The organism is Klebsiella sp. KTE92 (assembly GCF_000398905.1).
Classification (GTDB): Bacteria; Pseudomonadota; Gammaproteobacteria; order Enterobacterales; family Enterobacteriaceae; genus Klebsiella; species Klebsiella variicola.
On sequence record NZ_KB976100.1, the window covers coordinates 820,892 to 865,202 of the forward strand.

At 56.1% G+C, this 44,311-nt stretch carries 40 protein-coding genes, 2 tRNA genes and 1 rRNA gene (1 of these 43 only partly in view); 30 read left to right on the top strand and 13 right to left on the bottom strand.

The genetic code is table 11. The features are described from left to right. The 3 genes from dgt to cdaR form a co-directional block, all read left to right on the top strand. Nucleotides 1-437, top strand: the 3' end of a protein-coding gene (dgt, locus tag A1WC_RS21160) for a dGTPase (RefSeq protein ID WP_008807360.1). The gene continues 1,078 nt to the left of window position 1, outside the view; the window shows 437 of its 1,515 coding nt (coding positions 1,079-1,515); the start codon falls outside the window, past its left edge; its stop codon occupies nt 435-437. 134 nt (nt 438-571) lie between these two features. Next, nucleotides 572-2,005, top strand: a complete 1,434-nt coding sequence (gene degP, locus A1WC_RS21155) for a serine endoprotease DegP (protein WP_008807359.1) — start codon at nt 572-574, stop codon at nt 2,003-2,005. Nucleotides 2,006-2,173: 168 nt separating this feature from the next. Further along, nucleotides 2,174-3,331 (top strand): DNA-binding transcriptional regulator CdaR, encoded by a 1,158-nt coding sequence (gene cdaR / locus A1WC_RS21150; RefSeq protein WP_012968907.1) that lies wholly within the window; start codon nt 2,174-2,176, stop codon nt 3,329-3,331. Between the two features lie 116 nt (nt 3,332-3,447). Here cdaR and A1WC_RS21145 read toward each other — a convergent pair whose 3' ends face one another. The 4 genes from A1WC_RS21145 to map form a co-directional block, all read right to left on the bottom strand. Then, nucleotides 3,448-3,834: a DUF3461 family protein gene (locus tag A1WC_RS21145; protein WP_002889292.1), complete on the bottom strand. Its 387-nt coding sequence runs from the start codon at nt 3,832-3,834 to the stop codon at nt 3,448-3,450. 107 nt (nt 3,835-3,941) lie between these two features. Further along, nucleotides 3,942-4,766, bottom strand: coding sequence for a 2,3,4,5-tetrahydropyridine-2,6-dicarboxylate N-succinyltransferase (gene dapD, locus A1WC_RS21140; protein WP_002889295.1), 825 nt, complete (start codon nt 4,764-4,766; stop codon nt 3,942-3,944). A gap of 30 nt (nt 4,767-4,796) precedes the next feature. Then, the gene (gene glnD, locus A1WC_RS21135; RefSeq protein WP_012542810.1) at nt 4,797-7,460 is read right to left on the bottom strand and encodes a bifunctional uridylyltransferase/uridylyl-removing protein GlnD; all 2,664 of its coding nucleotides are present in this window, start codon (nt 7,458-7,460) and stop codon (nt 4,797-4,799) included. Nucleotides 7,461-7,517: 57 nt separating this feature from the next. Next, nucleotides 7,518-8,312 (bottom strand): type I methionyl aminopeptidase, encoded by a 795-nt coding sequence (gene map, locus A1WC_RS21130; protein WP_004204446.1) that lies wholly within the window; start codon nt 8,310-8,312, stop codon nt 7,518-7,520. Nucleotides 8,313-8,634: 322 nt separating this feature from the next. Between map and rpsB the strand changes: the two genes are divergently transcribed. The 20 genes from rpsB (at nt 8,635) to tilS (ending at nt 32,311) form a co-directional block, all read left to right on the top strand. Continuing rightward, entirely contained in the window at nt 8,635-9,360 is a 726-nt protein-coding gene (gene rpsB / locus A1WC_RS21125) for a 30S ribosomal protein S2 (RefSeq protein ID WP_008807356.1), read from the top strand. Between the two features lie 119 nt (nt 9,361-9,479). Continuing rightward, a complete protein-coding gene (gene tsf / locus A1WC_RS21120) occupies nt 9,480-10,331 on the top strand; it encodes a translation elongation factor Ts (protein ID WP_004151930.1) in 852 nt (283 codons plus the stop codon). A 147-nt stretch (nt 10,332-10,478) separates the two neighbouring features. Further along, nucleotides 10,479-11,204 carry a UMP kinase gene (pyrH, locus tag A1WC_RS21115; RefSeq protein WP_004098747.1) on the top strand — a complete coding sequence of 242 codons (726 nt, stop codon included), beginning with the start codon at nt 10,479-10,481 and terminating at the stop codon, nt 11,202-11,204. A 150-nt stretch (nt 11,205-11,354) separates the two neighbouring features. After that, nucleotides 11,355-11,912, top strand: a complete 558-nt coding sequence (gene frr / locus A1WC_RS21110) for a ribosome recycling factor (protein ID WP_002889308.1) — start codon at nt 11,355-11,357, stop codon at nt 11,910-11,912. 227 nt (nt 11,913-12,139) lie between these two features. Beyond that, the gene (gene ispC / locus A1WC_RS21105; protein ID WP_016160323.1) at nt 12,140-13,342 is read left to right on the top strand and encodes a 1-deoxy-D-xylulose-5-phosphate reductoisomerase; all 1,203 of its coding nucleotides are present in this window, start codon (nt 12,140-12,142) and stop codon (nt 13,340-13,342) included. Nucleotides 13,343-13,579: 237 nt separating this feature from the next. Beyond that, the gene (ispU, locus tag A1WC_RS21100; RefSeq protein ID WP_012968905.1) at nt 13,580-14,338 is read left to right on the top strand and encodes a (2E,6E)-farnesyl-diphosphate-specific ditrans,polycis-undecaprenyl-diphosphate synthase; all 759 of its coding nucleotides are present in this window, start codon (nt 13,580-13,582) and stop codon (nt 14,336-14,338) included. A gap of 12 nt (nt 14,339-14,350) precedes the next feature. Continuing rightward, nucleotides 14,351-15,208 (top strand): phosphatidate cytidylyltransferase, encoded by an 858-nt coding sequence (gene cdsA / locus A1WC_RS21095; RefSeq protein WP_008807353.1) that lies wholly within the window; start codon nt 14,351-14,353, stop codon nt 15,206-15,208. 11 nt (nt 15,209-15,219) lie between these two features. Further along, a complete protein-coding gene (rseP, locus tag A1WC_RS21090; protein WP_008807352.1) occupies nt 15,220-16,572 on the top strand; it encodes a sigma E protease regulator RseP in 1,353 nt (450 codons plus the stop codon). A 31-nt stretch (nt 16,573-16,603) separates the two neighbouring features. Beyond that, a complete protein-coding gene (gene bamA / locus A1WC_RS21085) occupies nt 16,604-19,033 on the top strand; it encodes an outer membrane protein assembly factor BamA (protein ID WP_008807351.1) in 2,430 nt (809 codons plus the stop codon). A 121-nt stretch (nt 19,034-19,154) separates the two neighbouring features. Further along, the gene (gene skp, locus A1WC_RS21080; RefSeq protein WP_002889325.1) at nt 19,155-19,640 is read left to right on the top strand and encodes a molecular chaperone Skp; all 486 of its coding nucleotides are present in this window, start codon (nt 19,155-19,157) and stop codon (nt 19,638-19,640) included. 3 nt (nt 19,641-19,643) lie between these two features. Next, complete coding sequence (gene lpxD, locus A1WC_RS21075) at nt 19,644-20,669, top strand: UDP-3-O-(3-hydroxymyristoyl)glucosamine N-acyltransferase (protein WP_008807350.1); 1,026 nt, start codon at nt 19,644-19,646, stop codon at nt 20,667-20,669. A gap of 105 nt (nt 20,670-20,774) precedes the next feature. Further along, nucleotides 20,775-21,230, top strand: a complete 456-nt coding sequence (fabZ, locus tag A1WC_RS21070) for a 3-hydroxyacyl-ACP dehydratase FabZ (protein ID WP_004145858.1) — start codon at nt 20,775-20,777, stop codon at nt 21,228-21,230. A gap of 3 nt (nt 21,231-21,233) precedes the next feature. Continuing rightward, nucleotides 21,234-22,022, top strand: coding sequence for an acyl-ACP--UDP-N-acetylglucosamine O-acyltransferase (gene lpxA, locus A1WC_RS21065; protein WP_008807349.1), 789 nt, complete (start codon nt 21,234-21,236; stop codon nt 22,020-22,022). Continuing rightward, nucleotides 22,022-23,173: a lipid-A-disaccharide synthase gene (gene lpxB, locus A1WC_RS21060; RefSeq protein ID WP_016160325.1), complete on the top strand. Its 1,152-nt coding sequence runs from the start codon at nt 22,022-22,024 to the stop codon at nt 23,171-23,173. Before lpxA ends, lpxB begins: the two co-directional genes overlap by 1 nt. Continuing rightward, nucleotides 23,170-23,769, top strand: a complete 600-nt coding sequence (rnhB, locus tag A1WC_RS21055; RefSeq protein ID WP_016160326.1) for a ribonuclease HII — start codon at nt 23,170-23,172, stop codon at nt 23,767-23,769. Before lpxB ends, rnhB begins: the two co-directional genes overlap by 4 nt. Before the next feature lie 17 nt (nt 23,770-23,786). Continuing rightward, complete coding sequence (dnaE, locus tag A1WC_RS21050; protein WP_008807346.1) at nt 23,787-27,269, top strand: DNA polymerase III subunit alpha; 3,483 nt, start codon at nt 23,787-23,789, stop codon at nt 27,267-27,269. A 12-nt stretch (nt 27,270-27,281) separates the two neighbouring features. Beyond that, entirely contained in the window at nt 27,282-28,241 is a 960-nt protein-coding gene (accA, locus tag A1WC_RS21045; protein ID WP_016160327.1) for an acetyl-CoA carboxylase carboxyl transferase subunit alpha, read from the top strand. A gap of 113 nt (nt 28,242-28,354) precedes the next feature. Continuing rightward, nucleotides 28,355-30,508 carry a lysine decarboxylase LdcC gene (locus tag A1WC_RS21040; RefSeq protein ID WP_032691340.1) on the top strand — a complete coding sequence of 718 codons (2,154 nt, stop codon included), beginning with the start codon at nt 28,355-28,357 and terminating at the stop codon, nt 30,506-30,508. A gap of 46 nt (nt 30,509-30,554) precedes the next feature. Next, complete coding sequence (locus A1WC_RS21035) at nt 30,555-30,944, top strand: VOC family protein (protein ID WP_002889387.1); 390 nt, start codon at nt 30,555-30,557, stop codon at nt 30,942-30,944. Between the two features lie 53 nt (nt 30,945-30,997). Continuing rightward, on the top strand, nt 30,998-32,311 hold the full coding sequence (gene tilS, locus A1WC_RS21030) for a tRNA lysidine(34) synthetase TilS (RefSeq protein ID WP_016160329.1): 1,314 nt from the start codon (nt 30,998-31,000) through the stop codon (nt 32,309-32,311). A gap of 12 nt (nt 32,312-32,323) precedes the next feature. Here the strand turns inward: tilS and rof are convergent, their stop codons facing one another. Continuing rightward, nucleotides 32,324-32,584 carry a Rho-binding antiterminator gene (gene rof, locus A1WC_RS21025; RefSeq protein WP_002889424.1) on the bottom strand — a complete coding sequence of 87 codons (261 nt, stop codon included), beginning with the start codon at nt 32,582-32,584 and terminating at the stop codon, nt 32,324-32,326. Further along, on the bottom strand, nt 32,571-32,771 hold the full coding sequence (locus tag A1WC_RS21020) for a YaeP family protein (RefSeq protein ID WP_002889429.1): 201 nt from the start codon (nt 32,769-32,771) through the stop codon (nt 32,571-32,573). Before A1WC_RS21020 ends, rof begins: the two co-directional genes overlap by 14 nt. Before the next feature lie 196 nt (nt 32,772-32,967). Here A1WC_RS21020 and A1WC_RS21015 point away from each other — a divergent pair, with 196 nt between their 5' ends. From A1WC_RS21015 to nlpE, 3 genes are read left to right on the top strand one after another with little or no spacing between them, the layout of a single operon-like run. Beyond that, the gene (locus A1WC_RS21015; RefSeq protein WP_016160330.1) at nt 32,968-33,513 is read left to right on the top strand and encodes a YaeQ family protein; all 546 of its coding nucleotides are present in this window, start codon (nt 32,968-32,970) and stop codon (nt 33,511-33,513) included. Beyond that, nucleotides 33,510-33,923 (top strand): alternative ribosome rescue aminoacyl-tRNA hydrolase ArfB, encoded by a 414-nt coding sequence (gene arfB / locus A1WC_RS21010; RefSeq protein ID WP_008807342.1) that lies wholly within the window; start codon nt 33,510-33,512, stop codon nt 33,921-33,923. Before A1WC_RS21015 ends, arfB begins: the two co-directional genes overlap by 4 nt. A 42-nt stretch (nt 33,924-33,965) precedes the next feature. Further along, nucleotides 33,966-34,664 carry an envelope stress response activation lipoprotein NlpE gene (nlpE, locus tag A1WC_RS21005; RefSeq protein WP_012542804.1) on the top strand — a complete coding sequence of 233 codons (699 nt, stop codon included), beginning with the start codon at nt 33,966-33,968 and terminating at the stop codon, nt 34,662-34,664. A gap of 130 nt (nt 34,665-34,794) precedes the next feature. Here nlpE and A1WC_RS21000 read toward each other — a convergent pair whose 3' ends face one another. From A1WC_RS21000 to metN, 7 genes are all read right to left on the bottom strand, one after another. Then, nucleotides 34,795-35,637: a YaeF family permuted papain-like enzyme gene (locus A1WC_RS21000; RefSeq protein ID WP_016160331.1), complete on the bottom strand. Its 843-nt coding sequence runs from the start codon at nt 35,635-35,637 to the stop codon at nt 34,795-34,797. Between the two features lie 59 nt (nt 35,638-35,696). Then, a complete protein-coding gene (proS, locus tag A1WC_RS20995) occupies nt 35,697-37,415 on the bottom strand; it encodes a proline--tRNA ligase (RefSeq protein WP_012968899.1) in 1,719 nt (572 codons plus the stop codon). Between the two features lie 113 nt (nt 37,416-37,528). After that, a complete protein-coding gene (tsaA, locus tag A1WC_RS20990; RefSeq protein ID WP_012968898.1) occupies nt 37,529-38,236 on the bottom strand; it encodes a tRNA (N6-threonylcarbamoyladenosine(37)-N6)-methyltransferase TrmO in 708 nt (235 codons plus the stop codon). Further along, nucleotides 38,233-38,640, bottom strand: a complete 408-nt coding sequence (gene rcsF, locus A1WC_RS20985; protein WP_008807337.1) for an Rcs stress response system protein RcsF — start codon at nt 38,638-38,640, stop codon at nt 38,233-38,235. Before rcsF ends, tsaA begins: the two co-directional genes overlap by 4 nt. A 107-nt stretch (nt 38,641-38,747) precedes the next feature. Then, nucleotides 38,748-39,563 (bottom strand): methionine ABC transporter substrate-binding lipoprotein MetQ, encoded by an 816-nt coding sequence (metQ, locus tag A1WC_RS20980; RefSeq protein WP_008807336.1) that lies wholly within the window; start codon nt 39,561-39,563, stop codon nt 38,748-38,750. A gap of 43 nt (nt 39,564-39,606) precedes the next feature. Next, nucleotides 39,607-40,260 (bottom strand): methionine ABC transporter permease MetI, encoded by a 654-nt coding sequence (locus A1WC_RS20975; protein ID WP_004204478.1) that lies wholly within the window; start codon nt 40,258-40,260, stop codon nt 39,607-39,609. Further along, a complete protein-coding gene (metN, locus tag A1WC_RS20970) occupies nt 40,253-41,284 on the bottom strand; it encodes a methionine ABC transporter ATP-binding protein MetN (RefSeq protein WP_012968897.1) in 1,032 nt (343 codons plus the stop codon). The genes A1WC_RS20975 and metN overlap by 8 nt, the downstream gene beginning before the upstream one ends. 188 nt (nt 41,285-41,472) lie before the next feature. Here metN and gmhB point away from each other — a divergent pair, with 188 nt between their 5' ends. From gmhB to A1WC_RS20950, 4 genes are all read left to right on the top strand, one after another. Then, nucleotides 41,473-42,039, top strand: coding sequence for a D-glycero-beta-D-manno-heptose 1,7-bisphosphate 7-phosphatase (gmhB, locus tag A1WC_RS20965; protein ID WP_008807333.1), 567 nt, complete (start codon nt 41,473-41,475; stop codon nt 42,037-42,039). A 369-nt stretch (nt 42,040-42,408) separates the two neighbouring features. Further along, a 16S ribosomal RNA gene (locus tag A1WC_RS20960) occupies nt 42,409-43,948 on the top strand. Nucleotides 43,949-44,017: 69 nt separating this feature from the next. After that, nucleotides 44,018-44,094, top strand: a tRNA-Ile gene (locus A1WC_RS20955). Nucleotides 44,095-44,130: 36 nt separating this feature from the next. Next, a tRNA-Ala gene (locus tag A1WC_RS20950) sits at nt 44,131-44,206 on the top strand. Nucleotides 44,207-44,311: the final 105 nt, after the last annotated feature.

Here is a 44,311-nt window from a genome sequence, read left to right on the forward strand (position 1 = left end):
TCACTGGCGACTTTAATCATGCGCTGCTTGAGGACGATAGCGATTGCAGCCAGCTGCTGGAACTCTATAAAAATGTAGCGATGAAACAGGTCTTTAGCCATCCGGATGTCGAGCAGCTGGAATTGCAGGGCTACCGGGTGATTAGCGGCCTGCTGGATATCTATCAGCCGCTGCTGAAATTATCGCTGGAGGATTTCAGCGAATTAGTGGCGCAGGAGCGGGTACGGCGGTTACCCATTGCCTCCCGGCTGTATCAGAAACTTTCAACCCGTCATCGGCTGGCCTATGTTGAAGCAGTAAATAAGCTGGTGCGCACGGCGCCTGAATTTGCGCTGATGGAATACTATTATCGCTGCCGTCTGATCCAGGATTATATCAGCGGAATGACGGATTTGTATGCGTGGGATGAATATCGGCGACTGATGGCGGTGGAATAGGCTGGAGTTTTGTAAAGATGGACAATAAATTTTTACTTTTTCCAGAAACTTAATTCCGGAACTTAGCGCTATAAAATGACTCTGATAGTCACGTACACAGCAACTTTCGTTATCTGATATTGAGATTGAAACTGATGAAAAAAACCACGTTAGCAATGAGTGCACTGGCTCTGAGTTTAGGTCTGGCGTTGTCCCCGCTCTCTGCGAGCGCGGCAGAAACGGCATCTTCGGCCACTAATGCACAGCAGATGCCAAGCCTGGCCCCGATGCTGGAGAAGGTGATGCCATCGGTGGTGAGCATTAACGTTGAAGGTAGCACCACTGTTAATACCCCACGGATGCCGCGTAACTTCCAGCAGTTCTTTGGCGATAATTCGCCGTTCTGCCAGGATGGTTCTCCTTTCCAGAGTTCACCGTTTTGCCAGGGCGGTGGACAGGGCGGTCAGCCTGACGGCGGCCAGCAGCAGAAATTCATGGCGCTGGGCTCCGGCGTCATCATTGATGCGGCCAAAGGGTATGTGGTGACCAACAACCACGTTGTGGACAACGCCACCACGATTAAGGTTCAACTGAGCGATGGCCGTAAGTTTGATGCCAAAGTCGTGGGCAAAGATCCGCGCTCCGATATCGCGCTGATTCAGATTCAGGATCCGAAAAACCTGACGGCGATTAAGCTGGCTGATTCTGATGCGCTGCGCGTCGGCGACTACACCGTGGCTATCGGTAACCCGTTTGGTCTGGGCGAAACCGTGACCTCCGGGATTGTCTCCGCGCTGGGCCGTAGCGGCCTGAACGTGGAAAACTACGAAAACTTTATCCAGACCGATGCGGCGATTAACCGCGGGAACTCCGGCGGCGCGCTGGTGAACCTCAACGGCGAGCTGATCGGCATTAACACCGCCATCCTGGCGCCGGACGGCGGCAACATCGGTATCGGTTTTGCTATCCCGAGCAACATGGTGAAAAACCTGACCGAGCAGATGGTGAAATATGGCCAGGTGAAACGCGGTGAGCTGGGCATCATGGGCACCGAACTGAACTCTGAACTGGCGAAAGCGATGAAAGTCGACGCCCAGCGCGGCGCCTTTGTCAGCCAGGTGATGCCAGGTTCGGCAGCCGCCAAAGCGGGCATTAAAGCCGGCGACGTGATCACTACCCTCAACGGCAAGGCGATCAGCAGCTTCGCCGCGCTGCGTGCTCAGGTCGGCACTATGCCTATCGGCAGCAAAGTTGAGCTTGGCCTGCTCCGCGACGGCAAACCGGTCACCGTTACCGTCGAACTGCAGCAGAGCAACCAGACCCAGGTGGATTCCAGCACCATCTTCAACGGGATTGAAGGTGCGGAAATGAGTAACAAGGGTCAGGATAAGGGCGTGGTGGTCAATAATGTGAAAGCCGGCACCCCGGCGGCGCAGATTGGCCTCAAGAAAGGCGACATCATTGTCGGGGCGAATCAGCAGCCGGTGAAAAACATCGCCGATCTGCGGAAAATCTTCGACGCCAAACCGTCCGTGCTGGCGCTGAACATTCAGCGCGGCGACGCCTCTATCTACCTGCTGTTGCAGTAATCGTCAGCGCAAGCGCCACAGCCCCTTCCCTCGCCGAGGGCAGGGGCTTTTTTTTCGTTCTGTGACCACTTCCACAACTCCACATATCTCGCCCCGCCTTCGGGCATATGCACAATGCAGCAGGACGGAGACTCTTTTATGCTGGTGCCCTGCATAGGGGAGGATTACATGGCTGGCTGGCATCTTGATACCAAAATGGCGCAGGATATTGTGGCGCGCACGATGCGCATCATCGATACCAACATCAACGTGATGGATGCCCGCGGGCGGATTATCGGCAGCGGCGATCGGGAAAGAATTGGTGAATTGCACGAAGGCGCGCTGCTGGTGCTTTCTCAGGGGCGGGTGGTGGATATCGACGATGCGGTCGCTCGCCATCTGCACGGCGTGCGTCAGGGGATCAACCTGCCGCTACGCCTCGAAGGTGAAATCGTCGGGGTGATCGGCCTGACCGGTGAGCCGGAGGCGCTGCGGAAATATGGCGAGCTGGTGTGCATGACGGCAGAGATGATGCTGGAGCAGTCGCGGCTGATGCATCTCCTTGCGCAGGACAGCCGCCTGCGCGAAGAGCTGGTGATGAACCTGATTCAGGCGGAAGAGCATACCCCGGCGCTGAACGAATGGGCTCAGCGGTTAGGTATCGATCTCAATCAGCCGCGGGTGGTGGCGATGATTGAGGTGGACAGCGGCCAGCTCGGCGTGGACAGCGCGATGGCGGAACTGCAGCAGTTGCAGAACGCGCTGACCACCCCCGATCGCAATAATCTGGTGGCCATTGTGTCACTCACGGAAATGGTGGTGCTGAAACCGGCGCTGAACAGCTTTGGCCGCTGGGACGCCGACGATCACGTCCGCCGCGTCGAGCAGCTTATCGCCAGGATGAAAGAGAATGGTCAGCTCCGCTTTCGCGTGGCGCTGGGCAACTTCTTCACCGGTCCCGGGAGTATCGCCCGCTCTTACCGTACCGCACGGACGACCATGATGGTGGGTAAGCAACGAATGCCGGAGAGCCGCAGCTATTTCTATCAGGATCTGATGCTGCCGGTGCTGCTAGACAGCCTGCGCGGCGGCTGGCAGGCCAATGAACTGGCCCGTCCGCTGGCGCGTCTGAAGGCTATGGATAACAACGGTTTGCTGCGGCGTACGCTGCAGGCGTGGTTTCGCCATAACGTGCAGCCGCTGGCGACATCAAAGGCGCTGTTTATTCATCGCAATACCCTGGAGTATCGGTTGAACCGTATCTCGGAGCTGACCGGTCTGGATCTCGGCAGCTTTGACGATCGGCTGCTGCTCTATATAGCCCTGCAGCTGGATGAGCAACGATAGGGAGTCGAGATAAAAATGCCGGGAGGCGGTTCGCCTTACCCGGCCTGGAGGATGCATGGCGTAAGCGGCAGATTATATTGGTTGCCCGGTCAGGCGGTGCGCCGCCGGGAACGCTGTCACTTACGGGTAAGTTTTTCCAGATCGGCTTCGATTTCGCTGATCTTATTGGTGACCACGCTTTCCAGATGGCGTAAATCGTCGAGGATTTTACGCTTGAGATCGATTTCAGTGCGATCGCGCTGGCAGATCTGATCCAGTTCGTCGATGACGTAGCGCAGATTGGGGCTGATCTCCTGGACTTCTTTGTAGCCCTGGCCGACGCCGTCGGCGACAACGGTTTTGCGCTGACGCGGGTATTTAAACTTCACGCTCTTGGCGAAGAATTCGCCTTTGTCTTTCTGAAAATAGATTTTCAGGATGTCGTTGTTAGCTTCCTGCCGCAGGCTATAGCGATCGATCTCATCAGGGTTGGTAATGCCAAGACTTTTCAGATTATCGTACATAACGGTACCTTTGATAGCATCATAACCATTGAATAATTAACGAAAAAATCCATTTTCGCCAGCATCAAACATAAAAAAAGCGGGATATCTCCCGCTTTTTATTTGCTTTAGTCGATGGTGCGCAGCAGTTCGTTAATGCCGACTTTGCCGCGGGTTTTGGCATCGACTTTCTTAACGATCACCGCGCAGTACAGACTGTATTTACCATCCTTCGACGGCAGGTTGCCTGACACGACTACCGAGCCAGCCGGTACGCGGCCGTAGAAGACTTCACCGGTTTCGCGATCGTAGATTTTGGTGCTCTGACCCAGGTAAACGCCCATGGAGATGACGGAGCCTTCTTCGACAATCACCCCTTCAACCACTTCAGAGCGCGCGCCGATGAAGCAGTTGTCTTCGATGATGGTCGGGTTCGCCTGCAGCGGCTCCAGTACGCCACCGATGCCGACGCCGCCGGACAGGTGAACGTTTTTACCGATCTGCGCGCAGGAGCCGACGGTAGCCCAGGTATCAACCATGGTGCCTTCGTCAACGTAGGCGCCGATGTTAACGTAGGACGGCATCAGCACGGTGTTGCGGGCGATGAATGCGCCCTGACGTACCGCTGCCGGCGGCACCACGCGGAAACCTTCTTTCTGGAAACGCGCTTCGTCATAGTCAGCGAATTTCATCGGTACTTTATCGAAGTAGCGGCTTTCCGCACCATCGATAACCTGGTTATCGTTAATACGGAAAGAGAGCAGTACCGCTTTCTTCAGCCATTGATGCGTCACCCACTGACCATCGATCTTCTCAGCGACGCGCAGCGCGCCGGAATCCAGAAGGGCGATAACCTGGTTTACCGCTTCGCGGGTCACGGTATCCACATTGGCCGGCGTGATGTCGGCGCGACGCTCGAAGGCGGACTCAATAACGTTCTGTAACTGCTGCATTGTTTCTTTCCATTCACTAAAAAAAATACGTCACCCTTTATCGTTTGGATTGAGGGCCTCTGTCAACCGTTGTTGCACTTCTTGTTGTAGCTCATTATTAAGGCCACGCCGGTCGGCGGTGGCGATTATAAATAAATCTTCTACTCGCTCACCAATTGTCGTAATTCGCGCCCCGTGAAGCGAAATACCGAGGTCGGCGAACACCTGGCCGACGCGGGCGAGCAGCCCTGGCTGATCGAGCGCAATCAGCTCGAGAAACGATTTTCGATCGGTATGGGTCGGCAGGAAATTCACCTCTGTCGGCACAGAGAAGTGACGCAGTTTTGCCGCCTGACGACGCGGGGCCGGGGGTTCCCAGCTGCGCTGAGTTATCGTCTGTTCAAGACCGTGGCGAATCGCGTCGTGGCGGTCAGCTGAAAGCGGGCTGCCGTCGGGTTCGAGGACAATAAAGGTATCCATCGCCATGCCGTCGCGGGTGGTGAAGATCTGCGCGTCGTGGACGCTGAGGTTGCGGCGGTCCAGTTCGCCGCACACCGCGGCAAACAGATAAGGGCGATCCGGGCTCCAGATAAAAATCTCCGTACCGCCGCGGGTGGCCTGCGAACTCAGCAGAATCATCGGCTTATTCAGATCGTGACGCAGCAGGTTGCGGGCGTGCCAGGCGAGCTGCGTCGGCGTATGCCGCACGAAATAGTTGGCGCGGCAGCGGTTCCAGATCTGATGCAGCGCCTCTTCATTAATATTGTCCATCCGCAGCAGGGCCAGCGCCTGCAGCTGATGATGACGCACCCGTTCGCGCATATCCGGGGTGCTTTGCATGCCCCGACGCAGCTGTTTCTCGGTGGCGAAATAGAGTTCGCGCAGCAGGCTCTGCTTCCAGCTGTTCCACAGCGTTTCGTTGGTGGCGCAGATGTCGGCGACGGTCAGGCACACCAGATAGCGCAGGCGATTTTCCGTTTGCACTTCCTCGGCGAACTGCTTAATCACCTCCGGATCCTGAATGTCGCGCCGCTGGGCGGTGACCGACATCAGCAGATGGTGACGCACCAGCCAGGCGACCAGCTGCGTTTCGCGAGAGTTCAGTCCGTGCAGCTCGGCAAACTTCAGCACATCCTGCGCGCCGAGGATCGAGTGGTCGCCGCCACGCCCTTTCGCAATGTCGTGGAACAGGGCGGCGATTAAAATCAGCTCCGGGTGCGTTAAGCGCGGCCATAGCTCCACGCACAGCGGGTGGCGGCTGCGGGTTTCTTCTTTGGCAAAGCTCTCCAGCTTCAGCATCACGCGGATGGTGTGTTCATCGACGGTGTAGGCGTGAAACAGATCGAACTGCATCTGGCCGACGATATGTGACCACTGCGGCATATAGGCCCACAGCACGCTATGGCGATGCATCGGCAGCAGTCCGCGGCTGACCGCCCCCTGATGGCGCAGCATGCTGAGAAAGAGCGTGCGCGCCTCCGGGATATAGCACAGCGGCTGGGTCAGATGGCGCCGGGCATGGCGCAGATGGCGCAACGTCGTGGAGTAGATGCCGGTGATGGTGCTGTTGCGTACCATCATATAAAACATGCGCAGAATGGCCTGCGGTTCGCGAATAAACAGCGTGTCGTCACGCAGATCGATAAGGGTGCCGCGCAGCTGGAAGTCATCGTCTATCGGGCGCGGTTTTTCATCCTCGGTCAGGGCGAGAATAGCCTCTTCAAACAGCTGAAGCAGCATCTGGTTCAGCTCGCTCACCCGGCGGGTGACGCGGAAGAAGTCCTTCATCATATGCTCAATCGGCTGGTTGCCGTCGCCTTCATAGCCAAGCCGGCGGGCGACGCTGAGCTGGCGGTCGAAAAGCAGACGGTTGTCATAGCGAGTGAGCTCGAGATGCAGCGCGAAACGGATGCGCCACAGCTGATGCAGACACTCGTTGAGCTCATTGCGCTCGGCTTCGGTCAGAAAGCCGAAGCCGACCATCTCATCCATCGAGGTGGCGCCAAAATGACGGCGAGCCACCCACTGTAGCGTATGGATATCCCGCAGGCCGCCGGGGCTGCTTTTCACGTCCGGCTCCAGGTTATAGCTGGTGCCGTGATAGCGTTGATGACGGACGTTCTGCTCTTCCACCTTGGCGGCGAAGAACTTTTCCGATGGCCAGAAGCCGTCGCTAAAAATATGTTTTTGAAGTTCAAGGAACAGCGCGACGTCGCCGATCAGCAGGCGCGATTCAATCAAGTTAGTGGCGACGGTGAGATCCGAGAGTCCTTCGAGCAGGCACTCTTCGAGGGTGCGCACGCTGTGGCCCACCTCCAGCTTGACGTCCCACAGCAGCGTCAGCAGTTCGCCGACCTTTTGCGCCTGGTCGTCCGGCAGCTTTTTGCGGCTGAGGATCAGCAGGTCGACGTCAGAGAGCGGGTGCAGCTCGCCGCGGCCATAGCCGCCGACGGCCACCAGCGCCAGATCGCAGACGGATTCAAAACCGTAGGCGATCCACAACCGCTGCAGCAGCTGGTCGATAAATTCGGTGCGCGCCGCAATGAGCTGCTCCGCGGCGATGCCGGAGTCAAACGCCTCGCCCAGCCAGTGCTGGAAGGTATCGATGTGCGCCTTAATTGCAGCACAGTTCAGATCGCCCTGCGGCCAGCTCACCGGATGTTCCGGCGGGACGGGCAGAAGAGGGGAGGCTGTGTCAGGTAATGAGTTGCTCATCGCGTCACCATAAGAAAAAACTATCTAATAAAAAAGCCGGCGGGCGCCGGCTTTTCATCATTCATCGTGCGAGATTATCGCCGGGATGGTGTCATCCTTGCGTAGCGTCAGAATTTCGCAGCCGTTGTCTGTCACCACAATAGTATGCTCGTACTGCGCAGACAAGCTCCGGTCTTTAGTTTTCACCGTCCAGCCGTCTTTCATGCTGCGGATCTCTTTTTTACCTGCGTTGACCATCGGCTCGATGGTGAAGGTCATGCCGGGTTTGAGCACAACGTTGGTTTCCGGTGAGTCGTAGTGCAGCACCTGCGGCTCTTCATGGAAGCCGCGGCCGATACCGTGACCACAGTATTCGCGCACCACGGAAAAACCTTCGGCTTCAACGTATTTCTGGATCGCCGCGCCGATGGTGCGCAGGTTGATCCCCGGCTTCACCATTTTCAGCGCCAGATACAGGCTTTCCTGAGTGATGCGGCACAGGCGCTCGCCGAGAATCGTCGGTTTACCGACGATAAACATTTTGGAGGTATCGCCATGGAAATCATCTTTAATGACCGTCACGTCGATGTTAACGATATCGCCATCTTTCAGCAGTTTGCCGTCGTCAGGGATACCGTGGCAAACCACTTCGTTGACCGAAATGCAGACGGACTTCGGATAGCCGTGATAGCCGAGGCAGGCGGAAATGGCCTTCTGCTCGTTAACGATATAGTCGTTACAGATGCGGTCCAGTTCGCCGGTGCTGACGCCCGGTTTAACCCAGGGTTCGATCATTTCCAGCACTTCAGCGGCCAGGCGGCCGGCAACGCGCATTTTTTCAATGTCTTCAGATGTCTTGATAGAGATAGCCATGGAGTATGTCCAGCAGTGTCGATATTTTCGACAATAATAGAGTAAGTCCTGCCAATGGTAACAGTCCGGGCAGGCTGGTGCCAAATTGAGAATCATTAACAGCACGTGACGTCAACAAGAGTTGGTGTCTGGGCGGATTTTGTGGTATAAAGCGCGCCGGACTTCCGTTCCATCTCAGATACACAAGGATGGACGTAAGCGACATACTCATATTGTGTAAATAACACACACGTATCGGCACATATTCCGGGGTGCCCTTTGGGGTCGGTAATATGGGATACGTGGAGGCATAACCCCAATTTAATCTATAGAGGTTTTAAACATGGCAACTGTTTCCATGCGCGACATGCTCAAGGCTGGTGTTCACTTTGGTCACCAGACCCGTTACTGGAACCCGAAAATGAAGCCTTTCATCTTCGGCGCGCGTAACAAAGTTCACATCATCAACCTTGAGAAAACGGTACCGATGTTCAACGAAGCTCTGGCTGAGCTGAACAAAATCTCTGCCCGTAAAGGCAAGATCCTGTTCGTGGGTACTAAGCGCGCTGCAAGCGAAGCGGTAAAAGAAGCTGCTAACAGCTGCGACCAGTTCTTCGTGAACCATCGCTGGCTGGGCGGTATGCTGACTAACTGGAAAACCGTTCGTCAGTCCATCAAACGTCTGAAAGACCTGGAAACTCAGTCCCAGGACGGTACTTTCGACAAGCTGACCAAGAAAGAAGCGCTGATGCGCACTCGTGAGCTGGACAAGCTGGAAAACAGCCTGGGCGGTATCAAAGACATGGGCGGCCTGCCGGACGCACTGTTCGTTATCGACGCTGACCACGAGCACATCGCTATCAAAGAAGCAAACAACCTGGGTATCCCGGTATTTGCTATCGTTGATACCAACTCTGATCCGGACGGCGTAGACTTCGTTATCCCGGGTAACGACGATGCAATCCGCGCAGTAAGCCTGTACCTGGGCGCTGTTGCTGCTACCGTTCGTGAAGGTCGCTCTCAGGACCTGGCTTCTCAGGCGGAAGAAAGCTTCGTAGAAGCTGAATAATAAGGTTTAAGCCCTTATTAGTACCGTGTATGAATAGGGGCCCATTACAGGCCCCTTTTTTCAATTTACGCTGTTTGGCCGTTGGCCGGGCAGTATCCACATCTCCCGAGGATTTTAGAATGGCTGAAATTACCGCTTCCCTGGTAAAAGAACTGCGCGAACGTACTGGCGCAGGCATGATGGATTGCAAAAAAGCGCTGACTGAAGCGAATGGCGACATCGAGCTGGCAATCGAAAACATGCGTAAATCCGGCGCGATCAAAGCGGCGAAGAAAGCAGGCAACGTGGCTGCTGACGGCGTGATCAAAACCAAAATCGAAGGCAACTACGGTTACATTCTGGAAGTTAACTGCCAGACTGACTTCGTTGCTAAAGATGGTGGTTTCCAGGCATTTGCTGACAAAGTACTGGACGCTGCTGTTGCGGGTAAAATCTCCGACGTTGAAGTTCTGAAAGCGCAGTTCGAAGAAGAACGCGTTGCGCTGGTTGCTAAAATCGGTGAGAACATCAACATCCGTCGTATCGCTGTTCTGGAAGGCGACGTTCTGGGTAGCTACCAGCACGGTGCGCGCATCGGTGTTCTGGTTGCCGCTAAAGGCGCTGACGAAGAGCTGGTTAAGCAGCTGGCAATGCACGTTGCTGCAAGCAAGCCGGAATTCGTTAAGCCGGAAGACGTGTCTGCTGAAGTGGTAGAGAAAGAGTACCAGGTTCAGCTGGACATCGCGATGCAGTCCGGTAAGCCGAAAGAAATCGCAGAGAAAATGGTTGAAGGCCGCATGAAGAAATTCACCGGCGAAGTTTCTCTGACGGGTCAGCCTTTCGTTATGGAGCCGAGCAAATCTGTTGGTCAGCTGCTGAAAGAGCACAACGCTGACGTGACTGGCTTCATCCGCTTTGAAGTGGGCGAAGGCATCGAGAAAGTTGAGACTGACTTTGCAGCAGAAGTTGCTGCGATGTCCAAGCAGTCTTAATTTTTACAAGGAGCCGCCTGAGGGCGGCTTCTTTTTGCGCCCATTTTGTAAATTCAGCCAACTGCGTATAGTGACCGCGCTGAAATGCGACATACAATGTCGCCAGAATTCTCATATCTCATTCGTTGACAGTCTCAGGAAAGAAACATGGCTACCAATGCAAAACCCGTCTACAAACGTATTCTGCTGAAATTAAGTGGCGAAGCGCTGCAGGGCTCAGAAGGCTTCGGTATTGATGCAAGCATACTTGACCGCATGGCTCAGGAGATCAAAGAGCTGGTCGAGCTGGGTATTCAGGTTGGCGTAGTAATTGGTGGTGGTAACCTGTTCCGTGGTGCTGGTCTGGCGAAAGCGGGTATGAACCGCGTTGTGGGCGACCACATGGGCATGCTGGCAACGGTCATGAACGGCCTGGCAATGCGTGATGCGCTCCACCGCGCCTATGTGAACGCTCGTCTGATGTCCGCCATCCCGCTGAACGGCGTGTGCGACAACTACAGCTGGGCAGAGGCGATCAGCCTGCTGCGCAACAACCGCGTGGTGATCCTCTCCGCAGGCACCGGCAACCCGTTCTTTACCACCGATTCCGCAGCCTGCCTGCGTGGTATTGAAATTGAAGCCGACGTGGTGCTGAAAGCGACCAAGGTTGACGGTGTGTTTACCGCGGATCCGGCAAAAGATCCTTCTGCCACCATGTACGATCAGCTGACCTACAGCGAAGTGCTGGATAAAGAGCTGAAAGTCATGGATCTGGCGGCCTTCACCCTGGCGCGTGACCACAAATTGCCGATTCGCGTCTTCAACATGAACAAACCCGGCGCCCTGCGTCGCGTGGTCATGGGCGAAAAAGAAGGCACATTGATCACGGAATAATTCCCGTCAGCGCCAAATCCGGGTAATATTCCGCTTTACTTTCGCGGGGATATTGCCCGGTGATTTTCATTAAATCTGACTATACTTAGCTCATTTTCCGACGGGTATCCCGTCTGGTCTGACTGAGACAAGCTTTCAAGGATTCGTAACGTGATTAGCGATATCAGAAAAGATGCTGAAATCCGCATGGAAAAATGCGTCGAAGCATTCAAAAACCAAATCAGCAAAATTCGCACGGGTCGTGCTTCTCCGAGCCTGCTGGACGGGATTGTTGTTGAATACTACGGTACGCCGACTCCGCTGCGCCAGCTGGCCAGCGTCACCGTCGAAGACTCCCGTACTCTGAAAATCAACGTCTTTGACCGTTCTATGTCTGCGGCCGTTGAAAAAGCGATCATGGCGTCTGACCTCGGTCTGAACCCAAGCTCCGCCGGCAGCGATATTCGTGTTCCGCTGCCGCCGCTGACCGAAGAGCGTCGTAAAGATCTGACCAAGATCGTCCGTGGCGAAGCTGAGCAGGCGCGTGTCGCCGTGCGTAACGTTCGCCGTGACGCGAACGACAAAGTTAAAGCGCTGCTGAAAGAGAAAGAGATCAGCGAAGATGACGATCGCCGTTCTCAGGACGACGTGCAGAAAATGACTGACGCCGCCATCAAGAAAGTTGACGCGGCGCTGGCAGATAAAGAAGCGGAACTGATGCAGTTCTGATGCTCTGCTGTTGCTCGGGCCGATACTTCCTGGCCTGAGTAAAATCTGAAACGCCGTACAGAAGACTGTACGCTCAATTCTCGGGATTGCGTTGAGCCGGCTGGCCTTGTAGCCTTTAGCGCTAAGTTGAAGGCCTGATGCCGCCGCCTTACCCCCGATAGTTGTTGCGTAGGGGCTTGCTGGCGGCGTTTTGCTTTTTATTCTGTTTCCTTTCTTCTGGACGTCTCATGAAGCAATTAACCGTTCTCGGTTCGACCGGCTCCATTGGCTGTAGCACGCTGGACGTGGTACGCCATAACCCTGGTTGCTTTTCCGTCGCCGCGCTGGTCGCGGGGAAAAACGTTGACCGCATGGTTGAACAATGCCTGGAATTTACTCCGCGTTACGCCGTGATGGATGATGCGCAAAGCGCTGAGCGGTTGCGCATCCGTCTGCATGAGCATGGCTGCCGTACCGAGGTGCTGAGCGGCCAGCAGGCGGCGGCTGAGGTCGCGGCGCTGGATGAGGTCGATCAGGTGATGGCGGCAATCGTCGGCGCGGCGGGGCTGGTACCGACGCTTGCGGCGATCCGCGCCGGGAAAACCGTGTTGTTGGCGAATAAAGAATCGCTGGTGACCTGCGGTCGCTTGTTCATGGAGGCCGTTCAGCGGTCGGGGGCGCGATTGCTGCCGGTCGATAGCGAACATAACGCGATTTTTCAGAGTATGCCGGAGACAATTCAACAGCATCTGGGATACGCTGACCTCACCCGGAATGGCGTCTCGTCCATTCTGTTAACCGGTTCCGGGGGGCCTTTCCGCGAGACGGACGTGGCTGAACTATCGGCGATGACCCCGGATCAGGCCTGCCGCCATCCCAACTGGTCGATGGGACGTAAGATCTCCGTCGATTCAGCCACGATGATGAACAAAGGTCTGGAATATATTGAAGCCCGCTGGCTGTTCAATGCTTCGGCGCAGCAGATGGAAGTGCTGATCCACCCGCAGTCGGTGATCCACTCGATGGTTCGCTATCAGGACGGCAGCGTGCTGGCCCAGCTTGGGGAGCCGGATATGCGCACGCCGATTGCTCATACCATGGGCTGGCCACAGCGCCTGAGCTCCGGGGTCAAACCACTGGACTTCTGCCAGCTGAGCAACCTGAGCTTCTCCGCGCCGGACTACGCCCGCTATCCCTGCCTGAAGCTGGCGATGGACGCGTTTGACGTCGGCCAGGCGGCCACCACGGCGCTGAATGCGGCCAATGAAGAGTCGGTTGCCGCGTTTCTGCATGGCGATATCCGCTTTACCGATATTGCGGCGGTGAATCTGGCGGTGCTGGATAAGATGAACCTGCAGGAGCCGCAAAGCATTGATGATGTTCTGGTTATCGACGCTGACGCTCGTGCGGTAGCTCACCAGCAGCTTAATCGTTTGGGCGCGCAGGCGTAACGCGGTGGTATTTGTGGGCGAAAGGCTTCGGTGATATAGTCTGCGCCACCCGATCGTTGCATTTTGTTGTTAAAGATTACGGTGGCCGTGGCAAAACACGGCTTTTTTGCGTAAAGCTTTTGGTTGTTCTCTGCGATTGGCTGCAGCCCCGGCATCGGATAAAAATGCGTATCCAGCGCGGCCCGGTGGCCTCTGTTTGGTGGCTAGTTAATCCTTATTATGGACTTAAAACGCGTGATGTTGTCTGCTAATCAAACTGTCAGCGAAATATCGCCAACTCATGGCTGCCGTCATGTCGCCATTATTATGGATGGCAACGGCCGTTGGGCGAAACGGCAAGGTAAAATTCGCGCTTTCGGGCACAAGGCCGGTGCGAAATCCGTGCGTCGCGCGGTCTCCTTCGCGGCGAATAATGGAATTGAGGCGTTAACGTTATACGCGTTCAGCAGCGAAAACTGGAACCGTCCAGCCCAGGAAGTCAGCGCGCTGATGGAACTGTTCGTCTGGGCGCTGGATAGCGAAGTCAAAAGTCTGCACCGACACAATGTGCGTTTGCGGGTCATTGGCGACACCACGCGCTTCAATGCACGCCTGCAGGAACGCATCCGCAAAGCGGAAGCGTTGACCGCAAACAATACCGGCTTAACGCTGAACATTGCGGCAAATTACGGCGGTCGCTGGGATATTACCCAGGGCGTTCGTCTGCTGGCGAAACAAGTACAGGACGGGACGCTGCTGCCTGAAGAGATCACGGAAGAAATGCTGAGTCAGCAGGTCTGCATGCATGAACTGGCTCCCGTTGATTTAGTTATTAGGACCGGGGGAGAGCACCGAATAAGTAACTTTTTGATTTGGCAAATTGCCTATGCCGAACTTTACTTTACGGATGTTCTTTGGCCCGATTTTGCTGAACAGGACTTTGAAGGTGCACTCCATGCCTTTGTTAATCGAGAGCGTCGTTTCGGCGGCACTGAGCCGGGTGGCAGTCATGCCTGATGGGGGTCACTTTTGCTGAAGTATCGCCTGATATCTGCTTTCGTCTTAATTCCCGTCGTCATTGCGGCGCTGTTCTTATTGCCGCCGATGGGATTTGCTATCGTGACCCTTGTGGTCTGCATGCTCGCCGCGTGGGAGTGGGGGCAACTGAGCGGTTTCACCTCAACGTCGCAGCGGGTCTGGCTGGCGGTGCTGTGCGGCCTTCTGCTGGCTGCCATGCTTTTTCTGCTGCCTGAATACCATTATGACGTTCATCAACCGATGGTGGAAGGTTCACTCTGGGCCTCATTCGCCTGGTGGATCGTCGCGCTGTTGCTGGTGTTATCGTACCCGGCGTCGGCGGCATTCTGGCGCCATTCCAAAGTGCTGCGCCTTATCTTCGGCATATTGACCATTGTTCCGTTTTTCTGGGGCATGCTGGCGCTGCGCGCCTGGCACTATACCGATAATCACTACAGCGGTGCGGTGTGGCTGCTGTACGTCATGATCCTGGTCTGGGGAGCCGACTCTGGCGCCTACATGTTTGGCAAAATGTTCGGCAAGCATAAGCTGGCGCCGAAGGTTTCACCGGGAAAAACCTGGCAGGGTTTTTTTGGCGGTTTGCTGACGGCGGCCGTGATCTCCTGGGCTTATGGAGTGTGGGCACATCTTGACGTCACGCCGACGGTGCTGCTGGTCTGTTCTGTGGTAGCGGCCCTGGCTTCCGTGCTGGGCGACCTGACGGAAAGTATGTTTAAGCGCGAGGCCGGCATTAAGGATAGCGGGCACTTGATTCCCGGACACGGCGGTATTCTCGATCGTATCGACAGCCTGACGGCGGCGGTACCGGTCTTCGCCTGTCTGCTACTGTTGGTCTTCAGGACGATTTGACGGAAGGTTATATGCTGAGCGTGCTCTGGAATCTGGCAGCTTTTATCATTGCGCTTGGCGTACTGATTACGGTGCATGAATTTGGCCATTTTTGGGTGGCGCGCCGCTGCGGCATCCGGGTTGAGCGTTTTTCTATCGGCTTTGGCAAAGCGCTGTGGCGGCGGATGGATAAGCAGGGCACGGAGTTCGTGATTGCCCTGATCCCGCTGGGCGGCTACGTCAAGATGCTGGACGAGCGCGTCGAGGCGGTGGCGCCGGAGATGCGCCACTACGCCTTCAACAATAAAACCGTCGGCCAGCGTGCGGCGGTGATTGCCGCCGGCCCCATCGCTAACTTCATTTTCGCTATCTTTGCTTACTGGCTGGTCTTTATTATCGGCGTTCCTGGCGTGCGACCGGTGGTGGGTGAAATAACGCCCAATTCGGTTGCCGCGCAAGCACAAATTGCAAAAGGAACGGAACTTAAAGCGATAGATGGTATCGAAACGCCTGATTGGGATGCGGTGCGTATGCAGCTGGTCGCCAAAATCGGCAACCCGCAAACAATACTTACCGTCGCCCCTTTCGGGACCAATCAGCGCCAGGATAAAATCGTCGATCTGCGGCACTGGGCGTTTGAGCCAGACAAGCAAGATCCCGTGACCTCGCTGGGGATCCAGCCGCGCAGCGCGCAGATTGATACGGTGCTGGCGGAGGTCCAGACGGGCTCGGCAGCTCAGAAAGCGGGTTTGCAAGCGGGCGACCGGATCGTTAAAGTCGATGGTCAACCGTTAACGCAGTGGATGACGTTTGTTAATCTGGTGCGAGATAATCCGGGCAAAGCGCTGGCGCTGGAGATTGAACGGCAGGGGAGTGCGCTGCCGTTAACCCTGACGCCGGATGCGAAAACGGTAAAAGGTAAGGCAGAAGGGTTCGCAGGGGTGGTGCCAAAGGTCATCCCGCTACCTGAGGAATACAAGACAGTACGTCAGTACGGACCGTTTGCCGCCATCGCTGAAGCCACGGATAAAACCTGGCAGCTGATGTCACTGACGGTCAGGATGCTGGGTAAATTGATAACCGGTGATGTCAAACTGAACAACCTCAGTGGGCCGATCTCTATCGCTCAGGGGGCTGGAATGTCAGCGGAGTTTGGGTTGATTTATTATCTGATGTTCCTTGCGCTGATTAGCGTGAACCTCGGAATCATCAACCTGTTCCCACTGCCCGTACTGGATGGGGGACATCTGCTGTTTTTAGCGATCGAAAAGCTGAAGGGCGGGCCGGTATCCGAGCGAGTTCAAGACTTTAGTTATCGCATTGGCTCAATACTGCTGGTGCTGTTAATGGGGCTTGCACTTTTCAATGATTTCTCTCGGTTATAAGAGAGTTTGTTAGGAAGAACGCATAATAACGATGGCGATGAAAAAGTTGCTCATAGCGTCGCTGCTGTTTAGCAGCGCGACTGTATACGGTGCTGAAGGGTTCGTGGTGAAGGACATTCATTTCGAAGGCTTGCAGCGTGTCGCTGTTGGTGCGGCCCTCCTCAGTATGCCAGTGCGTCCTGGCGATACGGTGACCGACGATGATATCAGTAACACTATTCGCGCGCTGTTTGCCACTGGCAACTTTGAGGACGTCCGCGTCCTGCGCGATGGTGATACCCTGCTGGTGCAGGTGAAAGAGCGTCCGACGATCGCCAGCATCACCTTCTCCGGCAATAAGTCGGTGAAAGATGACATGCTCAAGCAGAACCTCGAGGCCTCTGGTGTTCGGGTGGGCGAGTCGCTTGACCGCACGACCATCGCGGATATCGAGAAGGGGCTGGAGGATTTCTACTACAGCGTTGGTAAATACAGCGCCAGCGTCAAAGCGGTTGTGACGCCGCTGCCGCGTAACCGTGTCGATCTGAAGCTGGTCTTCCAGGAAGGCGTCTCCGCAAAAATTCAGCAGATTAATATCGTCGGCAACCATGCGTTTTCGACCGATGAACTGATCTCCCACTTCCAGCTGCGCGATGAGGTACCGTGGTGGAACGTGGTCGGCGACCGTAAATACCAGAAGCAGAAGCTGGCGGGCGACCTTGAAACCCTGCGCAGCTACTATCTGGATCGCGGTTATGCCCGTTTCAACATCGATTCTACTCAGGTTAGCCTGACGCCGGACAAGAAAGGGATCTACATTACCGTCAACATCACCGAAGGCGATCAGTACAAGCTTTCCGGGGTGCAGGTAACGGGCGATCTCGCGGGCCATTCGGCCGAAATCGAAGCGCTGACCAAAGTCGAGCCGGGCGAACTGTACAACGGCGCGAAAGTAACCAAGATGGAAAACGACATCAAGAAACTGTTGGGTCGTTATGGTTACGCCTACCCGCGCGTTCAGTCGCAGCCGGAAATCAACGACAGCGATAAGACCGTCAAACTGCACGTCAACGTCGATGCGGGTAACCGCTATTACGTGCGTAAAATTCGCTTCGAAGGTAACGACACCTCCAAAGATGCCGTCCTGCGCCGCGAAATGCGCCAGATGGAAGGCGCATGGCTGGGGAGCGATCTCGTCGATCAGGGTAAAGACCGTCTCAACCGTTTAGGCTTCTTCGAAACGGTGGATACCGATACCCAACGCGTGCCGGGCAGCCCGGACCAGGTCGACGTTGTCTACAAGGTGAAAGAGCGTAACACCGGTAGCTTCAACTTCGGTATCGGCTACGGTACCGAAAGCGGCGTCAGCTTCCAGGCGGGCGTCCAGCAGGATAACTGGTTAGGTACCGGTTATGCGGTCGGGATCAACGGCACCAAAAACGATTACCAGACCTATACCGAACTGTCGGTGACCAACCCGTACTTCACCGTTGACGGTGTGAGCCTCGGCGGCCGTATCTTCTATAATGACTTCGATGCGAACGATGCGGATCTGTCTGACTATACCAACAAAAGCTATGGTACAGACGTCACGCTGGGCTTCCCGGTCAACGAATACAACACGCTGCGCGCCGGGGTCGGTTATGTTCATAACTCCCTGTCCAATATGCAGCCGCAGGTGGCGATGTGGCGTTACCTGAACTCGATGGGCCAGTATCCGGACAACACCAACGACCGGAACTCGTTCAGTGCGAATGACTTCACCTTCAACTACGGTTGGACCTATAACAAGCTTGACCGCGGCTTCTTCCCAACGGAAGGTTCGCGCGTCAACCTGAACGGTAAGGTGACCATTCCGGGCTCAGACAACGAATACTACAAAGCGACGCTGGATACCGCCACCTATGTGCCGATCGACAACGATCACCAGTGGGTAGTGTTGGGTCGTACCCGCTTTGGCTATGGCGATGGTATCGGCGGCAAAGAGATGCCGTTCTATGAGAACTTCTATGCCGGTGGTTCCAGCACCGTGCGTGGCTTCCAGTCGAACACCATTGGTCCGAAGGCGGTGTACTTCCCGTCGAGCAGCCGTCATGATGGCGATAGCGGTTATACCAATGACTGTAAGAGCACCGAATCCGCGCCGTGTAAATCCGATGATGCGGTGGGCGGTAACGCGATGGCGGTGGCCAGCCTAGAGCTGATTACCCCGACGCCGTTTATTAGTGACAAATATGCGAACTCGGTCCGTACTTCCGTCTTCTGGGATATGGGTACCGTATGGGATACTCACTGGGATTCGAACGCCTATGGCGGTTACCCGGATTACAGTGATCCGAGCAACATCCGTATGTCTGCGGGTATTGCCGTGCAGTGGATGTCGCCGTTGGGGCCGTTGGTCTTCTCCTACGCCCAACCGTTCAAAAAGTACGATGGAGACAAAGCCGAACAGTTCCAGTTTAACATTGGTAAAACCTGGTAATTGTTGGCGGCAACGGAATGCAAGTGCAGTATAGCGCTGACTGTAGGCGATAACGCGGTTATCGCCTCGCCACGCAAATAACGGTACCCCTGGGTACTCATGGGATGGTAAGGAGTTTATTGTGAAAAAGTGGTTATTAGCTGCAGGTCTGGGTTTGGCAATGGTAACTTCCGCTCAGGCGGCAGATAAAATTGCCCTGGTGAACATGAACAGCCTGTTCCAACAGGTTGCCCAGAAAACTGGCGTTTCCAACACGCTGGAAAACGAGTTCAAAGGCCGCGCTAGCGAACTGCAGCGTATGGAAGGCGACCTGCAGTCTAAAATGCAGCGTCTGCAGTCCATGAAGCCGGGCGCCGATCGTACCAAACTGGAAAAAGACGTGATGGCTCAGCGCCAGACCTTCTCCCAGAAAGCGCAGGCGTTTGAACAGGATCGCGCACGTCGTTCCAACGAAGAGCGTGGCAAACTGGTTACCCGCATCCAGACTGCTGTACAGAGCGTAGCGAAAGATCAGAGCATCGATCTGGTGGTTGACGCAAATGCCGTTGCATACAACAGCAGCGATGTAAAAGACATCACCGCTGATGTGCTGAAACAGGTTAAATAAGTAATGCCTTCAATTCGACTGGCTGATCTCGCGCAGCAGTTGGATGCAGAATTACACGGTGATGGCGATATCGTCATCACCGGCGTTGCGTCCATGCAGAGCGCGAAAACGGGCCAAATCACTTTCATGGTCAACCCTAAGTACCGTGAACACCTGGCCGCTTGTCAGGCTTCTGCCGTTGTCATGACGCAGGATGATTTGCCTTTTGCCCATAGCGCCGCGCTGGTAGTGCGTAATCCCTACCTGACCTACGCGCGCATGGCTCAAATTCTTGATACCACGCCACAGCCGGCACAGGATATCGCGCCGAGCGCGGTCATCGATCCGTCGGCGAAGCTGGGTAACAACGTGGCGATCGGCGCTAACGCGGTTATCGAATCCGGTGTTGTACTGGGCGATAACGTGGTGATCGGCGCAGGCTGCTTCGTTGGGAAAAATACGAAAATCGGTGCCGGCTCGCGTTTGTGGGCCAATGTGACCATTTACCATGAGATTGAGATCGGCGAGAATTGCCTGATCCAGTCCAGCACGGTGATCGGCGCGGATGGCTTCGGTTATGCTAACGATCGCGGTAACTGGGTCAAGATCCCGCAACTGGGTCGCGTCATTATTGGCGATCGCGTGGAGATTGGCGCCTGCACCACCATCGATCGCGGCGCGCTGGACGATACCCTTATCGGTAACGGCGTTATCATTGATAATCAGTGTCAGATTGCGCATAACGTGGTAATTGGCGACAATACCGCGGTTGCCGGCGGCGTTATCATGGCGGGCAGCCTGAAAATTGGCCGCTACTGCATGATTGGCGGCGCCAGCGTGATTAACGGCCATATGGAAATCTGCGATAAAGTCACCGTCACGGGGATGGGGATGGTGATGCGTCCTATCTCTGAACCTGGCGTATACTCCTCCGGTATTCCGCTGCAGCCGAACAAGGCGTGGCGTAAAACTGCGGCGCTGGTGATGAATATTGACGAGATGAGCAAGCGCCTGAAAGCGATTGAGCGCAAGGTTAATCAACAAGACTAATTCATCATTTGGTCACATGACATTTCCGGCCTGTTGCATTCGCTAAAAGATTGCCGCAGGCCGTGTTATTATTGCCTTTTAGTACATTTAGACAGGAAGAGTATTTTGACTACTGACACTCATACTCTGCACATTGAAGAGATTCTGGAACTTCTGCCTCACCGTTACCCGTTCCTGCTGGTAGACCGCGTGCTGGATTTTGAAGAAGGTCGTTTTCTGCGCGCAGTAAAAAATGTTTCTGTAAACGAGCCGTTTTTCCAGGGGCACTTCCCTGGTAAGCCGATTTTGCCTGGCGTGCTGATTCTGGAAGCGATGGCGCAGGCCACCGGGATTCTGGCATTTAAAAGCGTCGGAAAACTGGAGCCAGGCGAGCTGTATTATTTCGCAGGCATCGACGAAGCGCGCTTCAAACGTCCGGTAGTACCAGGCGATCAGATGATTATGGAAGTCACTTTCGAGAAAACCCGCCGCGGCCTGACCCGTTTCAAAGGCGTCGCGCTGGTTGACGGTAAAGTGGTATGCGAAGCGACGATGATGTGTGCGCGTAGCCGGGAGGCCTGATACGTGATTGATAAAACCGCTTTTGTTCATCCTACCGCCATTGTAGAAGAAGGCGCCGTCATTGGTGCTAACGTTCACATTGGTCCGTTTTGTATTGTTGGCGCTAACGTCGAAATTGGCGAAGGCACCGTACTGAAGTCTCATGTCGTCGTTAACGGCCATACCAAAATCGGCCGTGACAATGAGATCTATCAGTTCGCTTCCATCGGCGAAGTTAACCAGGATCTGAAATATGCTGGCGAACCGACCCGGGTGGAAATTGGCGATCGCAACCGCATCCGCGAAAGCGTCACCATTCATCGCGGCACAGTACAGGGCGGTGGATTAACAAAGGTGGGCAACGATAACCTGCTGATGATCAACGCCCATGTGGCGCACGATTGTACGCTTGGCGATCGCTGCATTCTGGCCAATAACGCAACCTTGGCCGGTCACGTATCTCTGGATGATTTCGTCATCATCGGCGGCATGACCGCAGTACACCAGTTCTGCATCATCGGCGCACACGTCATGGTAGGCGGATGCTCCGGCGTGGCGCAGGATGTTCCGCCGTTCGTGATTGCCCAGGGTAACCACGCGACGCCGTTTGGCGTCAACATCGAAGGGCTGAAACGCCGCGGCTTTAGCCGTGAGGCGATTACCGCGATTCGTAACGCGTATAAACTGCTGTACCGCAGCGGCAAAACGCTGGACGAAGCCAAACCGGAAATCGCCGAACTGGCGACTCAGCATCCTGAAGTTCAGCCGTTTGTTGATTTCTTTGCCCGTTCCACTCGCGGCTTGATTCGTTAATGGCTGAACCGCGTCCCCTGACGATTGCCCTGGTCGCCGGAGAAACCTCCGGCGATATTCTTGGTGCAGGCCTCATCCGGGCTCTCAAAGCGCGCATCCCTGACGCGCGCTTTGTCGGCGTGGCGGGGCCGCTGATGCAGGCGGAAGGGTGCGAAGCCTGGTACGAAATGGAAGAGCTGGCGGTGATGGGCATTGTTGAGGTGCTCGGTCGCTTACGCCGTCTCCTGCATATTCGCGCCGATCTTACCCGCCGCTTTGACGAGCTGCGCCCCGATGTCTTCGTCGGCATCGACGCCCCTGACTTCAATATTACCCTCGAAGGGAATCTGAAAAAGCAGGGCATCAAAACGATTCACTACGTCAGCCCGTCGGTCTGGGCCTGGCGACAAAAACGCGTTTTCAAAATCGGCAGAGCGACCGACCTCGTGCTGGCTTTTCTGCCTTTCGAAAAAGCGTTTTATGACAAATTTAACGTCCCCTGCCGCTTTATCGGCCATACCATGGCGGATGCGATGCCGCTGGATCCTGACAAAGGCGCTGCGCGCGACCGGTTAGGGATCCCGCACAATGTGCGCTGTCTGGCGCTGCTGCCCGGCAGCCGCGGCGCGGAAGTCGAAATGCTCAGCGCGGACTTTCTGAAAACCGCGCAGTTGTTACGCGTCACTTATCCCGATTTGCAGGTGGTAGTGCCGCTGGTCAATGCCAAACGGCTGGAGCAGTTTGAGCGAATCAAAGCTGAGACGGCGCCGGATATGATCGTGCATATGCTGGACGGTCAGGCGCGCGATGCGATGATCGCCAGCGACGCCGCGCTGCTGGCCTCCGGGACGGCGGCGCTGGAGTGCATGCTGGCGAAGTGCCCGATGGTGGTTGGCTACCGCATGAAGCCGTTCACCTTCTGGCTGGCAAAGCGTCTGGTGAAAACCGACTACGTCTCCTTGCCGAATCTGCTGGCCGGTCGCGAGCTGGTCAAAGAGCTACTGCAGGATGAGTGCGAGCCGCAGGCGCTGGCCGCCGCCCTGCAGCCGCTGCTGGCCGATGGCAAAACCAGCCACGAGATGCATGAGACGTTCCGCGCGCTGCATCAGCAGATCCGCTGCAACGCCGATGAGCAGGCCGCGGACGCCGTACTGGAGTTAGCAAAACAATGATGGAGTTCGTCTATCCGCATACCCATCTGGTTGCCGGCGTTGATGAAGTTGGCCGCGGGCCGCTGGTTGGCGCGGTCGTGACCGCGGCGGTGATCCTCGATTCGGCGAAGCCGATTGTGGGTTTGAATGATTCCAAAAAACTCAGCGAAAAGCGTCGCCTGGCGCTGTGCGATGAGATTAAAGAGAAAGCGCTGTGCTGGAGCCTGGGGCGTGCCGAGCCGCACGAAATCGACGAGCTGAATATTCTGCATGCCACTATGCTGGCGATGCAGCGCGCCGTCGCCGGCCTGAGCATTGTTCCTGAGTTTGTCCTGATCGATGGCAACCGCTGTCCGTCGCTGCCGATGCCCTCTCTGGCGGTGGTGAAAGGCGACAGCCGGGTGGCAGAAATCAGCGCAGCGTCTATTCTGGCAAAAGTCACTCGTGACGCCGAAATGGCCACGCTGGACCTCGCATTTCCCCACTACGGATTTGCCCAGCATAAAGGCTATCCCACCGCTGTTCACCTGCAGAAGCTGCAGGAACACGGCGCAACAGAGCATCACCGGCGCAGTTTTGGTCCGGTGAAGCGTGCCCTGGGCCTGGCGTCCAACTAAGTCACCGGGATCTAAAGATGGCTGAACCACGTTTCGTACACCTGCGGGTGCACAGCGACTATTCCATGATCGATGGGCTGGCAAAGACCGGGCCACTGGTCAAGAAGGCGGCCTCGCTTGGCATGCCGGCGCTGGCGATCACCGATTTCACCAACCTGTGCGGGCTGGTGAAGTTCTACGGGACGGGACACGGCGCGGGTATTAAGCCGATTGTCGGCGCCGATTTTCACGTGCAGTGCGACCTGCTCGGCGATGAGTTTACCGAGCTGACCGTGCTGGCGGCGAACAACACCGGTTACCAGAACCTGACGCTGCTCATTTCCCGCGCCTATCAGCGCGGCTACGGCGCGCTGGGGCCGTGGATTGACCGCGACTGGCTGGTAGAACACCAGGAAGGGCTGATTCTGCTTTCCGGCGGCCGTAAAGGCGACGTCGGCGTTAGCCTGATCCGCGGCAATATGCCGTTAGTGGAACAGTGCGTCGCGTTCTATGAAGAGCATTTCCCGGACCGTTATTTTCTTGAGCTGATCCGCACCGGTCGTCAGGATGAAGAGGCCTATCTCCACGCCGCCGTGGCGCTGGCGGAAGCACGCGGCCTGCCGGTGGTGGCGACCAACGATGTCCGCTTCCTCGACACCAGCGATTTCGACGCCCATGAAATCCGCGTCGCGATCCACGACGGCTTTACGCTCGACGACCCGAAACGGCCGCGCAACTACTCGCCGCAGCAATATATGCGCAGTGAGGAGGAGATGTGCGAGCTGTTCGCCGATATCCCGGAAGCGCTGGAGAACAGCGTCGAGATCGCCAAACGCTGCAACGTCACCGTGCGGCTTGGCGAATATTTCCTGCCGCAGTTCCCGACCGGCGATATGACCACGGAAGATTTCCTGGTCATGAAATCGAAAGAGGGTCTGGAAGAGCGGCTGGAATTTCTCTTCCCGGATCCTGCCGTCCGTGCTGAAAAGCGCCCGGAGTATGACCAGCGTCTGGATATTGAACTGCAGGTGATCAACCAGATGGGGTTCCCGGGCTACTTCCTGATCGTTATGGAGTTTATCCAGTGGTCGAAGGATAACGGCGTGCCGGTTGGCCCGGGCCGCGGTTCCGGCGCCGGCTCGCTGGTGGCCTACGCGCTGAAGATCACCGATCTTGATCCGCTGGAATTCGACCTGCTGTTCGAACGTTTCCTTAACCCGGAACGTGTCTCGATGCCCGACTTCGACGTCGATTTCTGCATGGAGAAACGCGATCAGGTTATTGAGCACGTGGCGGACATGTATGGCCGCGATGCGGTATCGCAGATCATCACCTTCGGTACCATGGCGGCGAAAGCGGTCATCCGCGATGTGGGCCGCGTGCTGGGTCACCCGTACGGCTTTGTCGACCGTATCTCCAAGCTGGTGCCGCCCGATCCGGGTATGACGCTGGCGAAAGCGTTTGAAGCCGAACCGCAGCTGCCGGAAATCTATGAGGCGGACGAAGAAGTTAAAGCGCTGATCGACATGGCGCGTAAGCTGGAAGGGGTGACGCGAAACGCCGGTAAACACGCCGGTGGGGTGGTTATCGCTCCCACTAAAATTACCGACTTTGCGCCGCTGTATTGCGATGAGCAGGGGCTGCATCCGGTTACCCAGTTTGACAAAAACGACGTGGAATACGCCGGGCTGGTAAAATTCGACTTCCTCGGTCTGCGTACGCTCACTATCATTAACTGGGCGCTGGAGATGATCAACAAGCGGCGGGCGAAAAACGGCGAAGGGCCGTTGGATATCGCCGCTATCCCGTTGGATGACAAGAAAAGCTTCGACATGCTGCAGCGCTCGGAAACCACCGCGGTCTTCCAGCTTGAATCGCGCGGCATGAAAGATCTGATTAAGCGTCTGCAGCCTGACTGCTTCGAAGATATGATCGCGCTGGTGGCCCTGTTCCGCCCGGGTCCGCTGCAGTCGGGGATGGTAGATAACTTTATCGACCGTAAGCACGGCCGCGAAGAGATTTCCTACCCGGACGTGCAGTGGCAGCATGAGAGCCTGAAACCGGTGCTGGAGCCGACCTACGGCATTATCCTGTATCAGGAACAGGTCATGCAGATTGCCCAGGTGCTCTCCGGTTATACCCTCGGCGGCGCGGATATGCTGCGCCGTGCGATGGGTAAGAAAAAACCGGAGGAGATGGCCAAGCAGCGTTCTATCTTTGAAGATGGGGCGAAGAAAAACGGCGTTGACGGCGAACTGGCGATGAAAATCTTCGACCTGGTGGAGAAATTCGCCGGTTACGGATTTAACAAGTCGCACTCCGCCGCCTACGCGCTGGTCTCCTACCAGACGCTGTGGCTTAAGGCGCACTATCCGGCTGAGTTTATGGCGGCGGTAATGACCGCCGATATGGACAACACCGAGAAGGTCGTTGGCCTGGTGGACGAGTGCTGGCGCATGGGGCTGAAAATTTTGCCCCCGGATATTAACTCCGGCCTGTACCATTTCCACGTTAACGACGACGGCGAGATTGTCTACGGCATCGGCGCCATCAAAGGCGTTGGCGAAGGGCCGATCGAAGCGATCATTGAGGCGCGCAACAATGGCGGTTATTTCCGCGAGCTGTTCGACCTCTGCGCGCGGACCGATATTAAAAAGCTCAACCGCCGGGTGCTGGAAAAACTGATTATGTCCGGGGCGTTCGATCGTCTCGGTCCGCATCGCGCGGCGCTGATGAACTCGCTGGGCGATGCGTTGAAAGCCGCCGACCAGCACGCGAAAGCGGAGGCTATTGGCCAGGCCGATATGTTCGGCGTACTGGCGGAAGAGCCTGAACAAATAGAACAGTCCTACGCCAGCTGCCAGCCATGGCCTGAGCAGGTGGTGCTGGATGGTGAAAGGGAAACCCTGGGGCTATACCTGACCGGGCACCCGATTAACCAGTACCTGAAAGAGATTGAGCGCTACGTCGGCGGCGTGCGGCTCAAAGACATGCATCCGACCGATCGTGGTAAAGTGACCACGGCGGCGGGGCTGGTGATTGCGGCGCGGGTAATGGTCACCAAGCGCGGCAATCGTATCGGCATCTGTACCCTGGATGACCGTTCCGGGCGTCTGGAGGTGATGTTGTTCACCGACGCGCTGGATAAATATCAGCAGTTGCTGGAAAAAGACCGCATACTTATCGTCAGCGGACAGGTCAGCTTTGATGACTTTAGCGGGGGGCTTAAAATGACCGCCCGCGAAGTCATGGACATTGACGAAGCCCGGGAAAAATATGCTCGCGGGCTTGCTATCTCGCTGACGGACAGGCAAATTGATGACCAGCTTTTAAACCGACTCCGTCAGTCTCTGGAACCCCACCGTTCGGGAACCATTCCAGTGCACCTCTACTATCAGAGGGCGGATGCACGCGCGCGGTTGCGTTTCGGCGCAACATGGCGCGTCTCTCCGAGCGATCGTTTACTTAACGATCTGCGTGGCCTTATCGGCTCGGAGCAGGTGGAACTGGAGTTTGACTAATACAGGAATACTATGAGTCTGAATTTCCTAGATTTTGAACAGCCGATTGCAGAGCTGGAAGCGAAAATCGATTCCCTGACTGCGGTAAGCCGTCAGGATGAGAAACTGGATATTAACATCGACGAAGAAGTGCATCGTCTGCGCGAGAAAAGCGTAGAGCTGACGCGCAAAATCTTCGCCGATCTCGGTGCATGGCAGGTTGCGCAACTGGCGCGCCACCCGTGCCGTCCTTATACCCTGGATTATGTCCGCCTGGCGTTCGACGAATTTGACGAACTGGCCGGTGACCGCGCCTACGCTGACGATAAAGCGATTGTCGGCGGTATCGCGCGTCTTGATGGTCGTCCGGTGATGATCATCGGCCACCAGAAAGGTCGCGAAACCAAAGAGAAGATCCGTCGCAACTTTGGTATGCCGGCCCCGGAAGGCTACCGCAAAGCGCTGCGCCTGATGGAAATGGCCGAGCGGTTTAAAATGCCGATCATCACCTTCATCGACACCCCTGGCGCCTACCCGGGCGTCGGCGCGGAAGAGCGCGGCCAGTCGGAAGCGATTGCCCGCAACCTGCGTGAGATGTCGCGTCTGAGCGTGCCGGTTATCTGCACCGTGATCGGCGAAGGCGGCTCCGGCGGCGCGCTGGCGATTGGCGTGGGCGACAAGGTCAATATGCTGCAGTACAGCACCTATTCGGTGATTTCGCCGGAAGGCTGCGCGTCCATTCTGTGGAAAAGCGCGGATAAAGCACCGCTGGCCGCGGAAGCGATGGGTATCGTCGCACCGCGTCTGAAAGAGCTGAAGCTGATTGATTCTATCGTTCAGGAACCGTTGGGCGGCGCGCACCGCAACCCGGAAGCAATGGCAGCGAGCCTGAAAGCGCAGCTGCTGGCAGACCTGGCCGATCTCGATCTGCTCAGCGAAGAAGAGCTGCTGAACCGCCGCTATCAGCGTCTGATGAGCTACGGTTACGCCTAAGTTTTCCGCTAGCGAAAAACACTAAGGGCCGGATTTTCCGGCCTTTTTTTTGTGTGCGATGCGCCCAGGGGATTGCTATGATGCTTGACTTAGGTGAATACCAGGAGGAAAGCGTGAATATTATCGCCATCATGGGGCCTCACGGCGTCTACCACAAAGACGAGCCGATCAAAGAACTGGAAGCGGCGCTGCAGCGCCAGGGCTTCCAGACCATCTGGCCGCAAAACAGCGCCGACCTGCTGCAGTTTATTGAGCACAACCCGCGCATCTGCGGGGTGATCTTCGACTGGGATGAATACAGCGTCGATCTGTGCAGCGATATCAATCAGCTCAATGAATATCTGCCCCTGTACGCCTTTATTAATGCCCACTCCACGATGGACGTCAGCAGTCAAGATCTACGCATGACGCTGTGGTTCTTCGAATATGCGCTGGGACTCTCCGAAGAGATCGCCACCCGCATTGGGCAGTATACCCGCGAGTACCTGGACAATATCACCCCGCCGTTTACCCGCGCGCTGTTTAACTATGTACAGGAGGGGAAGTATACCTTTTGTACACCGGGCCATATGGGCGGTAGCGCCTATCAGAAAAGCCCGGTGGGCTGCCTGTTCTATGATTTCTTTGGCGGAAATACGCTGAAGGCGGATGTCTCGATTTCGGTCACCGAGCTGGGCTCCCTGCTGGATCATACCGGCCCGCATCTGGAGGCGGAGGAGTATATTGCCCGCGCCTTTGGCGCTGAACAGAGCTACATGGTGACCAATGGCACCTCGACGTCCAACAAAATTGTTGGTATGTACTCGGCGCCCGCCGGCAGCACGCTGCTGATTGACCGTAACTGTCACAAATCACTGGCCCACCTGCTGATGATGAGCGATGTGGTTCCCCTGTGGCTGAAGCCGACCCGCAACGCGTTGGGGATCCTCGGCGGTATCCCCCGACGCGAATTTACCCGCGACAGCATTCAGCAGAAAGTGCGCGACACGGGCGGGGCGCAGTGGCCCGTGCATGCGGTGATCACCAACTCCACCTACGATGGTCTGCTCTATAACACCACCTGGCTTAAGGAGACGCTCGACGTCCCGTCGATCCATTTCGATTCCGCCTGGGTGCCCTATACCCATTTCCATCCGATATATCAGGGGAAAAGCGGCATGAGCGGTGAGCGGATCCCCGGAAAAGTCATCTTCGAGACGCAGTCCACGCATAAGATGCTGGCCGCGCTGTCGCAGGCCTCGCTGATCCACATTAAGGGCAACTATGATGAAGAGACCTTTAATGAAGCCTTTATGATGCATACCTCGACGTCGCCGAGCTATCCCATCGTCGCGTCGATTGAGACCGCGGCGGCGATGCTGCGCGGTAACTCCGGTAAGCGCCTGATCCAGCGCTCCATTGAGCGGGCGCTGGATTTCCGCAAAGAGGTGCAGCGACTGCGCGAGGAGTCGGACGGCTGGTTCTTTGATATCTGGCAGCCGGAAGTGGTGGATAAAGCCGAGTGCTGGCCGGTGGCGCCTGGCGAAGACTGGCACGGTTTCAAAGATGCCGATGCGGATCATATGTATCTCGATCCGGTGAAGGTCACCATTCTGACGCCGGGCATGGACGAGCAGGGGAATATGGATGAAGAGGGGATCCCGGCGGCGCTGGTGGCGAAGTTCCTCGACGAGCGGGGCGTGGTGGTGGAAAAAACGGGCCCCTATAACCTGCTGTTCCTGTTCAGCATCGGTATTGATAAAACCCGGGCGATGGGGCTGCTGCGCGGCCTGACCGAGTTCAAACGCGCCTACGATCTCAATCTGCGGGTGAAAAATATGTTGCCGGATCTGTACGCGGAAGATCCCGACTTCTACCGCAACATGCGGATCCAGGATCTGGCGCAGGGGATCCACCGCTTGATCCGTCAGCACCAGCTACCGCAGCTGATGCTCAGCGCCTTTGACGTCCTGCCGGAAATGAAAATGACGCCGCATCACGCCTGGCAGCGCCAGATTAAGGGTGAGGTGGAAACCATTGAACTGGAGAACCTGGTCGGCCGGATTTCGGCCAACATGATCCTCCCTTATCCACCGGGCGTACCGCTGCTGATGCCGGGAGAGATGATCACGGAGGAGAGCCGGGCAGTGCTCGATTTCCTGCTGATGCTCTGCTCCATCGGCCGTCATTATCCGGGCTTTGAGACTGATATTCACGGGGCGAAGCGCGATGAGGACGGCGTGTATCGGGTACGAGTCTTAAAAAATGACGAAAGGCTTGCGCGTTAACGGCGCGCACGAGTAACGTGGCTGGCTTAACAGAAGGAGTTTGACCATGCTGGGTTTGAAACGGGTTCACCATATTGCCATCATTGCGACTGACTACGCCCGCAGTAAAGCGTTCTATTGCGATATTCTGGGGTTTACGCTGCAAAGTGAGTTCTATCGCGCCGAGCGCGACTCCTGGAAGGGCGATCTGGCGCTCAATGGCGAGTACGTGATTGAGCTGTTCTCGTTCCCGTTTCCCCCGGCCCGACCCAGTCGCCCCGAAGCCTGCGGGCTGCGTCATCTGGCGTTTAGCGTGGATGATATCGACGCCGCGGTAGCGCATCTGACGGCGCATGGCGTCGAGTGCGAAGCGATTCGCGTCGATCCCTTTACCGGCAAACGCTTTACCTTCTTTAGCGATCCAGACGACCTGCCGCTGGAAATATATCAGCAGTAAACCTTGCCAGCGCGACTCTGGCCCGGTAACGTGCCGGGCCATCACTTCTCGGTATGTTCGTGGATATGACGGCTGATATTGCGCATACGCTTCATCCCCACCGCCAGCTGCTGGTGGCCTTCAGCGGCGGTCTGGATTCGACGGTTCTCCTGCACCAGCTGGTGCTGCTGCGGGAACAGGATCCCTCGCTGACGCTGCGGGCGGTGCATGTTCACCACGGCCTGAGCGCCCATGCAGACGACTGGGTGGCGCATTGTCGGCAGATTTGCCAGCAGTGGCAGGTGCCGCTGGTGGTGCATCATGTGACGTTAGCCAGGGGTGGTCTCGGCGTGGAGGCCCATGCCCGCGCGGCGCGCTATCAGGCCTTTCAGGATACGCTCAATGCCGGCGAGGTGTTAGTGACCGCCCAGCACCAGGATGACCAGTGCGAAACGCTGCTGCTGGCGTTAAAACGCGGCAGCGGTCCTACTGGCCTGTCGGCGATGGCACCATCCTCTGCCTTTGCCGGCAGCCGACTACTGCGTCCTCTCCTCAATGAAACCCGCGAATCGCTACGCCAGTGGGCGCTCGCCCATCAGCTGTCGTGGATTGAAGATGAGAGTAATCAGGACGATACCTATGACCGCAACTTTCTGCGCCTGCGGGTGATCCCGGTCCTGCGCGAGCGCTGGCCGCACTTTAGCGAGGCCGTTGCCCGCAGCGCCAGCCTGTGCGCCGAGCAGGAACAACTGCTGGACGAAATGCTGGCGGCGGAGCTGGCGTCGCTGGTGGCCGAAGATGGCTCGCTGTCTATCACGCCGCTGACGTCGATGAGCCCACCCCGTCGCGCGGCGCTGCTGCGTCGCTGGCTCGCCGGGCATCAGGCGCCGATGCCGGCCCGGGAGGTGCCAGAGCGCCTCTGGCATGAGGTGGCGCTGGCGCGGGAAGATGCCAGCCCTTGTCTGCGGCTCGGGGATTTTACCGTCCGCCGTTTTCAACAGCGTTTGTACTGGGTGAAGTATCTTCCCGGCCAGACGGAAAGTGTCCAGCACTGGCCCGACTGGCGCCAGCCGCTGCGGCTGGCAGACGGTCTCGGCGAGCTGATGCTGCAGCCCGGCGGCAGGCTGCGCCCGCCGTCTGCGGATGAGCCGGTCACTGTCCGCTTTCGCGCCAGCGGCCACCTGCATATCGTCGGACGCCACGGCGGACGTAAGCTGAAGAAGATCTGGCAGGAGCTGGGCGTTCCTCCCTGGCGACGAGACACTACGCCGCTGCTGTTTTACGGCGAAACGCCGATCGCTGCAGCGGACGATCTGTTTGTGACCACCGAAGGTGAAGTGAAGGACGGGGAAGGGGTCAGGCTGTCATGGAGGAAAACGGGCGGTTAAGCCCGTTTTGATTCAGGATTCGCTCACCACCACGGTGCCGATTTCCGGGTGACTGAAGCTGGCGATTTTATCCAGGCGCAGCTCGCGGACGTTGCCGGCGAGTTCGACCACCAGATACTCGATATTTTTACGCGAGATTAGATCGCTGGCCTTGGCCTGCAGCTGTTCGCCATCCTTCAGCGCCAGCGTCAGCACCAGGTGATGCTGGCAAGCCAGTTCCAGGTTGTCGTAATCATCGCAGTTAATGGGTTGATAAGTATCATTCATTGACATAATCGCTCACCAGTAAGTTTGCTGCCGCATAAGCGGCCTTTTCCCTGACTGACTCCGAAAGGGCCTCATCCGCCGCAATCTCATTCAATACTTTCAACACGCAACCCAGCGCATCCGGGATATACCCTAAGTCTCCGCTGGCTATTTCCGCATACCGCTTGCGTATTAACTCACAATAGTGGTCCACATGCCCTCCTGTCAGCGTTCTGACTCAACCGTGGGATGCAAGTTTAAGCCTACGAAGATAAACTCTGTTTAGCAAGGGAACTATATCATAGTCATTTAAGCAATTTCAGCAGGATGAAACAGGTTGCTGCGATTGACGACAGCCTTTTGCCGCCAGTTTCGCTACAATGTCCGCCATTCTTTTCAGGAGTTTATTCATGGCGCTGAAAGCGACAATATATAAAGCTGCGGTAAATGTAGCCGATCTGGATCGCAACCAGTTTCTGGATGCTAACCTGACGCTGGCGCAGCACCCCTCGGAAACCCAGGAGCGCATGATGCTGCGCCTGCTGGCGTGGATCAAATATGCCGATGAACGGCTGCAGTTTACCCGCGGCCTGTCGTCGGACGACGAGCCGGAGCTGTGGCTGCTTAACGATCATCTCGGGGTCGATCTGTGGATCGAACTGGGTCTGCCGGATGAGCGGCGGATTAAGAAAGCCTGCTCACGGGCGCAGGCGGTGGCGCTGTTTGCCTATAATAGCCGGGCCGCTGAAATCTGGTGGCAGCAGAATCAGAACAAGCTTGCGGCGTACCCGAAGTTAACCATCTGGTATCTTGATGACGCGCAACTGGCGCAGCTTAGCGCCTTTGCCGACCGTACCATGACACTGCAGGCCACTCTGCAGGACGGTAGTATCTGGTTATCCGATGCTCGGAATAATCTGGAAATTCATTTGACGTCCTGGCATGCACCGGCATGATTACCATTAGCCGCAGCGTGACCCTTGCCGATAACGAGGTCACGCTGGAAGGTATTCGTGCCCAGGGGGCCGGGGGCCAGCATGTGAACAAAGCGTCGACGGCAATCCATCTGCGCTTTGATATTAAAGCTTCAAGCCTGCCGGAGTTTTACAAAGAGCGCCTGCTCGCCGCCAGGCACCACTTAATTTCTGCTGACGGTGTGGTTATCATTAAGGCTCAGGAATACCGCAGCCAGGAGATGAACCGCGAAGCGGCGATTGCCCGGCTGGTGGCCCTCATAAAAGAATTAACCGCAGTGCAAAAAAGTCGCCGGGAGACGCGACCGACTCGGGCATCCAAAGAGCGACGCCTTGCTTCCAAGGCACAGAAGTCCTCAGTCAAGGCGCTGCGTGGGAAAGTTCGCCAGTGAAGACGTCGGCGAACGGGTGAAATGGATGATAAGGAAAGCAAAGTGAAGAAAATCGTATTCTCCGTGATAGCGGCCTGCTCGCTGTTCGCGCTGTTTGGTTGTAACCATCGCGCCGAGACTGACACCGTACAGCCAGCGGCGATGGAAGAGCTCAAACCGATGCAGCAAAGCTGGCGTGGGGTGCTGCCTTGCGCGGATTGTGAAGGTATCGACACCTCGCTGTTCCTGGAAAAAGACGGTACCTGGGTGATGAACGAGCACTACCAGGGCGCTCGTCGTGAACCGTCATCTTTTGCCTCTTATGGCACCTGGGCTCGCACAGCGGATAAACTGGTGCTGACCGACAGCAAAGGCGAGAAATCATATTTTCGCGCGAAGGGCGACAAGCTGGAGATGCTTGACCGCAACGGGAGCCCCGTTCAGTCTCCTCTCAATTATACCCTGGAGCCGGTGAAGGCCAGCCTGCCGACCACCCCGATGGCGATGCGCGGCATGTATTTCTATATGGCCGATGCGGCAACCTTTACCGATTGCGCGACCGGTAAACGCGTCGCGGTGGCGAACAATGCCCAGCTTGAGCGGGATTATGCCGCTGCCCGCGGCAATGATTCACGACCGGTGCTGCTGGTGGTGGAGGGGCACTTTACCCTCGAGGCGAACCCGGACACCGGCGAAATGATGAAGACGCTGATGACGGACCAGGCCGGCAAATTTATTCCCGGTAAAGACTGTAGCCATTGATTGTCAGGCCCCTGCCCGGGAAACGGGCAGGGGATGATCCCACACAGTCCCCCTACTTGCTCCTGCTATTCGCCCTGTCATATACAGAGTGAGCGTGGGTCTGGCTGGCGGAAAAGCGCAAATCTTTTCTTTACTCCGCATCGTCCTTCGGTTTATTCAGCCCCACCAGCTTCCCGGCCTGAAGATAAACGCCTGGTTTCAGATGCCCGACATACTGTAGCTGCGTTTCGGGTTTAAACGTGGCGACGTCTCCTTCCCGCATGTGCAGCAGATCGGAAGGACTTATCCACGCCGCCTGCGCCAGGGTCAGCGGATGCCTGGCTCTGACGAAGGCCTCGCTAACAAACTCCGAGCAAAACCATGCTTTCTTGTCGGCGCTTGCCGCATCGCCCAGTTGCGCTTTGGCCAGGCCGCTCACGCACTGCTGACGAAAGTTACGCGAGAAAGGGTTGAGCGAGCAGAGCGGTTTGGTGACCATATAAGGGATAAACTGAATAATGCCGCGATAGTTATACCCGCTGTCTTTGACCTGCCAGACAAAATTTTTCATCGCCGTTGCCTGGTCCGGCGTCAGGTCGGGCACCCTGAGGGCAAAGAGTTTATCGCTATGCGCCAGCGCCTGCTGAACAGAAATCACCTGTACGCCAGCGCCGGTGGCTTCCGCGATCTGACCCTCGCCAAGATACAGTGCGACGTGGCTAACGGAAGAGGCGCTGAAGGCGCGGATCCCAAGCGAAGTGATACCCATGCTGGACGAGAAGAGCAGGTCGCCGGAACGGAGATCGCTTTCGTCAATTTCGTGGAGCCCGCTGCCGGCAATCGAGCTTTGACGCTGGAGAGTGACAGCCCATGGCGGGGAGCGGCCCTCGGTAGCGGATGCGGAAGCGGCGCTGCGGCCGACGTCTATGGTGCAGGCGGTAAGCAGCAGCAGGGCGGAAGTAAGCAATCCGCTGCTGAGGATAGGTGCAGTCATGGGTACTTTCCTTGTAAAAAAAAGGCCCTGACATCCGTTCAGGGCCCTGAGGTGGTTGCTTAGCCTTTTATCGCTTTAACCAGATATTCCACGATATCACCGGTTTTAATCAGCTGCTTCTCACCATTGCGACGATACTTGTATTCGATATCATCGTTATCGAGGTTCCGATCGCCCAGCACGATGGTGTGCGGAATACCGATCAGTTCCATATCGGCGAACATCACGCCCGGACGCTCTTTACGGTCGTCCATCAGCACATCGATGCCGTGCGCACGCAGCTCGGCGTACAGCTTCTCGGCCAGCTCCTGCACGCGATAGGACTTGTGCATATTCATCGGCAGAATTGCCACCTGGAACGGCGCGATGGCGTCTGGCCAGATAATCCCGCGATCGTCAAAGTTCTGCTCGATAGCGGCGGCCACCACACGGGTCACCCCAATACCGTAGCAACCCATGGTCAGGATCTGGTTACGGCCATCTTCGCCCTGAACTGCGGCATTCATCGCCTGAGAGTACTTAGTACCCAGCTGGAAGATGTGGCCCACTTCGATACCGCGCTTGATAAGCAGAGTACCCTTGCCGTCCGGGCTCGGATCGCCGGCAACGACGTTACGAATATCAGCAACTTCCGGAGTCGCGACGTCGCGATCCCAGTTGATGCCGAAGTAGTGTTTGCCATCGATGTTAGCGCCAGCGGCGAAATCGCTCATTACCGCGACGGTACGGTCGATAACCACCGGGATCGGCAGGTTCACCGGACCCAGGGAGCCCGGACCCGCTTTCACCAGAGCGCGGATCTCTTCTTCGGTGGCGAAGGTCAGCGGGCTGGCGACCTGCGGCAGTTTTTCCGCTTTCACTTCGTTCAGCTCGTGATCGCCGCGCACCAGCAGGGCAACCAGCGGGGAGGCGCTACCTTCAACCGCTTTCACCAGCAGGGTCTTCACGGTTTTTTCGATCGGCAGGTCGAACTGCTCAACCAGCTCGGCGATGGTTTTGGCGTTCGGCGTATCAACCAGGGTCATCTCCTGGGTGGCGGCTGCGCGCGGCTCTTTTGGCGCAACGGCTTCCGCAAACTCGATGTTTGCCGCGTAGTCGGAGCTGTCGGAGAAGATCACATCGTCTTCGCCGCTCTGCGCCAGCACCTGGAATTCATGAGAGGCGCTGCCGCCGATAGAACCGGTGTCAGCCTGTACCGCACGGAAATCCAGCCCCATACGACTGAAGATTTTGCTGTAAGCGGTATACATCGCGTCGTAGGTTTCCTGCAGCGATTCCTGAGAGGTATGGAAAGAGTAAGCATCTTTCATCAGGAATTCACGGGAGCGCATCACGCCGAAACGCGGGCGCACTTCGTCGCGGAATTTGGTCTGGATCTGATAGAAGTTCAGCGGCAACTGCTTATAGGAGTTCAGCTCGTTGCGGATCAGATCGGTAATGACCTCTTCGTGGGTTGGACCGAGGACGAACGGGCGATCGCCACGATCGGCAATGCGCAGCAGTTCCGGGCCATACTGCTCCCAGCGACCGCTCTCCTGCCACAGTTCAGAGGGCTGAACGACCGGCATTAACACCTCGATCGCACCGGCATTATTCATTTCTTCACGCACGATGTTTTCGACTTTTTTCAGGACGCGCACGCCGGTCGGCAGCCAGGTGTATAACCCGGAGGCCAGCTTGCGGATCATCCCGGCGCGCAGCATCAGCTGGTGGCTGATTACCTCGGCGTCGGCAGGTGTCTCCTTCAGAGTGGAGAGCAGATATTGGCTAGTACGCATGTTGTAACGGTTCCAGTTAAACGAGCGGAACAGGCTGGTTGCCCAGCCTGAAACAAAAAAAGTGGTTTAGTTTACCAGTGTGGCAAAGATGCCAAAAGAGAGGAAAAATAAAATTAGCGCGCTTCGAGGGCAAAGACTTCAAAACCAGAGGCAACCACCCGCCAGCGGACGTTGAAATCCAGCAACCAGACGGCATAATTTTTTCCTGCTTCTTCCTCTTTACGGTAGGCCGGGCGCGGATCCTGCGCCAATACTTCGCGGATAAACGCTTTGATATGCGGGTAGCGTTTTTCCAGGGTCAGTAACTGTGCTTCTGTTTCCGGTGTAAAACTGACGTTCATACCCGCCAGCGGCGCCTGTTGCGCATAGCTGGCGCTGGCATCCGGCAGGGCTTCGGCGAAAGGAAGATACGGTTTGATATCAACCACCGGCGTCCCGTCGACGAGATCGAGGCTACCGAGTTCCAGGATCACCTGATCCTTCTGGCAGCGAACGCCTTTCAGCTCAACCAGCGACATGCCGATGGGGTTGGGGCGAAACGTCGAACGGGTGGCGAAGACGCCCATCCGCGCATTGCCTCCCAGTCGGGGAGGGCGCACCGTCGGACGCCAACCGCCTTCCATGGTCTGATGAAACACAAACAGGATCCACAGATGGCTGAAGTTTTCCAGGCCTCGCACGGCGTCGGCCTGGTTGTAGGGCGCAACCAGATGCAGTTCTCCGCCGCCGTGTTTCACCAGACCAGGCTGGCGAGGAACGGCAAATTTCTCTTTATACGGCGAGCGGATAACGCCTATCTGCGCGAACTGGAATGCACTCATTGTGCCGAAACGTTAAGCGCCGAGCCCAGACAAACCGCCTGACGGTAGCAGCCTGGCGTGCCGCTGGTCACTTCGCAGCGGTGAAGCAGGACGGCATTGGCTTTCATGCGTGCCGCATTCACCTGCAGACGCTTGCGGGCGGTTGGGATGTTCGGCGGAGAATCCTGATTTGAGGCCTGGCATGACTCACCAGTCACTTCACCCAGATCGCGGAACGGTTTTCCCACCAGCTCTGACGCATCGGTATAAATACGTACCGGCGCCGGACGGGTTGCGCGTGGTTTGCTCGGCTCAGATTTAACCGGGGGGGTTGCAGTGCTTTGAACAGGTTCAACGGGGGATCTGCTTAGCATGGAACAACCGCTTAACATGAGTGCTAACAAACAGACCGGTAAAGCACGCATAGTATTTCCTCAATGAATAAAAAACAGGGCGTTATTGAATCAGGTGCTTGCATAAATGACAAGACGGGCGTGAAGCCCGTCCTGAATGATATTACGGTGAGAAAAGATTACCAGCCTTTCACTGCGCCGCCGTTAAAGATCTTGTTCGCCGCTTCGTAAACTTCATCGCTCTGGTAAGCCTGAACGAATTTCTTCACATTCTCAGCATCTTTATTGTCTTCACGCGCCACAATCAGGTTCACGTAAGGAGACTCTTTGCCTTCAACAAAGATACCGTCTTTCGCCGGGGTCAGGCCAATCTGGCTGGCGTAAGTGGTGTTGATGACGGCCAGCGCAATCTGTGCGTCGTCCAGCGAACGCGGCAGCTGTGGCGCTTCCAGTTCAACAATTTTCAGGTTTTTCGGGTTTTCGACGATATCCAGCGAGGTCGGCAGCAGGCCCACGCCGTCTTTCAGTTTGATCAGACCCACCTGCTGCAGCAGCAGCAGGGAACGGCCGAGGTTAGTCGGATCGTTCGGGACGGCGATCTGCGAGCCCGGCTGCAGTTCGTCCAGCGATTTGATTTTCTTCGAGTAACCCGCGATCGGATAGACGAAGGTGTTGCCAACGGAGACCAGCTTATAGCCACGGTCTTTAATCTGCTGGTCGAGATACGGTTTATGCTGGAAGGCGTTCACGTCGATATCGCCTTTGCTTAGCGCTTCGTTTGGCAGCACGTAATCGTTGAAGGTCACCAGCTCAACATCGAGACCATACTTCTCTTTTGCCACTTTCTGCGCAACTTCAGCGACCTGCTGTTCCGCCCCGACGATAACGCCGACTTTAATATGATTCGGATCTTTTTCATCCTGACCGCAACCCACCAGCGCCAGAGAACCGATTAACGCGCCAACTGCCGCAAAGGTTTTGAAATTAAAGGCCATGTTATTTCCTTCCTGTAAGAATGAGTGTTGTCTGCCAATAACGTTATTTATGAGTCACAGCCCGGACGATACGATCGCCAGAGAATTGAATTAAATAAACCAGAATAACCAGTAACACCAGTACGGTATTCATCACCGTTGCGTTGTAGCCGATATAACCGTACTGATAACCAATCTGCCCCAGACCACCGGCGCCCACCGCGCCGCCCATGGCGGAGTAGCCTACCAGGGTAATAAGAGTGATGGTGGCGGCGTTGACCAGCCCCGGCAGCGCTTCAGGCAGCAGAACCTTGCGGACGATCTGCAGCGGTGTGGCGCCCATCGCGCGGGAAGCTTCGATGAGCCCGGTCGGGATCTCCAGCAGGGCGTTCTCCACCATGCGGGCGATAAACGGCGCGGCGCCCACCGTCAGCGGAACGATTGCCGCCTGCAGGCCGATCGAGGTGCCGACGATTACGCGGGTAAACGGGATCATCCAGACCAGCAGGATAATGAACGGGATGGAACGGAAAATGTTCACCAGCGCCGACAGAGTACGGTACAGTTTGGCATTGGCGACGATTTGCCCCGGCCGGGTCACATACAGCAGCACGCCCACCGGCAGACCAAGGACAAAACCGAAGAAGCCGGAGACAAAGGTCATTGCCAGCGTTTCCCATACGCCGCGCAACAGCAGCCACATCATTGCCTCAGACATAACCCAATACCTCTACTTTTACATGATGTTCCTGCAGCCAGGCGATGGCCGCCTGAGTGTCTTCCTGTGTACCGTGCATTTCGGTGAGCATGATGCCGAACTTCACCCCGCCGGCATAATCCATCTGCGCGCTGATAATGTTGTTATTCACATTGAAGCGACGCGCGGTTTCAGAGAGCAGCGGCGCATCGACGGAGTGGCCGGTAAATTCCATACGCAGCATCGGCACGCTATCCGCTGCGGCGGTAGATTTCAGGCGCGCCTGGTAGTCATCCGGAATATCGAGGTGCAGCGTGGACTGAATAAACTGCTGGGCCAGCGGCGTCTTCGGATGGGAGAAGACTTCGCTCACCGTATCCTGCTCGATCAGTTGACCGTTGCTAATGACCGCCACGCAGTCGCAGATGCGTTTCACCACATCCATTTCGTGGGTGATCAGCAGAATGGTCAGTCCCAGACGCCGGTTAATGTCTTTCAGCAGTTCGAGAATGGAACGGGTGGTGGCCGGGTCGAGGGCGCTGGTGGCTTCATCGCACAGCAATACCTTCGGGTTGCTGGCCAGCGCGCGGGCAATAGCGACGCGCTGTTTCTGGCCACCGGAGAGATTAGCCGGGTAGCTGTCGTGCTTATCACCCAGGCCGACGAGATCCAGCAGCTCCGTCACACGACGTTTGATTTCTGCCTGCGGGGTGTTATCCAGTTCCAGGGGCAACGCGACGTTGCCGAAAACGGTCCGGGAGGCCAGCAGGTTAAAATGCTGGAAAATCATGCCAATCTGACGGCGCGCACGGGTTAGCTCTTTTTCCGACAGTGCAGTCAATTCCTGACCGTCAACCTGTACGCTGCCCTCGGTCGGGCGCTCCAGCAGGTTGACGCAGCGAATCAGCGTACTTTTACCGGCGCCGGAGGCACCGATGACGCCATAAATTTGTCCGGCAGGGACATGCAGGCTGACGTTATTCAGCGCCTGAATGCTGCGATTCCCCTGCTGGAACACTTTGGTGATATTGGAAAGTTTAATCATCAGTTATTTATTATCGTTTAGCCGTTTGCCGTGGCATTTTCTTCTGCCGTATCCAGGCGATGCCTGGCAATGAAATGGATGTTAAGGCATCCAGACGTCTAAATCAATCTGACTCTTTATAATGAGCACTTTCTTGCATGCTGAAACATGCGATACTAACGGCACTAGCCTTTTTCAGGAGCAAACCGGTGGCAAAGTCAGTACCCGCAATTTTTCTCGACCGTGACGGCACTATTAATGTCGATCATGGCTACGTCCACGAAATCGACAATTTTGAATTTATCGATGGCGTCATTGACGCGATGCGCGAACTAAAAGAGATGGGCTATGCGCTGGTGCTGGTCACTAACCAGTCCGGTATTGCTCGCGGTAAATTTACCGAAGCCCAGTTTGAAACGCTGACCGAGTGGATGGACTGGTCTCTGGCCGATCGTGGCGTCGACCTGGACGGTATCTACTATTGCCCGCATCACCCGCAGGGTGCGGTGGAAGAGTACCGTCAGACCTGTGATTGTCGTAAACCGCATCCGGGGATGCTGATCTCCGCCCGCGATTATCTGCATATCGATATGGCTTCTTCCTATATGGTAGGGGACAAACTGGAAGATATGCAGGCTGCTGCGGCGGCAGATGTCGGTACTAAAGTGCTGGTGCGTACCGGTAAGCCCCTGACTGAAGAAGCGGAAAAAGCGGCTGACTGGGTGCTAAATAGCCTGGCAGAGCTGCCTGCGGCGATTAAAAAGCAGCAAAAATAAGCGTTGCGTTTAAAAGATGAGCGGTTGAAATAAAATTGTATTTTTCCGCTTGTCATTCCCGGAGAGCTCCCTATAATGCGCCTCCAACGACACGGCGGATGTGAATCACTTCACACAAACAGCCGGTTCGGTTGAAGAGAAAAATCCTGAAATTCAGGGTTGACTCTGAAAGAGGAAAGCGTAATATACGCCACCTCGCGACAGAGCGCTAAAGCGCGTCGCAACTGCTCTTTAATAATTTATCAGACAATCTGTGTGGGCACTCAAAGTGACATGGATTCTTAACGTCCTCGGACGAAAAATGAATACCAAGTCTCTGAGTGAACATACGTAATTCATTACGAAGTTTAATTCACGAGCATCAAACTTAAATTGAAGAGTTTGATCATGGCTCAGATTGAACGCTGGCGGCAGGCCTAACACATGCAAGTCGAGCGGTAGCACAGAGAGCTTGCTCTCGGGTGACGAGCGGCGGACGGGTGAGTAATGTCTGGGAAACTGCCTGATGGAGGGGGATAACTACTGGAAACGGTAGCTAATACCGCATAACGTCGCAAGACCAAAGTGGGGGACCTTCGGGCCTCATGCCATCAGATGTGCCCAGATGGGATTAGCTAGTAGGTGGGGTAACGGCTCACCTAGGCGACGATCCCTAGCTGGTCTGAGAGGATGACCAGCCACACTGGAACTGAGACACGGTCCAGACTCCTACGGGAGGCAGCAGTGGGGAATATTGCACAATGGGCGCAAGCCTGATGCAGCCATGCCGCGTGTGTGAAGAAGGCCTTCGGGTTGTAAAGCACTTTCAGCGGGGAGGAAGGCGGTGAGGTTAATAACCTCACCGATTGACGTTACCCGCAGAAGAAGCACCGGCTAACTCCGTGCCAGCAGCCGCGGTAATACGGAGGGTGCAAGCGTTAATCGGAATTACTGGGCGTAAAGCGCACGCAGGCGGTCTGTCAAGTCGGATGTGAAATCCCCGGGCTCAACCTGGGAACTGCATTCGAAACTGGCAGGCTAGAGTCTTGTAGAGGGGGGTAGAATTCCAGGTGTAGCGGTGAAATGCGTAGAGATCTGGAGGAATACCGGTGGCGAAGGCGGCCCCCTGGACAAAGACTGACGCTCAGGTGCGAAAGCGTGGGGAGCAAACAGGATTAGATACCCTGGTAGTCCACGCTGTAAACGATGTCGATTTGGAGGTTGTGCCCTTGAGGCGTGGCTTCCGGAGCTAACGCGTTAAATCGACCGCCTGGGGAGTACGGCCGCAAGGTTAAAACTCAAATGAATTGACGGGGGCCCGCACAAGCGGTGGAGCATGTGGTTTAATTCGATGCAACGCGAAGAACCTTACCTGGTCTTGACATCCACAGAACTTTCCAGAGATGGATTGGTGCCTTCGGGAACTGTGAGACAGGTGCTGCATGGCTGTCGTCAGCTCGTGTTGTGAAATGTTGGGTTAAGTCCCGCAACGAGCGCAACCCTTATCCTTTGTTGCCAGCGGTTAGGCCGGGAACTCAAAGGAGACTGCCAGTGATAAACTGGAGGAAGGTGGGGATGACGTCAAGTCATCATGGCCCTTACGACCAGGGCTACACACGTGCTACAATGGCATATACAAAGAGAAGCGACCTCGCGAGAGCAAGCGGACCTCATAAAGTATGTCGTAGTCCGGATTGGAGTCTGCAACTCGACTCCATGAAGTCGGAATCGCTAGTAATCGTAGATCAGAATGCTACGGTGAATACGTTCCCGGGCCTTGTACACACCGCCCGTCACACCATGGGAGTGGGTTGCAAAAGAAGTAGGTAGCTTAACCTTCGGGAGGGCGCTTACCACTTTGTGATTCATGACTGGGGTGAAGTCGTAACAAGGTAACCGTAGGGGAACCTGCGGTTGGATCACCTCCTTACCTTAAAGAACCTGCCTTTGTAGTGTCCACACAGATTGTCTGATGAAAAACAGCAGTAAAAACCTCTACAGGCTTGTAGCTCAGGTGGTTAGAGCGCACCCCTGATAAGGGTGAGGTCGGTGGTTCAAGTCCACTCAGGCCTACCAAATTTGCGAAGCAAATTTGAAGAGGTTGCAAACGATGGGGCTATAGCTCAGCTGGGAGAGCGCCTGCTTTGCACGCAGGAGGTCTGCGGTTCGATCCCGCATAGCTCCACCATCTTTACTGCAAACACAAGAAAACTTCAGAGTGAACCTGAAAAGGTGCACTGCGAAGTTTTGCTCTTTAAAAATCTGGATCAAGCTGAAAATTGAAACGACACAC

Bases quoted from the DNA above. Each gene is read 5' to 3' on its own strand.
- rpsB (WP_008807356.1), top strand. From the start codon at position 8,635: ATGGCAACTGTTTCCATGCGCGACATGCTCAAGGCTGGTGTTCACTTT.
- rof (WP_002889424.1), bottom strand. From the start codon at position 32,584: ATGTCAATGAATGATACTTATCAACCCATTAACTGCGATGATTACGAC.
- bamA (WP_008807351.1), top strand. From the start codon at position 16,604: ATGGCGATGAAAAAGTTGCTCATAGCGTCGCTGCTGTTTAGCAGCGCG.
- pyrH (WP_004098747.1), top strand. From the start codon at position 10,479: ATGGCTACCAATGCAAAACCCGTCTACAAACGTATTCTGCTGAAATTA.
- arfB (WP_008807342.1), top strand. From the start codon at position 33,510: ATGATTACCATTAGCCGCAGCGTGACCCTTGCCGATAACGAGGTCACG.
- proS (WP_012968899.1), bottom strand. From the start codon at position 37,415: ATGCGTACTAGCCAATATCTGCTCTCCACTCTGAAGGAGACACCTGCC.
- lpxD (WP_008807350.1), top strand. From the start codon at position 19,644: ATGCCTTCAATTCGACTGGCTGATCTCGCGCAGCAGTTGGATGCAGAA.
- ispU (WP_012968905.1), top strand. From the start codon at position 13,580: ATGTTGTCTGCTAATCAAACTGTCAGCGAAATATCGCCAACTCATGGC.
- A1WC_RS21035 (WP_002889387.1), top strand. From the start codon at position 30,555: ATGCTGGGTTTGAAACGGGTTCACCATATTGCCATCATTGCGACTGAC.
- tsf (WP_004151930.1), top strand. From the start codon at position 9,480: ATGGCTGAAATTACCGCTTCCCTGGTAAAAGAACTGCGCGAACGTACT.
- degP (WP_008807359.1), top strand. From the start codon at position 572: ATGAAAAAAACCACGTTAGCAATGAGTGCACTGGCTCTGAGTTTAGGT.
- dapD (WP_002889295.1), bottom strand. From the start codon at position 4,766: ATGCAGCAGTTACAGAACGTTATTGAGTCCGCCTTCGAGCGTCGCGCC.
- map (WP_004204446.1), bottom strand. From the start codon at position 8,312: ATGGCTATCTCTATCAAGACATCTGAAGACATTGAAAAAATGCGCGTT.
- tsaA (WP_012968898.1), bottom strand. From the start codon at position 38,236: ATGAGTGCATTCCAGTTCGCGCAGATAGGCGTTATCCGCTCGCCGTAT.
- A1WC_RS21000 (WP_016160331.1), bottom strand. From the start codon at position 35,637: ATGACTGCACCTATCCTCAGCAGCGGATTGCTTACTTCCGCCCTGCTG.
- cdaR (WP_012968907.1), top strand. From the start codon at position 2,174: ATGGCTGGCTGGCATCTTGATACCAAAATGGCGCAGGATATTGTGGCG.
- rnhB (WP_016160326.1), top strand. From the start codon at position 23,170: ATGATGGAGTTCGTCTATCCGCATACCCATCTGGTTGCCGGCGTTGAT.
- ispC (WP_016160323.1), top strand. From the start codon at position 12,140: ATGAAGCAATTAACCGTTCTCGGTTCGACCGGCTCCATTGGCTGTAGC.
- accA (WP_016160327.1), top strand. From the start codon at position 27,282: ATGAGTCTGAATTTCCTAGATTTTGAACAGCCGATTGCAGAGCTGGAA.
- A1WC_RS21015 (WP_016160330.1), top strand. From the start codon at position 32,968: ATGGCGCTGAAAGCGACAATATATAAAGCTGCGGTAAATGTAGCCGAT.
- glnD (WP_012542810.1), bottom strand. From the start codon at position 7,460: ATGAGCAACTCATTACCTGACACAGCCTCCCCTCTTCTGCCCGTCCCG.
- rseP (WP_008807352.1), top strand. From the start codon at position 15,220: ATGCTGAGCGTGCTCTGGAATCTGGCAGCTTTTATCATTGCGCTTGGC.
- metN (WP_012968897.1), bottom strand. From the start codon at position 41,284: ATGATTAAACTTTCCAATATCACCAAAGTGTTCCAGCAGGGGAATCGC.
- lpxB (WP_016160325.1), top strand. From the start codon at position 22,022: ATGGCTGAACCGCGTCCCCTGACGATTGCCCTGGTCGCCGGAGAAACC.
- metQ (WP_008807336.1), bottom strand. From the start codon at position 39,563: ATGGCCTTTAATTTCAAAACCTTTGCGGCAGTTGGCGCGTTAATCGGT.
- A1WC_RS20975 (WP_004204478.1), bottom strand. From the start codon at position 40,260: ATGTCTGAGGCAATGATGTGGCTGCTGTTGCGCGGCGTATGGGAAACG.
- dnaE (WP_008807346.1), top strand. From the start codon at position 23,787: ATGGCTGAACCACGTTTCGTACACCTGCGGGTGCACAGCGACTATTCC.
- tilS (WP_016160329.1), top strand. From the start codon at position 30,998: ATGTTCGTGGATATGACGGCTGATATTGCGCATACGCTTCATCCCCAC.
- rcsF (WP_008807337.1), bottom strand. From the start codon at position 38,640: ATGCGTGCTTTACCGGTCTGTTTGTTAGCACTCATGTTAAGCGGTTGT.
- A1WC_RS21145 (WP_002889292.1), bottom strand. From the start codon at position 3,834: ATGTACGATAATCTGAAAAGTCTTGGCATTACCAACCCTGATGAGATC.